The organism is Povalibacter uvarum (assembly GCF_014202975.1).
GTDB classification, from domain to species: Bacteria; Pseudomonadota; Gammaproteobacteria; order Steroidobacterales; family Steroidobacteraceae; genus Steroidobacter; species Steroidobacter uvarum.
Window position 1 is genome coordinate 172,604 of sequence record NZ_JACHHZ010000005.1, and the last position, 57,671, is coordinate 230,274.

Annotated in this window: 49 protein-coding genes (2 of these 49 running past the window's edge); 19 read left to right on the top strand and 30 right to left on the bottom strand. The window is 62.4% G+C overall.

Annotation, left to right across the window (positions count from 1 at the left end):
- The 13 genes from HNQ60_RS28150 to HNQ60_RS20220 all read right to left on the bottom strand — a co-directional run.
- Nucleotides 1-936 carry the 5' portion of an amidohydrolase family protein gene (locus HNQ60_RS28150; RefSeq protein ID WP_221304328.1) on the bottom strand. 168 nt of this gene lie to the left of the window's left edge, so 936 of the gene's 1,104 nt are visible here — the first part of the coding sequence; the start codon lies at nucleotides 934-936; the stop codon falls past the left edge of the window.
- A gap of 12 nt (nucleotides 937-948) precedes the next feature.
- Nucleotides 949-1,992, bottom strand: a complete 1,044-nt coding sequence (gene glsA / locus HNQ60_RS20165) for a glutaminase A (RefSeq protein WP_184334589.1) — start codon at nucleotides 1,990-1,992, stop codon at nucleotides 949-951.
- 191 nt (nucleotides 1,993-2,183) lie between these two features.
- On the bottom strand, nucleotides 2,184-3,716 hold the full coding sequence (locus HNQ60_RS20170) for a hypothetical protein (protein ID WP_184334590.1): 1,533 nt from the start codon (nucleotides 3,714-3,716) through the stop codon (nucleotides 2,184-2,186).
- 96 nt (nucleotides 3,717-3,812) lie between these two features.
- Nucleotides 3,813-4,448 carry a response regulator transcription factor gene (locus tag HNQ60_RS20175; RefSeq protein ID WP_184334591.1) on the bottom strand — a complete coding sequence of 212 codons (636 nt, stop codon included), beginning with the start codon at nucleotides 4,446-4,448 and terminating at the stop codon, nucleotides 3,813-3,815.
- On the bottom strand, nucleotides 4,445-6,283 hold the full coding sequence (locus HNQ60_RS20180) for a sensor histidine kinase (RefSeq protein ID WP_184334592.1): 1,839 nt from the start codon (nucleotides 6,281-6,283) through the stop codon (nucleotides 4,445-4,447). Before HNQ60_RS20180 ends, HNQ60_RS20175 begins: the two co-directional genes overlap by 4 nt.
- A gap of 233 nt (nucleotides 6,284-6,516) precedes the next feature.
- Entirely contained in the window at nucleotides 6,517-8,166 is a 1,650-nt protein-coding gene (locus HNQ60_RS20185; RefSeq protein WP_184334593.1) for an aspartate:alanine exchanger family transporter, read from the bottom strand.
- Nucleotides 8,167-8,227: 61 nt separating this feature from the next.
- Nucleotides 8,228-8,779 (bottom strand): hypothetical protein, encoded by a 552-nt coding sequence (locus tag HNQ60_RS20190; protein WP_184334594.1) that lies wholly within the window; start codon nucleotides 8,777-8,779, stop codon nucleotides 8,228-8,230.
- Between the two features lie 99 nt (nucleotides 8,780-8,878).
- Complete coding sequence (locus HNQ60_RS20195; RefSeq protein WP_184334595.1) at nucleotides 8,879-10,198, bottom strand: BatD family protein; 1,320 nt, start codon at nucleotides 10,196-10,198, stop codon at nucleotides 8,879-8,881.
- A 35-nt stretch (nucleotides 10,199-10,233) separates the two neighbouring features.
- Nucleotides 10,234-10,824, bottom strand: a complete 591-nt coding sequence (locus tag HNQ60_RS20200; RefSeq protein WP_184334596.1) for a tetratricopeptide repeat protein — start codon at nucleotides 10,822-10,824, stop codon at nucleotides 10,234-10,236.
- The gene (locus HNQ60_RS20205) at nucleotides 10,821-11,810 is read right to left on the bottom strand and encodes a vWA domain-containing protein (RefSeq protein WP_184334597.1); all 990 of its coding nucleotides are present in this window, start codon (nucleotides 11,808-11,810) and stop codon (nucleotides 10,821-10,823) included. Before HNQ60_RS20205 ends, HNQ60_RS20200 begins: the two co-directional genes overlap by 4 nt.
- A complete protein-coding gene (locus HNQ60_RS20210) occupies nucleotides 11,807-12,814 on the bottom strand; it encodes a vWA domain-containing protein (protein WP_184334598.1) in 1,008 nt (335 codons plus the stop codon). Before HNQ60_RS20210 ends, HNQ60_RS20205 begins: the two co-directional genes overlap by 4 nt.
- Nucleotides 12,801-13,319, bottom strand: a complete 519-nt coding sequence (locus HNQ60_RS20215) for a DUF4381 domain-containing protein (protein ID WP_184334599.1) — start codon at nucleotides 13,317-13,319, stop codon at nucleotides 12,801-12,803. Before HNQ60_RS20215 ends, HNQ60_RS20210 begins: the two co-directional genes overlap by 14 nt.
- 1 nt (nucleotide 13,320) lies before the next feature.
- Nucleotides 13,321-14,295 carry a DUF58 domain-containing protein gene (locus HNQ60_RS20220; protein ID WP_221304329.1) on the bottom strand — a complete coding sequence of 325 codons (975 nt, stop codon included), beginning with the start codon at nucleotides 14,293-14,295 and terminating at the stop codon, nucleotides 13,321-13,323.
- A 174-nt stretch (nucleotides 14,296-14,469) separates the two neighbouring features.
- Between HNQ60_RS20220 and HNQ60_RS20225 the strand changes: the two genes are divergently transcribed.
- The 4 genes from HNQ60_RS20225 to HNQ60_RS20240 all read left to right on the top strand — a co-directional run bounded on the left by HNQ60_RS20225 (nucleotide 14,470) and on the right by HNQ60_RS20240 (nucleotide 18,176).
- On the top strand, nucleotides 14,470-15,180 hold the full coding sequence (locus HNQ60_RS20225; protein ID WP_221304330.1) for an HD domain-containing protein: 711 nt from the start codon (nucleotides 14,470-14,472) through the stop codon (nucleotides 15,178-15,180).
- 248 nt (nucleotides 15,181-15,428) lie between these two features.
- A complete protein-coding gene (locus HNQ60_RS20230; RefSeq protein WP_221304331.1) occupies nucleotides 15,429-16,460 on the top strand; it encodes a glycoside hydrolase family 43 protein in 1,032 nt (343 codons plus the stop codon).
- A gap of 35 nt (nucleotides 16,461-16,495) precedes the next feature.
- Nucleotides 16,496-17,530 (top strand): family 43 glycosylhydrolase, encoded by a 1,035-nt coding sequence (locus HNQ60_RS20235; RefSeq protein WP_184334603.1) that lies wholly within the window; start codon nucleotides 16,496-16,498, stop codon nucleotides 17,528-17,530.
- An 82-nt stretch (nucleotides 17,531-17,612) separates the two neighbouring features.
- Complete coding sequence (locus tag HNQ60_RS20240) at nucleotides 17,613-18,176, top strand: hypothetical protein (RefSeq protein WP_184334604.1); 564 nt, start codon at nucleotides 17,613-17,615, stop codon at nucleotides 18,174-18,176.
- A 167-nt stretch (nucleotides 18,177-18,343) separates the two neighbouring features.
- Here HNQ60_RS20240 and HNQ60_RS20245 read toward each other — a convergent pair whose 3' ends face one another.
- From HNQ60_RS20245 to HNQ60_RS20275, 7 genes are all read right to left on the bottom strand, one after another.
- Nucleotides 18,344-19,099 carry an outer membrane protein gene (locus HNQ60_RS20245; RefSeq protein ID WP_184334605.1) on the bottom strand — a complete coding sequence of 252 codons (756 nt, stop codon included), beginning with the start codon at nucleotides 19,097-19,099 and terminating at the stop codon, nucleotides 18,344-18,346.
- A gap of 171 nt (nucleotides 19,100-19,270) precedes the next feature.
- A complete protein-coding gene (locus HNQ60_RS20250) occupies nucleotides 19,271-20,476 on the bottom strand; it encodes a M56 family metallopeptidase (protein WP_184334606.1) in 1,206 nt (401 codons plus the stop codon).
- 2 nt (nucleotides 20,477-20,478) lie between these two features.
- Nucleotides 20,479-20,820, bottom strand: a complete 342-nt coding sequence (locus tag HNQ60_RS20255; RefSeq protein WP_221304332.1) for a BlaI/MecI/CopY family transcriptional regulator — start codon at nucleotides 20,818-20,820, stop codon at nucleotides 20,479-20,481.
- Nucleotides 20,821-20,836: 16 nt separating this feature from the next.
- A complete protein-coding gene (locus HNQ60_RS20260) occupies nucleotides 20,837-21,985 on the bottom strand; it encodes a FecR family protein (protein ID WP_184334608.1) in 1,149 nt (382 codons plus the stop codon).
- Nucleotides 21,986-21,993: 8 nt separating this feature from the next.
- Nucleotides 21,994-23,640 (bottom strand): AAA family ATPase, encoded by a 1,647-nt coding sequence (locus HNQ60_RS20265; protein ID WP_184334609.1) that lies wholly within the window; start codon nucleotides 23,638-23,640, stop codon nucleotides 21,994-21,996.
- 225 nt (nucleotides 23,641-23,865) lie between these two features.
- A complete protein-coding gene (locus tag HNQ60_RS20270) occupies nucleotides 23,866-24,843 on the bottom strand; it encodes an NAD(P)-dependent alcohol dehydrogenase (protein WP_184334971.1) in 978 nt (325 codons plus the stop codon).
- Nucleotides 24,844-25,127: 284 nt separating this feature from the next.
- Nucleotides 25,128-25,742 (bottom strand): glycine zipper domain-containing protein, encoded by a 615-nt coding sequence (locus HNQ60_RS20275; RefSeq protein WP_184334610.1) that lies wholly within the window; start codon nucleotides 25,740-25,742, stop codon nucleotides 25,128-25,130.
- A 146-nt stretch (nucleotides 25,743-25,888) separates the two neighbouring features.
- Between HNQ60_RS20275 and HNQ60_RS20280 the strand changes: the two genes are divergently transcribed.
- On the top strand, nucleotides 25,889-26,209 hold the full coding sequence (locus tag HNQ60_RS20280; RefSeq protein WP_184334611.1) for a hypothetical protein: 321 nt from the start codon (nucleotides 25,889-25,891) through the stop codon (nucleotides 26,207-26,209).
- 81 nt (nucleotides 26,210-26,290) lie between these two features.
- Here the strand turns inward: HNQ60_RS20280 and HNQ60_RS20285 are convergent, their stop codons facing one another.
- Together HNQ60_RS20285 and HNQ60_RS20290 are read right to left on the bottom strand one after the other, a co-directional pair.
- Nucleotides 26,291-27,334: an AAA family ATPase gene (locus HNQ60_RS20285; RefSeq protein ID WP_221304334.1), complete on the bottom strand. Its 1,044-nt coding sequence runs from the start codon at nucleotides 27,332-27,334 to the stop codon at nucleotides 26,291-26,293.
- On the bottom strand, nucleotides 27,331-28,329 hold the full coding sequence (locus tag HNQ60_RS20290; protein ID WP_184334612.1) for an HAD family hydrolase: 999 nt from the start codon (nucleotides 28,327-28,329) through the stop codon (nucleotides 27,331-27,333). The genes HNQ60_RS20285 and HNQ60_RS20290 overlap by 4 nt, the downstream gene beginning before the upstream one ends.
- A gap of 172 nt (nucleotides 28,330-28,501) precedes the next feature.
- Between HNQ60_RS20290 and HNQ60_RS20295 the strand changes: the two genes are divergently transcribed.
- On the top strand, nucleotides 28,502-29,935 hold the full coding sequence (locus HNQ60_RS20295) for a DUF1254 domain-containing protein (RefSeq protein ID WP_184334613.1): 1,434 nt from the start codon (nucleotides 28,502-28,504) through the stop codon (nucleotides 29,933-29,935).
- Between the two features lie 44 nt (nucleotides 29,936-29,979).
- Nucleotides 29,980-31,011 (top strand): DUF1254 domain-containing protein, encoded by a 1,032-nt coding sequence (locus HNQ60_RS20300; RefSeq protein WP_184334614.1) that lies wholly within the window; start codon nucleotides 29,980-29,982, stop codon nucleotides 31,009-31,011.
- Nucleotides 31,012-31,015: 4 nt separating this feature from the next.
- Here HNQ60_RS20300 and HNQ60_RS20305 read toward each other — a convergent pair whose 3' ends face one another.
- Complete coding sequence (locus HNQ60_RS20305) at nucleotides 31,016-32,524, bottom strand: tetratricopeptide repeat protein (RefSeq protein ID WP_184334615.1); 1,509 nt, start codon at nucleotides 32,522-32,524, stop codon at nucleotides 31,016-31,018.
- A 145-nt stretch (nucleotides 32,525-32,669) separates the two neighbouring features.
- Here HNQ60_RS20305 and HNQ60_RS20310 point away from each other — a divergent pair, with 145 nt between their 5' ends.
- From HNQ60_RS20310 to HNQ60_RS20325, 4 genes are all read left to right on the top strand, one after another.
- Nucleotides 32,670-33,272, top strand: coding sequence for a hypothetical protein (locus HNQ60_RS20310; RefSeq protein ID WP_184334616.1), 603 nt, complete (start codon nucleotides 32,670-32,672; stop codon nucleotides 33,270-33,272).
- Nucleotides 33,273-33,462: 190 nt separating this feature from the next.
- Entirely contained in the window at nucleotides 33,463-34,041 is a 579-nt protein-coding gene (locus HNQ60_RS20315; protein WP_184334617.1) for a hypothetical protein, read from the top strand.
- Nucleotides 34,042-34,182: 141 nt separating this feature from the next.
- Nucleotides 34,183-34,620: a DUF2780 domain-containing protein gene (locus HNQ60_RS20320; protein WP_184334618.1), complete on the top strand. Its 438-nt coding sequence runs from the start codon at nucleotides 34,183-34,185 to the stop codon at nucleotides 34,618-34,620.
- 131 nt (nucleotides 34,621-34,751) lie between these two features.
- Nucleotides 34,752-36,314, top strand: coding sequence for an arylsulfatase (locus HNQ60_RS20325; protein WP_184334619.1), 1,563 nt, complete (start codon nucleotides 34,752-34,754; stop codon nucleotides 36,312-36,314).
- Nucleotides 36,315-36,361: 47 nt separating this feature from the next.
- On the opposite strand, the gene HNQ60_RS20330 is transcribed toward HNQ60_RS20325, so the two are convergent.
- A complete protein-coding gene (locus HNQ60_RS20330; protein ID WP_184334620.1) occupies nucleotides 36,362-37,159 on the bottom strand; it encodes a bestrophin-like domain in 798 nt (265 codons plus the stop codon).
- 220 nt (nucleotides 37,160-37,379) lie between these two features.
- On the opposite strand from HNQ60_RS20330, the gene HNQ60_RS20335 reads away from it, so the two are divergent.
- From HNQ60_RS20335 to HNQ60_RS20365, 7 genes are all read left to right on the top strand, one after another.
- The gene (locus tag HNQ60_RS20335) at nucleotides 37,380-38,942 is read left to right on the top strand and encodes an arylsulfatase (protein WP_184334973.1); all 1,563 of its coding nucleotides are present in this window, start codon (nucleotides 37,380-37,382) and stop codon (nucleotides 38,940-38,942) included.
- A gap of 127 nt (nucleotides 38,943-39,069) precedes the next feature.
- The gene (locus HNQ60_RS20340; protein WP_221304336.1) at nucleotides 39,070-41,595 is read left to right on the top strand and encodes a fused MFS/spermidine synthase; all 2,526 of its coding nucleotides are present in this window, start codon (nucleotides 39,070-39,072) and stop codon (nucleotides 41,593-41,595) included.
- A 195-nt stretch (nucleotides 41,596-41,790) separates the two neighbouring features.
- Nucleotides 41,791-43,857, top strand: a complete 2,067-nt coding sequence (locus HNQ60_RS20345; RefSeq protein ID WP_221304337.1) for a sensor histidine kinase — start codon at nucleotides 41,791-41,793, stop codon at nucleotides 43,855-43,857.
- Nucleotides 43,854-44,297 carry a response regulator gene (locus HNQ60_RS20350; protein ID WP_184334622.1) on the top strand — a complete coding sequence of 148 codons (444 nt, stop codon included), beginning with the start codon at nucleotides 43,854-43,856 and terminating at the stop codon, nucleotides 44,295-44,297. The genes HNQ60_RS20345 and HNQ60_RS20350 overlap by 4 nt, the downstream gene beginning before the upstream one ends.
- A gap of 277 nt (nucleotides 44,298-44,574) precedes the next feature.
- The gene (locus tag HNQ60_RS28155) at nucleotides 44,575-45,627 is read left to right on the top strand and encodes a helix-turn-helix domain-containing protein (protein ID WP_184334623.1); all 1,053 of its coding nucleotides are present in this window, start codon (nucleotides 44,575-44,577) and stop codon (nucleotides 45,625-45,627) included.
- Nucleotides 45,628-45,982: 355 nt separating this feature from the next.
- Complete coding sequence (locus tag HNQ60_RS20360; RefSeq protein ID WP_184334624.1) at nucleotides 45,983-46,585, top strand: DUF4136 domain-containing protein; 603 nt, start codon at nucleotides 45,983-45,985, stop codon at nucleotides 46,583-46,585.
- A 15-nt stretch (nucleotides 46,586-46,600) separates the two neighbouring features.
- Nucleotides 46,601-47,647, top strand: coding sequence for a DUF481 domain-containing protein (locus tag HNQ60_RS20365; protein ID WP_184334625.1), 1,047 nt, complete (start codon nucleotides 46,601-46,603; stop codon nucleotides 47,645-47,647).
- Nucleotides 47,648-47,730: 83 nt separating this feature from the next.
- Here the strand turns inward: HNQ60_RS20365 and HNQ60_RS20370 are convergent, their stop codons facing one another.
- The 5 genes from HNQ60_RS20370 to HNQ60_RS20390 all read right to left on the bottom strand — a co-directional run bounded on the left by HNQ60_RS20370 (nucleotide 47,731) and on the right by HNQ60_RS20390 (nucleotide 55,426).
- Nucleotides 47,731-48,888: a BamA/TamA family outer membrane protein gene (locus HNQ60_RS20370; RefSeq protein ID WP_184334626.1), complete on the bottom strand. Its 1,158-nt coding sequence runs from the start codon at nucleotides 48,886-48,888 to the stop codon at nucleotides 47,731-47,733.
- Between the two features lie 487 nt (nucleotides 48,889-49,375).
- Nucleotides 49,376-50,548 carry a hybrid sensor histidine kinase/response regulator gene (locus HNQ60_RS20375; protein ID WP_184334627.1) on the bottom strand — a complete coding sequence of 391 codons (1,173 nt, stop codon included), beginning with the start codon at nucleotides 50,546-50,548 and terminating at the stop codon, nucleotides 49,376-49,378.
- Nucleotides 50,545-51,174, bottom strand: coding sequence for a chemotaxis protein CheB (locus tag HNQ60_RS20380; RefSeq protein ID WP_184334628.1), 630 nt, complete (start codon nucleotides 51,172-51,174; stop codon nucleotides 50,545-50,547). The genes HNQ60_RS20375 and HNQ60_RS20380 overlap by 4 nt, the downstream gene beginning before the upstream one ends.
- On the bottom strand, nucleotides 51,174-51,995 hold the full coding sequence (locus HNQ60_RS20385; protein WP_184334629.1) for a CheR family methyltransferase: 822 nt from the start codon (nucleotides 51,993-51,995) through the stop codon (nucleotides 51,174-51,176). The genes HNQ60_RS20380 and HNQ60_RS20385 overlap by 1 nt, the downstream gene beginning before the upstream one ends.
- On the bottom strand, nucleotides 51,992-55,426 hold the full coding sequence (locus tag HNQ60_RS20390; RefSeq protein ID WP_184334630.1) for a response regulator: 3,435 nt from the start codon (nucleotides 55,424-55,426) through the stop codon (nucleotides 51,992-51,994). Before HNQ60_RS20390 ends, HNQ60_RS20385 begins: the two co-directional genes overlap by 4 nt.
- A 454-nt stretch (nucleotides 55,427-55,880) precedes the next feature.
- Between HNQ60_RS20390 and HNQ60_RS20395 the strand changes: the two genes are divergently transcribed.
- A complete protein-coding gene (locus HNQ60_RS20395) occupies nucleotides 55,881-56,975 on the top strand; it encodes a BON domain-containing protein (protein WP_184334631.1) in 1,095 nt (364 codons plus the stop codon).
- A gap of 17 nt (nucleotides 56,976-56,992) precedes the next feature.
- Here the strand turns inward: HNQ60_RS20395 and HNQ60_RS20400 are convergent, their stop codons facing one another.
- A protein-coding gene (locus HNQ60_RS20400) for a YihY/virulence factor BrkB family protein (protein WP_184334632.1) crosses the window boundary here: on the bottom strand, nucleotides 56,993-57,671 show its 3' portion. Its footprint extends 161 nt past the window's final position; only the last 679 of its 840 coding nucleotides appear in the window; the start codon falls outside the window, past its right edge; the stop codon is at nucleotides 56,993-56,995.

A 57,671-nucleotide genomic window follows, 5' to 3' on the forward strand; every position in this document is an offset into this window, starting at 1 on the left:
GACGTTGTCAGTGCCGAACAGGAAGCGGTCGGGGTGCTGCTCGAGCAGCTTTGCTGTACCTCGCTTCGTCTCGTCGGAGCGGATGGCGTACTTCGCGACCTCATCCCACGAGATATCGAAGTACAGGTGTTTGAGCGCCGGGTCGTCGAGAAGTCGCGTGACGATCTCGAGCTGGTTGGGCGCACGCTCGCCGCTGCCGGCGACAGCTTGTGATTGAACCGGATGCACGACGCGTCCCAGCCCCATGTGAGCCCAGATGATCGTCGTCTTGGGATGTCGCTTCACGACCTCGATGGCCTGGCGCAGGTAGACCGGTTCCTGGTTGGCCTTTGCGAACGGCATGTCGATGTCGCAGTGGAGGATCACGACGAGGCCCACTTCGCCGGCGAACTCGAGGATGCGGTCCAGTGCGGGATTGGTGAGGCTTGCAACTTCGCCCGCCACTTTGCCCGACACGAATTCCTTGTGGATCGAGAACTCGCCGATGCCGGAGAACACGCCAGGGAAGGTTTGCAGCACTCGCCGGATGTGATCGGCGGCGTACATATCCGCTGGATTGAACCCGGTGATCATCGGATCGAGCCGACGCTGCTGTTCAGGCTTCAGCGACTTGTACGCCATCGCGATGAAGGCGTCGGTAAACGAGTAGTAGTAGAGCGGCGCGTCCGACTGCAGGTAGTAGGTGGGCGCGAAGTCCCCGGAATTCTCATGAGACCAGGTCTGCTGCAGCGGAATGCCGAACAACGTCGAGCGATCGATCCTGTCGCCCATGATCTTCATGAAGTCCTGGATACTCGTCCCTTCCTGCACGTAGTTGGTGAGATGGAAGTGCGAATCGTTGAACAGGTAGGAGTCGCGCCTCTCCGCCGCGTGCGCGTACTGCATGAACAGCAGTGCGGACGCGGCGGCGAAGCAGTTTGATCGGACGTTCGACACGGGTGTCAGTGCCTACTTGCCTTTCGTCTTCGCGGCGTACGGGTTGCCGCCCAATGCATTCGAGACGGCCTCGATCGCGAGCTGGGCACGGACGCTGTTGCCGGCCTCATCGAGCGGCGGCGAGATCACGGCGATACCGAACTTTCCGGGCGACACGGCGATGATGCCGCCGCCGACGCCGCTCTTGGCCGGCAAGCCGGTGCGATAGAGCCACTTGCCTGAATCGTCATAGAGGCCAGCCGTCGCCATGACAGCGAGTACCCCGGGCACGTTGTCCGACTTCATCACCTGCTTGCCCGAGACAGGATTCTTGCCGGCGTTCGCGAGCGTGCCCGCCATGACGGCGAGATCTTTTGCGTTCACGCTGATCGCGCACTGCTCGGTGTAGATGTCGGTCGCCTGGCTGGGGTTGTCCTTGATGAAGCCGTACGCGTACATCAATGCGCCGATCGCCTGGTTGCGCTGATTGGTCGCGGCTTCGGAATCGAACACTTCCTTGTTGACGGCGAGCGGGCGGCCGGCGAAGTCGGAATGGAAATCCAGGATGCGCTTCCACACTGCATCGCGGCTTCCCCCTTGCACCATGCTCGTTGCGGTGATCGCGCCGGGATTCACGAGCGGATTGATCTCGGGTCCGCCCAGCGACTTCTGTGCAAATTCGATCGAGACGATCGAGTTGAAGCGCATGCCGGTCGCATCGACGCCGATGCGCTTGAGAATGGAATCGGTTCCCTGGTCCTCGATGACGCGCGCCATCGTGAACACTTTGGAGATCGACTGGATCGAGACCTCGGATTTCACGTCACCAGCGGTGTAGACCTTGCCGTCGGGCGTGACGAGCGCGATGCCGAAGATCTTCGAGTCGACTTTCGCGAGCGCGGGAATGTAGTCCGCGTTCGCGCCGTCCTTCACATCCTTGAACTTTGCGTGCGCCGCATTGAGCGCCGCCTGGATGTCGCTGGTCGATTGTGCCTGCGCAGTCGACACCGAAAGGAAGGCGAGAGCTGTCAGCACCGACAGACCCATACGCACCACGTAACGATCAGGCGAGCTCATTTCAGTTCCTCCGAAGGGGTGAGTTCAGTCTCGGGACACAGAGCAGGCAGTGCGTGCAGCGACGCATGCGACTCAAGCGGATGCGCGCGAAAGCGGTGCAGAGAAAGATCGAAAAGGACACTAGCGCACCGTCGACCTGTCAGTACTGCCTCAAGGGGAAGGATCGGCACACGGAATACCGCTACGAACTTTCAGAAGTTCAGTTCGAAGTTCATGTGGTAAACGTTGCCGTTGCCGCCGACTGGATAGGGCACGGCCGTGTAGCCGACGGGAGAGTTGTCGAGCTGGATCCATTCGCCGTTGAGGCGAATTCCGCGCATGCGCTGAGGGAAGTAATTGAAACCTGCGCGAATCTCGGATCCGTCTCCGTAGTCTCCGTAAATGCCGGAGGCTCCGGCGTAGACCTGCAGCAGTCTCGGCATCAGCATCGCCGAGACCTGGACCTGGAAGCCGTCGTCGGTGATGTCGTCGATCACGGAGACGCCGGGGCCGCGGTAGTCGCTCAGCTTCCGCCGGTACACCTCCGCTTCCACCGAGTAGCCGCGGTACTTGAAGCCCGCATCGAGCGAGGCCATCTCGTAAGCCACCTGGTCGACTATGATCCCGGGTCCGAACAGGCCGGGCGTGAAGATCACGTTGCCATCGGTCAGGCGGATCTGGCTGTTTTCGATGGTGTCGGTCCCTGGCTGCGACTGACGATCTTCCGTGCTGCTCGTGAAGTGGATGCCGACGCGCGTCGCGAGCTGCTCGTGTCCTTCGAAATCACCGAAGGCGCCCAGCGGTCCGAACTCGTGCGTCGTCGGCATCCAGTTCAACATCACCGACCACGTGTCGACGTTGTTGTCGAGCTGCGAGGCGCTGATGCCGAGCGTGCTCAGATTGTTGGCGAGCATCGCCATGTAGTTCAGGCCTGGCGCGAACTGACCCTTCAGCCAGACACCGGTCGTATAGGAGCCGCGGAAGAACTCATCGGCGATGAGTCGATCGTCGACGCCGAGCCAGTAGGGAAACTGACCTTCTGTACTGCGAACGCTGGGCAGCGAAGTGATACCGGCACCGATTGTCACGTAGCTGTTGGCGACATAGCTGAGATTGCCCGCGCCGACGACTTGAGCCGGATCGCCTTGCGCCGTGTTCGCTGACCATACGTACAAGTAGTAGCGCCACTTCGGATCGAGGAACCATCCGGAGAAGGGCAGGAAGAATTTGTTGAGCTGGAAGTCTTCGCGCTGGACGACGTTCTTCACGTTGCCGAAGGAGTCCGTGTAGGTTGGATCAAGTCCTTTCTGATTCAGATAGCGCGCGTAGGAGAATAGGCGCATGTAGATCTGCGCCTTGTCGCTCTCGTAGATCTTGAAACCCCCATTCGGAATGTACTCAGGTCCGCCTGATTCGGCCGCGGGCTTGATGTCATCAGGTGTCGGGCTCGCCGCCGGTGCTGGCGTGCTTGCAACGGCGGCAGCAGGAGGAGCAGGCGCTGTCGAAGGAGTCGCGCCGGCTGGCGCGGGCGTTGCGGATTGACTCTTGAGAAGCCGTTCGAGCTCCGCGATGCGCGCGCCCTGATCGCGAATCAGCTTCTCGAGTTCCTGCTGTCGCCGCGCCATCGCTTCCATGTCGACCGCTGGCGCCTGCGCATTGGCGAGCAGCGGGAGTGCTGCGAGAGCGATTCCGGCGATCGATTGCTTCTTCACGGCGACACCTCGCGTTTCGGTCGGCGTCGTCATGCGCGAAGGGGCACACGCGCCGCGTCAATCGCCGACGCTAACGGGGAGCCCTCGAAACGTGCCACTACCTCTAAGGACAGGTGCGTTACCTGTAACTCACGCAGTGAGAGTGGGTTCGTTGCCGAAGAGTCCGATCTCCTTGCTCAGCGTCGCGAGTTGTGCCGACGAGTGGACGCCGACCTTGCGTGTGATCGCTGTGCGATGAAGTTTTACTGTCCGCTCATTGATGCTCAGTGCTGCCGCAATCTCCTTGTTCATGCGGCCGACCACGACGTGCTGCAGGACTTCCAGCTCGCGCGGTGTCAGTCGACCGAAGCGCTGGTCGAGATCGCGCAATCGTCCGCGCCTCTCGAACTCCTGATCGCCGCGCTCGAGCGCCACGCGAATCGACCTCATCAGTTCTTCCTTCGGTGCTCGCTTTTCGAGGAAGTCGATGGCGCCGTGACGCATGGCGCGGACGCTTGCCGGAATGTCGCCATATCCGGTGAGAAACAGGATCGGCATCGGCGCCGGCGCCGCAGCGAGTCGCTCCTGCAGTTCGAAGCCGGTCATTCCGGGCATCTCGAGATCCGCCACGACGCAACCGCGCGATGCAGGCCCGAGCGATCCAAGCAGTGCCGTGGCCGAGATGAAGGCACGTGTCTCGAGTCCTTCGAGCCGCAACAGCCGCGACAGTGCGTTCAGGAAGGATTCGTCGTCGTCGACGAGGTGCACCCGGGGGGATTCGTTCATGACGCTGAGCCTTGAAGGGTGGGTAAAGTGAGCCGGAAGATCGCGCCGCCGTCGACGTCGTTCTCCGCCCAGAGGCGACCACCATGGGCCTCGACAATGGTGCGTGAGACCGAAAGCCCCATGCCCATGCCATTTGCCTTGGTGGTGTAGAAGGGTTCGAAGATGCGCGGCAGTCTGTCGGCAGCAATGCCCGTTCCTGAATCGACGACTGCGATCTCGACGGAGGTGTCTTCGACGTTACGCGCCGCGACGGTGATACGGCGTCGTGAACTGGCGGACTCATTGATGGCGTCCATGCCATTGAGGATCAGATTGATGAGCACCTGCGAGAGATGCACTCGATCGCCGGCAACCATCGGCAAGGCATCGCCAGCACAGCATTCGAGTGCTACGTGCCTTGCGGCCGCATCCGCGCGCAACAGCGTGTTCGCATCCTTGACCAGCGTTTCGACGGAGAGCGGCGAGAACTGCATCTGCCGGCGTTTGAGCAGCGCACGGAGACGTTCGATCACATCGCCGGCGCGTTGGTCGTCTTTGAGGATGTCGGCAACGATGGCGCGCAGCTCCACCAGATCCGGGGAAGGTGTGGACAGCAGCATCTCCGCGGCTTCGGCATTTCGCAGGATAGCGCCCAGCGGCTGACTCAGTTCATGAGCGAGAGCCGAAGCGAGCTGACCCAGCATCGTGACGCGCCCCGCGTGCGTCAGTTCGCGGCGCAGTTCCTCGGCTTCCTCCTGGGTCTGCTTCTGTTCCGACACATCTCTGATGACCCCGCGAATCATGGTGAGCCGGCCGTGCGGATCCACAACGACATCGCCATGTGAAGCCAGCCAGCGCGTCGCGGACTGCGGTGTGCAGACACGGAACTGAACCTGAAACCGTGCGCGCGTACCTATGGACGAGATGAGCGCTTCCCGGACGCGAGGGAAATCCTCCCGGTGAATTCTCCCGGCCACGCTGTCGACATCGATCTGTTCATCCGGTTCGAAGCCGAACAGGCCGCGGGATCGCTGCGTGGCCCAGAACTGCAGCGTCCTCGCATCCCAGACCCCGAGGCCTAGTCCCGCGGCGTTGGCAGCGAGCTCCAGACGATTCTGGCTTTCCAGCAGTTCGGCGGCCAATCGTCCCGCTCGCAGGGTGTCGCGCGTCATTTCATAGGCCATCGCGACAAGTGAGATCAGGAAGGGTGGGGTGATCAGCATCGGCATGACGGCGATGCCCCAGATCACCAGCTGTGTGGATACGGTCGCGAGGACGAGGAAGAGAAGAATGCCGCCACCGACGAAGAGCGCTCGTCGCCGCGCATCCTTTGTCCTCTGGCGCCACAGGGTGATCGCCGCATCGAGGACGAAGATCGCGAGGAGAGCGCTGGCCAGTGTCGCAAGCCATTGCCAGTGACTGACGACCCCCTGACCGACGACGGTGATCTCCTCGCCCAGAAAATGCATCCGTGCGACGCTCGTGATGCTGTCGAAGTTGAAGTTCAGAGGCGACGAGAAGTTGGCGATGACGATGGCAGTGCGGATGCCGATGATCGTCCACATCAGCCAGCGACGCCCGGCGCCGAGATAAAGGCGGACGAACACGACGATAGCGACAATGTGAAAGAAAAGCGGCAGGTGGCACCAGCGGGCCCACTCGCCCCATTCCTCGGGCGACTGCGAGACCATCATTCCGAGTTCGGTGATACCGATGCCGGAGAGGGACAGCGCGACGACGGCAAGTGCGAGATTGGACCAGGCCTGGCGATTCAGTAGCCACACGGTTGCGTGCACGATGCCCAGCAGCAACGCAGCTGCTGCAGCGCCCGACCAGAGTATCGTGACGTAACTCATACCTGAGCAATGCGACCGGACCGGCGATTGAACCTGCCGACCCGCTCGCGGACTTCCCCGTTTGTGTGTTCGATCCTCCCGGGCGCGTGCGTCACGCCTCAGGGATCTGATCCCGCTTTGTTCGGCACCATAGTACGCGCTGCATCATGACAGGTGCAGTAGCGATTGAACGCAGGGATTCTTGCCGGAATGTCTTTCTGGAAGCGCGGAAGTAGCGCTTCGACGCAGTGACTTCAGAAAGCCATGACCAGCGTTCCGATGATGGTCATGATGATGCTGGAGAACGCATAGGTGCCTGTGTACCCAAGAGCCGGCGCCGAGCTTTTCGCTTCCGCAATCAGCAGGCTGAGGGCGGGACCGCTGGTCATGGCGCCCGTCAATGCACCCATCAGGAGCACAGGCGGCAGCTTGAGGACGTGGCGACCGAACAGGTAGCCGCAGAGAACGGGTATTGAAACGACAGCGAGGGCGGCAACGACGAGCCAGGGGCCTGCCTCGCGCAGCGTCTCGACGACCTGACTGCCGGATTGCAGTCCTACGCCGCAGATGAAGATCAGCAGCCCGAATTCCATCAGTATCCATCGGGCAGCCTCGGGAAACTTGCCAGTGCTCGGACGCAGGTTGTTCAACCAGCCGACCAGCACGCCCGAGGCAAGGAGGCCGCCAGCAGTCCCGAGGCCGATCGGCGTTCCGGCGACTGTGATCGCGAGCAGTCCGATGGCAGTACCGAACGCAATACCGAAGGCGAACGTGGTCATGTCCGTCTCCATGGCTTCAGCTTCCAGCGGTCCGACGAGAGCGGGAAGGGCAGCGAGGGCGCGGTTCGATCCAACGACGGTGAGCACATCTCCGCGTTGCAGGACCACTTCGGGCGACAACGGCAGACTGAGAGCATCGCGGCGCAGACCGGTGACGAGAATTCCATGTCCGCGCGCGAGATTGAGATTCCCCAGCGGCCGGCTCACGGCGCTGCCTTGCGTGACGATGACCTGTCTCGCGTCGGCTGAAAGCTCGACATCCGACGCGACTGAAATCTCCTCGCCGAGCTGACTGATGCCACGCTGGAAAAGCGTCGCGTCGCCGACAACGTAGATCTCGTCACCGTGCTGCAGGCGTTCTTCAGGCGTGATCGGCAGCCATTGCTGCGAACGTCGCAGGTGAGCAATCGAAAAGCCGTCCCAGAAGCGCCGGGCAAGTTCAGTCGCCGATTGTCTGCACAGCTCATCGTTCGTAACGCGATAGCCGCGAGCCTGTATCTGAACTGGCTGCGTGCGGCTCCCGCCGTCCATCGCCGCGGCCGCGGTTGGAAGATCGACGCCTGCAATTCGAGGCATCAACCGGACTGCGACGATGATTCCCAGCATGCCGACGATGTAGGTGATGGCGTAGGTCGTGCCGATCGTGGCGATCACCCGATCGGAATCGCTGCCGGCGGGAAGCGTGGCAATCCCGGAGCGAACTGCCTCCTGAGCCGCAGCCAGCATTGGCGTCGTAGTGAGCGAACCGGACAGCAATCCTGCAGTTCCGCCCGGAGGCATCGCGAGCAGGCTTCCGGCGATCAGCGCAGTGATGAGGCCGATTGCACACACGACGACCGACAGCGCGAGATAGCGCCAGCCGTTGGCCTTCAGCGCCTCGATGAACCGGGGTCCTGCCTGATAGCCGACGGAAAAGATGAAGAGGGCAAAGCCCACTGCCTGTGCAGCAGGCGAAATGCGAAATCCCTGGCTTCCGAGGAACAGTGATACGAGCAGCGTCCCGGCCACTGCGCCCAGCTCGACGCCTACGACCCGGACGCGCGCGAGCAGACAGCCGAAGCCGATCGTGAGGAACAGCGCGATGACCGGCTGATCACGCAGGAACGCGAGTACGGATTCAGCCATCGCGGAATCTCTTGCGAGGAAGCGCCACGCAACGAGACCGCTGCGTGACGCGACTCTACGACTACTTCGCCGGCTCCACGCTCACGGCCAGAGCCTGCGTATAGGTGATGTCTACCTGATCACCCTTCTTCAGGCCCGCGATGAACTTCTGTGCTTCCGGCTTTTTCACGGCGACTGTGTGAGTGCCGTTCTCGTTCGTGAAGGTGACGGTGTTCGCCTTCTTGTCGACTGACTCGATGACTGCCACCGAATTGACCGTGGTGCCGACAAGTCCAGCAGGCTTCTGTCCCTCAGGCGCACGCGCCGCGGCTCCAGCGGCCTGTACATCCGTCGGAGCCGGATCATCCTTCTTGCGGATCTGTGCGGCGAGGCCTTCGTAGTAGCGAACGACAATCTTGTCGCCCGCCTTGACCTGCGCGAGGTTGCGGACATCAGGGGCGACCTGGACTGTTTCTGTGGCGCCGTTGTCGGCCTTCAGCGTGACCACGCGCGTCGCCTGGTCGATCGAAACCACCGTAGCGGACAGCGTCTCGGTGTTCTCGACGGTGAGCGGATCGGGGGACGCATAAGCGGTCGCGGCGAGAAATGAGGCAAGGACAATGAGTGATCGCATGACCGGGGCTCCGTTGAAGTGCTGATTGTGAAGTCCAAGGCAACGGCGGCGATGTTGCTCCGCCCGTTGCCGGAAGGCAGTACGTACCAACGCACAACGTCAGGGATTCAGAACCGGGAGCCGCGTCCCCGCGCCATGTTGCTGCGCATCGTGAAGCGACGCGCGGCGCTTGCGCTGTAGCTGGTCAGCCACGGCCTGCGCGGAGCGGGATTCGTGCAGACCGGATTGCCCATAGTACTCATCGAGCAGGCCGGAGCAGGCTCGCGAGAAGGGATCTTCGTTAGCGGTACTTGTCGCCCGTGCGGCGCTTGCAGGTGAGTCCGCTGGCAGCCGATCCAGCCAGCGATACAGCGCGGAGGGGATGGCCTTCGACTGTCCTGCGTCGAGCGCGGACTGAAGGTCCTTGAAAGCATGGTGCTCGGATTGCAGATACGCCGCCCGGCGCCGCCGCTCCCAGAGCAGCCACGAACGAAACAATCGAACGACGTATGGGCGCAGCCACAGCAGGATGACGATCAGAGCGATGGTCGCGGCGCAGTAGATCAGCAGCTGTCGCCAATCGATCGATCTCTCTGGAACAGGCGCTGGTGGCTCTGCTGGGACCGAGAATGGCGGCGGAGGCTGGGGTGCGGCAATCGCATGCGCATGCAAGGCAGGCACCTGCGCAGTTTCGCTCTGCTTCGTGTCGAGATCCCACCATCGAACCTCGACGGCAGGCAGATCGAAATCACCCGGCCGCTGCACCACGTAGTTGACGGCGAACGTGCGTGTGCCTCGAACGGGTTGATCCGGCGCGGCATCGGCGAGCACAGGTGAACTTGGGTAGGACTTCAGCCCCTCGGTCTCGCCGAGCTGGACGTCTGGAATGAACATCGCAGGCGTTCCGGTCGCAACCAACGTGACGGTCCGCGTGAATGCATCGCCGACCTTCAGCGTCGCGGGATCCACGTCCGTCGTTTGCGTCATTCGAAGGTCGTGCGTAACGAAGGCTCCCTCTGCGCCTTCTGGTACAGATACGTTCAGTGTGAATGCCTTGGTTCGTGACGACGCGGCCTGCATCTGCGGCCCGATCTTCGTTGCAACCTCGAAGACAGGAACGGCGAGGTCAGTGGCGACGATCGGCGTGATCGTGTACTTGCGTCCGATGCCGGGCCAACTCGCGCCGTTCACGTCCGTGCTGATGTGCGACGGCCTTTCATCCGACAGCGTGACGATGGCTCCCGGAACGCTCAGCGCGGGGAGATCGATCGCACTCGTGAAGAAGAGCGATGTGTAGGTGTCGACGTATAGCGTCGCCGGCTGTCCGATGGCAACGGTCGCCGGCTCGAGGCGGGTCCGGACCAGCAGGGACGACGCATCCGCCGCGAACGCTGACACATATATATGTGTCAGCAGGACCGCGACGGTGAGGCTCGCCATCGTCCGGCGGATCAAGCGCGGTGCGGACCGGCACCTCATTTCGTGGCCTCCGCTTCGATCTCGAACTTATGACGCAGAAAATCCGCCGGCGACACCTGCAGATTCTTCATCCACAGATCCGCCGTCTGTTTGCGGATCATCCCGGCCGACATCGTCTTTTCCTTCCCCCGCTTGCCCTTCTCGTCGAACTTCACCTGGTCCGGCGGCAGGTCGGGAGCCTCCTCATCGCTCTCTTCGTCGGGCTTTGGAATCAGCGCCGCAACGAGCCCACGGTTGTTCTTCGCTTCGGGGAATTCGCTGCGCGACTGGAGCGCGTTGTCGTACGACTTCACTGCCGCTTCGTACTTGTGCATGCGCGCCTGCGCATTGCCTTGCATGAAGTAGCCGTCGGCAGTGTCGAGTTTCGAGAACTCGGCAAGCGCGTTTGCGTAGTCACCGGCGCGATACAGCGCAGTGCCCTTCCATTGCGGATCGGTGAACCGTTGCGCCGCCGTCTTGTAGTCGCCACGTTCGAAGTACCACCGCCCCTGTTGATCGCGCGTGGCGAACAGGTCGATGAGATCAGCCGGGTACGCAGCGGCGCTCGCGAGAACGAGAGAAAAAGCTGCCACTACTTGGGAGATCAAGCGGCCCATCGCACGACCCATCCACGCCGAAACCAGAGTGCCGCCAGCAGCGCGATCGGAAAGCACAGGTAGTAGCCGAACTCCTTCCAGCGCATCGTTCCGCTGCTCGCTTCGACGATCCGCAGATGATGCTGGGCGCGTCGTTGCACCCATTCGATGTCGGCGTCATCGAGTGTGAGGCTTGCGACAGGGATGTCTGCCGCAGAAGCGAGTTGCTCCAGACTGTCCTTGTCCATCGCGGCGCGCAGCGGCCGGCCATTCTCATCCGTCTGGATATTGCCATCCGGATCGCGAAGCGGTCCGCCGTCGACCGTGCCGACGGTCAGCAGCAAAGCCTGCTGATTGCCGGACGAGAAAGCCCTGAAGGCATCGATCTGCTTCGTGTCGAAGCCGTCGGTGATGAACAGCACCGTACCCACAGTCTGTTCCTTGGCGAGAAGTTCACCGGCGATGCGCAGCGCTGCAGCAGCATCGCGGCCGGCTTTCGGCATCAGGGAACTCTGAAGCGCCGGAAGGTATAGATCCATCAATGCGGCATCCTCGGCCGGTGGCAGCACGAGATGAGCAGAGCCCGAGTAGACCACCAATCCTGTACGCGATCCTTTGCGGAGTTTCAGCAGGTCCTGGACTTTCTGCTTCGCTCGTTCGAGCCGCGAGGGCGGGGCGTCGATTGCATTCATCGAGGGTGAAAGGTCGAGCGCAACGATCATCGGCGCAAGGTCCTGTCCGAACGGCGGCGGCTCGCGCTCCCACGTCGGTCCTGCTACCGCGAGACCGCTCAACGCCATTGCGATCGCGATCGAGTCGATAGGGCGCAAACCCAGGGCCGGCTTCGGATTCACGAGGAGATGCTTCAACAGGCGTTCGTCGACGAGGTTTCTCCAGGGGCCGAACGCGTCGAAGCGACGTCGCCACAGCCAGCTGATCGCCACGGCCATCGGGATCAGCAGCAGCCACCACGGCCGCAGAAAATGGAAGGCCGTCATTGCGACACCGCTGCCGGTGGCGCCGATGGTCGACGGATCAAGGCAGCAAGCATCGCGATCGCGTGATAGATCGCAAGCAGCACTGCGGCAGCGCCGAGTGGCCAGTAGTAGAGCGCGATCTTCGGTCTGAACTCCGTACGCTGGACTTTGATCGGCGTGATCTGGTCGATCGTTCCGTAGATGCGTTCGAGTCCGCGACGATCCTCGGCACGGAAGCTCTGACCCTGTGTCTCGCCACTGAAGCGCTCCAGTGCTTTCAGATCGACCTTGCTCTCGCCGCTGGCGTTCGGATCGCCGATGCCGATCGTGTGAATCACGACACGATGGTCGGCTGCGACGCGGGCCGCGTCGTCCGGCGGCACGCGGCTCGCCGTGTCGTTGCCGTCGGTGAGCAGGACTAGCACCTTGTCCTGAGCCGTCGAGCCTTCCGTCATCTTCACGGCGACCCCAATGGCGTCACCGATCGCGGTCTGAGGACCGGCCATGCCGATGCGTACTTCGTCGAGCAGCAGCAGGACCGTGGCGTGATCGAGTGTGAGCGGCGACTGTGGAAACGCGCCCTGACCGAAGACGATCAAGCCGATGCGATCTCCTTCGCGCCTGGCGATGAACTGCCGCACGACGGATTTCACGGCGGTGAGTCGATCAATGGGTTTGCCGTCGGGGCCTTTGAAATCGCGCGCTTCCATCGACTGCGAAATGTCGATCGCGAGCATGAGATCGCGAGACGACTGCGTTCGTACGAGAGGAGGTTCCAGCCACTGCGGGCTTGCTAGTGCGGTGACGACGAGAATCCAGGATAGGGGTCCCAGGATTTTCTGCGCCCAGTTCGACCTCTGCACGACGGCGCCGGAAGACGGTTCTAGATTCAGTTTCTGCGCGACCTGCTCGAAGAAAGGTACGCGCAACGCAGGTGTCGTCTCCTTGAACGGCGGCAGCAGCCACCACAGGATCAGTGGCAGCGGCAGCAGCGCGAAGGCCCAGAGAAAATCAAACGTGAGCATGGTCTTCGCCGCTCAGTGCGCGTCGTGTGTCGTGGCGACGAATCCAGCGGCGCGACAGATCGATCAGTGACCGCAGCTCTTCCGTCGAGATATCCGCGGGCAGCGAAGTGGCATAGGCGATGCGGGGCAGGAGCTGGCCCGGGCCTTTCTCGAATTGATCGCCGCCGAGACTGCGATCCAGAAAGCGGAGCCACTCCTCGCCCGTCAGAGATGCAACCGCGGAGCGTGACGCTGCGGCAATCGCTGTCCGCTTGAGCAGCGCCGGCAAAGCAGCATGCGACGATTCCGCTTCGATGCGAGCGAGCTCAGCGAGGGCCTCGCGGCGATAGGCGTTCGCCCGCCGATGCCGGGCGACTTTCCAGCCTATATATATGAGTGCCAGGAGGACGACCCCACCAACCACCGCCCAGCCGGCGGTCTGCGGGAAATAGGGAACGACGGGCGGCTCGGCGATTTCCTGCAGGTTTGCGAGTGGATCGCCGGCGTAGTGCTGCTCGGCTGCCATCTCACGCCCTCGCTGCCGTCGGGACAGCGATGTGCCCCAGCTGCCGACTCAGCTGATCGCGAACTGACTCAGCGGTCGTGAACGCGAGCATGGGGACGCCGCTATGACGCAACAGCTCGGCGACGGTCTTGAGCCGCGCATTGAAGAGATCACTGAGCGGCTCATGCACCGTGCGCGCATTCAGATCGAGCTCGACTTGTAGCTCACCCTGGCTGACGACGACGCGCCCGGAGCCGGGGAGTTTCTGCGCAAGCGGATCGAAGACAAGCGCCGCTACGATATCGTTGTGGGCGGCGATATTCCGCAGCAGTCGCAGCGTTCTGTCGTCGGCGTGGGCGAAGTCGCTGGCAATGCAGACGAGGCAGTCGTGAAACGCGAGCCGCAGTACTTCCTCGAGAGCGCGATTCAGCGTCGCGGTCGGCTCAACCGGTGCGCTGCCCGCCGTCAGCGACTGATTGAAGCGCGAGATCACGCCGAAGATCTGATGCAGCCGATTGCGGCTGCGATGCGGCTTCACATGCTCGATGTCCGTGTCGTTGAATACGACGGCACCGACGCGATCACCTCCCCGGAACGCCATCCACGCCCCGATGCTCGCGAACTCGGCCGCGACGACGGACTTCAGCGAGCGCTGCGATCCGAAGAACATCGACATGCTCTGATCGACGACGAGGAAGGCTGGCCGGTCCTTTTCTTCCGTGTACGCGCGCACATGCGGCTCACCCGTGCGCAGGGTCACATGCCAGTCGATCGTGCGGATGTCGTCGCCGGGAAGGTAGTGCCGGATCTCCTCAAAATTGAGGCCGCGTCCGCGCACGCGCGAGCTGTGCTGACCGGCCAGAATGCTGCGATGTTTCTGTCGCGGCAGGAACGTCAGGTCGCGCGCCAGTAGTTCTAGCCGCATGAGGTGCTGCACGTCGACATACGCGATGCCGATGTCGGCTGCATCGACCGGGCTGCGGGCAAGCTGGGGCACTTGGGCTCTCGTTTGAGGGAAGCTCCGAACGTACGACCAGCGGTCCGCCGTGACTATCCGCATAAGGGGAAGAGCTGGCGGAATCGGGCCGCTGTGATGCGGTTGTCGGCGGCGCGGACGAATGGAAAAGCGCGTAGAGTGGCGCGCTCCATCCGTAGAACGGGAGCAGCGCTCTTGTCGAACAGAACCCTCGCCAGTCTCGGTCAGGCGGTGCTCGCGATAGCCGCTCTCACCGTGTCGACAACGGTCGTGCAAGCCGCCGAACCCGCGACACCGGTTATCGAGAAAACTGGCGATTGGCGGGCAGCGGTGCGGCGCTTCGCTGAGGTGAATCTCAAGCATCCAGCGTGGGGCGTCTCGCATTCGGCGCGCGACTATGATCTGGCGAAAGCGCTCGCCAAAGAGGATGGCGTAACGCTCGATGACGATGTGTTGTACGCCGCTGCGTATCTGCACGACGTGGCCGCGTTTGCACCGTTCCGCAAGCAGAATGTGGATCACCAGGATGAAGCCGCGGACATCGTAGGCTCATTGCTCGACGGCACTGGGTTCCCGATGGCAAAGATCGATGCGGTTCGAGGCGCCATCCGCACGCACATGTTCGAACGCGATCCTGCGGGACCCGAAGCGATCTACCTGCATGACGCCGATGCGCTCGACTGGCTGGGCGCGATTGGCGTCGCGCGGATTTTCGCGCTCGTCGATCCAAACGGCGGCGCGCCCGACGGTCCAGCGGTCGTGAAGCGACTGGAAGCGAACCTGGAGAAAGTCCCGCCGCGAGTCATCTCGAAGGCAGGCAAGGCACGCACGCCCGAACTCGCCCGGGAACTCGAGCAGTTTCTCAAGAATCTCAAAGCCCAATCGTCCGACTACCGAACGCTCTGAATCCGCGCGAAAGCGGGAACCCCTCCGTCATTCCCGCGAAGGCGGGAATCCATCCTGCGCTGGCTCGCCGCTCATCGCTCGCAGCCGAGAGATTCCCCCACCGTCGCCGCGCGCTGGCCCTCCGAGAATCCAGTACATCCCATCCTCCTGGACGTCTCGGGCTTTTTATCATATAAATAAGCTCTATCTGTTCAATGAAGCATTCCGGGGGATCGCGGATGGCCACGACGAGATGTCGGCTCCGTTTCGTGGCGGCATCTGCCGCAACAGTTCTCGCGACGATCGCCTCCCTTGGCATCAGCAGCGCGACAGTCGCAGCGACCGCGCAAGGGCAGAGCGCAGATCAATTCTCGAATCCGCTGCTGCTTTCCGGACCCGATCCCTGGGTGACTCGCGAGGGCGAGTTCTATTACTACATGCACACGCTTGGAAATCGTCTCGCGATCTGGAAGACGCGCGACATCACGAACCTGCGCGATGCCGAGCAGAAGACGATCTGGACCCCTCCGCCAAGCGGCCCGAACGCGCAGTCGATCTGGGCGCCGGAGCTGCATCGCATCGATGGCAAGTGGTATGTGTATTACACCGCCGCGGCGAACGGGCACGATGACGATGATCATCGGGGCATCTTCGTGCTGGAAAACGACTCAGCGGATCCGTTGCAGGGCGAGTGGCGGGATCGCGGTCAGATCAAGACGCGGTACACCGGCATCGACGGCACGACGTTCAGTCACGAAGGTCGTCGCTACTTCGTCTATTCGCCGTACGTCGGGCCGGACAGCGTGCTTTCGATTTCGCGCATGAGCGATCCGGTCACATTGACGGGAGAGGAAGTGATCCTGGCTCGTCCCGATCAGGGGTGGGAGCGACAAGGTGGGCGCCAGATCCTCGAAGGCCCCGAGTTCCTGCTCGGGCCGAAAGGGGATTTGTTTCTCGTGTATTCGGCGAGTGCATGCTGGTCCGACGACTACGCGCTCGGCATGTTGCGCGCGCCCGCAGGCAGCGACCCTTTGAATGCGGCTGCGTGGACAAAGTCGCGCACGCCCGTCTTTGCCAAATCGCGTGAGAACAGTGTGTTCGCGCCGGGCCACAACGGCTTCTTCACGTCGCCGGATGGCAAGGAGCACTGGATCATCTATCACGCGAATCCTGGTCCTGACATGAAGTGCACGCCGAAGCGCGCGCCGCGGATACAGCCATTTCACTTTGGTGCCGACGGAGCTCCCGTGTTCGGCAAACCCGTGAGTTCGGATCAGAAGCTCAGGAAGCCGTCTGCCTGAGTCCGAGTCGTGCCGTCATTTAGTGAGAGAGGCCCATGAGGATTTCACGACGTCTGCTGCTGCTTGCCAGCTTGTTTGCCGCGACTGCATTCGCCCGCCAGCCCGATCCGCCGGGACAAGTCCGCACCGGTGAGAAACCGGTCAATGAGGCGTACCTGTTCGCTCACATGACGCATGCCGACTACGGTCGTCTCTACTACAGCGTCAGCACGGATGGTCTGCATTGGTATCGGCTGAACCAGGGCAAGCGGATCACTGACGACTATCGCGGTCATCCCGACATCGCGAGAGGTCCCGATGGCACGTACTACATCGCAGGCAATCAGAGCGATGAGTCGCCGACGATCAATATCTGGTCGTCACGTGATCTGATCGAGTGGAGGCGCTACAGCGACTACAAACCAGATCTGAAAGCCACACCTGGCTACTCCCAGGCGTTGCAGCGCATCGGCGCGCCGAAACTGTTCTTCGATGAAGCCTCGAAGCAGTTCGTGATGACGTGGCACACGCCGCATCTCGAAGGCACGCCCGAAGATTCCGAGCGGTACTGGGCGAGTCAGCGCACGCTGTACGTGACTTCGCCGGATCTCAGGAAGTTCTCAGGCCCCCCGCATCGCCTCTTCGACTGGGACATGGGCACGATCGACGTCTTCATCCGCAAGGCTGAAGGCAAGTACTGGACGGTCATCAAGGACGAGACGTATCCGACGCTCGACTGGGTGACGGGCAAGACGATCCGCATCGCACATTCGGATTCGCTGCTCGGACCGTACAAGGAGCTCAGTGCGCCGATCAGTCCCAACTTCCGCGAAGCGCCAATGTTGATTCAGTCGCCGAACGGCAAGGTCTGGTACCTGTATTACGAACAGTATCCGGGCGTTTCGTATGGCTTGTCGGTCGCGAGCAGCCTGTCGGGTCCGTGGTACCAGGTCTCCGGCTACACGTTCTTCTCGGATTGGGACAAGTACAGCCTGCCGTCCAAAGTCAGGCACGGTGCGATGATCACCATTTCGCGCCAGCAATACGACGCGCTGGTGAAGCGGTTCGGAATCGAGAAGGAATCGAAGTAGCGGATAGCCAGAAGCGGCTGTAACTCCAGCCCCCTCACCCGTGTCCTGTTCTCAGGTGGGCCGGTACTCCGGCGGGATAGCCATGAGAATCAGAACCTTGCAGGTGAGGGATGGAATCATGAACAAGCGCTTTGCCGGTCCGGTCGCGGTCGCCGTTCTGTCGTTGACCCTGGGGGCGTGTACCGCGGGCGAGGCCGATGCGGATGGCCTGGAAATCAGCTTCAAAGCCAGGGACGAGGCCACGCCACGGGACGTCGGACTGCCGGCCTATCCGGGAGCCCGGGAATACAGAGAACCGGGTGACTCGAGCGCCGGCGCGGCCGTCGGCCTGTCGACGCCATTGTTCGGATTCATGGTCGTCGCGACGGACATGGAAAGCTCCGACGATCCGCAAAAAGTTGCCGCCTTCTACAAGCGCGCACTCGCGAAGTACGGTCCGGTGCTCGACTGCAGCGACGCGGATCGAAGCAAGCGGTCGAACGCTGACCACGACGGCGATCTCGAATGCGAGAGTGACGAGCGCGGCGATCATGAAGCCGTCTACAAAGTCGGGACGAAGAACAAGCAAAGGATCGTCGCGGTCAAGTCGCACGACGGCGGCACGCGCTTCAGTCTCGTTTATCTTCATGTCCGCGAGGACAAGTAGCGGGCGCCAGAACCACTCGTCGACACTGTCGTCGACGAAGTGACAGTTCGAACTGCCTTAGCGACAACCAGAAGGATCAGCGGCACGTTCTCCATCATTGCGGCGCCGACCACGAAGAGCACGGAGGAACTCCTTCAGTGCGAGGTGTGACCGGAGGTCGCCCGCAGTCAGAACGTGAATCCCAGCCTGAGCATGGGACCGAACGTGGTCATGTCGTAGACGAAGCGTTCTGTCCCGCTGCCGCGATCGTAGTCGTAGCCGAGGGCGCGATAGCCCACAGTCATCAGCATGCGGTCCGAGAAGCGATAGCCGACGTCTCCCTGCAGCTGCCACACGGAGTCCGAGCTGACGCCGAAGCCGCCGATGTTCGCGCGCCCCACGAGAAACCATTTATCGCCCAGCGGCACGGTGGCGCGCACGAGCACGGTCGGGTCGACCCAATCCTTGTCGAGGTCCGCGGTGCGACCTATGGCGCCCAGAGGCGTATTGAGCGTGAGATCGAGCTCCGCGTCGATCTTCATATAGATCGCACCGACACCGATCTCCATCCACGGCGACAGGCGAGCGAGGAACGCGAGCTCCCATCCGAGTTGCGACAGCTCGGCCTTGCCGTCCGCAATGCTCGAGTCCTGCAGAACATCGGCCTCTAGCTTCATGTAGAGGACATCGGAGGTGAACGCCCAGCGATCGTTGTGTGCTTCCGCGTAGAGCATGGCACCGAACTGGAGATTCTCGAAAATGTCGCCGGGATCCTCATCGACGTCCACGGGCGGCAAGGAGCCGATGCCCGTCTGGCCCTGCATGTTGGGGAACAGGATGTAGGGCTCGAGAAGGTAGTGCCAGGAAGTATCCCGATTCGTTTGCGCCTCGGTCGTCGCTGCGCAGAGCGCAAGCACGAGGATCGGCATCATTCGGATCTGCATGGCGTGGCCTCCCCGTGTTTGCGGACGAGGCTGTTTTACTTGGTGGGGCCCGGCGTTTCGGATACGTAGTCGGGGCAGGTCGGAGGCGATGCGCGTATCCGTCATCCCCGCGCACGCGGGGACCCATGCCTTTGTTCCGGATGGATTCCCGCCTGCGCGGGAATGACGGATTTACCGAACGATCAGTTCCAGATTGAACTGCTGCTTCAGCGCATCAGCAACGAGACGCCGGGCGTCGCTCAGATCGCCCTGCGTGGCCCGCAGCTCGATGTCGTACCGCGGATAGTCGAGCTCACGGCCGTAGCCCCGGACCTGCCGGTTCTCCACGGAAAAAACCTGGCTGATCAGCTCGCGCATCGAGACGTTGCTTGCGTAGACGTAGTCCTTCTGCACGACGACGAAGCCGGGCTCATCGGCGTCACTTCTCTGGATCGACCTTGCACCGGCTGACACTTTCAGTTCGGACGTGGCGACGATCTTCATCCCGAGTGCGACAGGCATGGCTGTGCACGTCAGCAGAGTTGCTGCAGCGACGGCACGCCGCCACGTGCTCGGCTTGGCCCGGCCGGAGACGATCGCGCGGACTCTCGCACTGAGATCGCCGCCGACCGCGCTTGCCGCGCAAAGATGTCGTGAAGCAATCGACTGCTTGCAGACGTGCAGGAGCGTGTGGGCGTACATTGCCGGGTCACGCCCATCCTGGACAGCGCCTTCGTCGCAAGCGTGCTCGCGTTCGATGATGAGCCGGTTGCCGATCCACCAGACGAGTGGATGAAACCAGAACAACGTTTGCACCAGCATCTGCAGCGCTGCCGCGAGATTGTCATGGCGGCGCACGTGACACGCTTCGTGCGCGATGACTGCGTCGATCTGCGCAGGCCTCAATCGCTTCAAAGCGCGGCGCGGAAGCAGCACGACAGGATTCAGAATGCCGACGACGGCTGGTTCGGCGAGCCGGTCGGAACATCGCACTGGAACCGGGGCGATGATGTCGCATGGCGAACTGGTCTTCACGAGCATCCGGCTGTGCAGCCAGGCGCGAACCCACCGCTGCGCGACGAGCGCACTGCCCAGTATCCAGGCGGCAACCAGAACGTATCTCGCATACCCGAAATCATCGCTGAAGAGCGTAGCGCTCGAGATCGGAGCTGCCGCCTGTTGCACGATCGGCAGCAACGCCGGCTTGTCGTCGAGCTGCAGGATGAAGTGATGGCCGATCCAGCCGAGGAGGGCAAACGGAACCAGGAACTTCAGCGAAGCGGCGAGCCAGATCCAGTAGCGGACTCGCGCGAAGTCCTGACGCACCAGCAGGGCCAGCAGCCATGCGGCCACGGCGAACCAGGTCGACTGCCAGAGGTGATCCGCAACGGCGCTCACGCTCACTTCTCCTTGCGCGACATTTCCCGCAGCAGCTTCTCGGCTTCCTTGATATCCGTCATCGTGAGCTTGCCGGTCTCGATGAGGTGAGCCATGACTGTCTGCGAGCGGCCGCCGAACAAGGCGAGCACATCGTCGATCCAGCGGCTGCGGGCGTCGTCACGGCTGACGGTTGCCTCGAAGATGTTGGCGTTGCTGATCTTCTTGGAGCGGCGAACGGCGCCTTTGGATTCGAGCCGGTAGACGATGGTCTGCACGGTCGTATAGGCGGGCCGCCCCTTCTTGGGAAAATCGTCGTGGATTTCGCGCACGGACGAAGCGCCCTTGTTCCAGAGGGCTTCCATCACGCGCATTTCGAGCTTACTGAGTTTCGGCGGGACCATAGAAGAACCGGATGGGGATGGCGTTGCCGAGCCTACGACAGGAGTAGTTCGCCGGGCAATCGGTGGACGGAGGAAGCGGCAGCCGGGTCAGCACGATCGTTCCCTCCGGGGTTCCACGGGCACCGATTCCCAGCTCGCTCCTCAGGTAGCGCGTCAGTTCCGTTATGTCGCCGGCCTTTATGACGCCGCTCATGCGCACGGAACGCAAGTCCTCTTCCGCAAAGACAAACCGGGAGGTCGTGTAGCGCTCGACTTCGAGCAGGGCATCCTCGAGCGGTTCCCGATCGAGGACGATCCGGCCCGATTGCCATGCGGTGCGCCGCTCCAGTTCTTGCGTCGAGGGCATCCACACCGTCTGCCAGCCGGTTCCGAGGGTCCCGGCTTCGTTCGCATTGAAGACATACGGGCCTTCACTGACGCGGGCGCGCAGTAGCGCAGGTGGGACGGGATGAGGCATGCGGCTCCCTGCTACCTCGAGCTGTCCCTGCAGCACAGTCAGTTCGAGCCGCTCCTGTGTAACTTTGCGCAGGTGGAACTTCGCATCTCCGGGCAACACTTCGAAGCTCCGCGGCCCGGCCACCACCCTGAAAGGGCGCTCGGCATCGTGCTTCGCATCGATGGCGATCTCTCCTCTCAGCAGCGCGATGTCCCGTGAACGGGGATCGTAGTCGATGAGCACGCGCGAGCCGGAATTGAGAACAATCGATCCGCCGTCCGGCAGCGGAAGGACCTTGCGGGCACCGACGGGCGCGGAGATGTCGGCCTTCGCGCGCAGGGGATTGCCCAGGTTGTCGGACCAGGGCATGCGATGCGAGATGGCAAGGACGAGCGTCATCATCGTGATGCCCGCGAGGCCGAGGAAGATGCCGAGCACCATCCGGCCATAGTGTTTCTCCACGCGATCCGCGAGCTTCTCGACCGGGATGAGTTCACCGAGCACTGCCAGAATCTCGGGACCGTGCCAGCGCTTGCACCGATCGATGATCGTGTCGCGATGGCCAGGCCCTTTGAGCCATACGCGCAGTGCCTGCGCCTCGTCGCGGCTGATCGTGCGCTCGATCTTTTCGAGCCACCTCGCGGCTTCTTCAACGATACGATTGTCGCGCTGAAGCGCTCCTTCGTTCATTGCCGCGCTCAACGCTGCACGGGTTCCGCGAGATAGTGCAGGGCGTCCGGAACGAACGACAGATCAGTCGCTTCCCGGATCGCCGTTCGCATCTGCAGTTCGAGAACGTCGAGCGGCACCGGGCTTTGATAGCTCGCGAGGCACTGCCTGACGGCCACATCCGCGGTGACACGTTCCGTTCGAACCAGCCGATACACCTTCACAACGAGCGACTCGGCTGCGCCAGGCGTCAGCAGCTCTGGCAACGTTTCGATGCGCGAAAGCTCCTCGAGCGACAACGAGAGATCGTAGCGTCTCGCCAGCGCGCTCAGGAGCGCCGCGCTTTCCACGCGGGTGCTCGTGGGAAGAATGGGAATCTTCAGATCGAGGCGCCCGGGACGCTTCAGGTCGATCTCGATCAGGTCCGGCCGCGACGATGCGAGTACCCACATCACTCTGCCTCGGTTCGCGGAGTCGGACATCTCCTGCGCGATCATCGAATACAGCCGGCCCGACAAGCCGCCATCGCCGATGCCCGATTCGCGGCGGCCGAGTGCCTGATCCGCCTCATCGACGAACACGATGCAGCGCCCGAGCGCGCGTGCGAGCCGGAAGACCTTCTCGAGATTTCCTTCGCTGGAGCCGATCCATTTTTCCCGGAAGTTCTTCAGCTTTACGATCGGCACACCGACTTCGCCGGCCAGGCATTCGACGAGGTACGTCTTGCCTGTGCCGACCGGACCGGAGATGAGATAGCCCATCGGCAGGGCCTTGAGATCGTTGCTGCGCCAGAGTTCGATGTCCTGGCGCAGCCAGCGCTTGAGCGCTTCCTGGCCGTGATAATCCTTCAGCGTGCGCGAAGATTGCATGAACTCGAGCAGTCCCGGCGCGTCTCGCTCAACGAGCTCCTTCTTCACCGCGCCGAGCTCGCGAGGCTGCATCACCTGGCGGTTGTACGCGCGGACTTTGGTCAGTTGTTCCAGCGTGCGAGTGGAGACACCCGTCATCGACGCGGCCAGATCCGTGAGATCGACATCGCTCGGGATCGTCCGCGGGTAGTCGCTGGCAAGGATGCTCAACGCTGCGTGAAGTTCCTGCGCCGACGGCAATGCGATCTGGATCGTCGTCACGTGCGGGGCAAAGGCGATCAGCGGTTCCAGATCGGCGAGGTTGTCGACGACGAGCAGGCTTGCGAACCGAAGTTGCGTGAACTGATCGCTCGAACCCCACTCCCGGACGACGGCAGTGATCGCGCCATGCTCGAAGCCCTCGCCATCCGAGGGCAGCACTTGTCCTGCCGAGCTGACCATGACGGCAACGCTGACCGGATCTCGCGATTTGAGTGCCGCGACGTTCGCGAGGTAGCGCAGGTACTTGCTGACGAACCGGAAGGCTTCGAGCGGTCCCTGGGGAAGATTCCGCAACGCTGACGGAACCCAGTCCGCAAGCAGTTCTCCGCCGCGCGCCACGGCGAGGCCATTGCCCAGGTCATAGGTAAAGACGACATCGAAGTCCAGAAGCTCGTCCCGGACATAATGTTCGATGTTGACGAGCTGCGAACCGAGCGGCATCCGGTCGCTCACGTTGCCATGCATCACGAACTGGGCAGAAGCGCCGCTCTCGAACGAAAGGTCGAGTTGCCTGGCCCAGCCCGGTGCGTCGTCGGTCGTCTTCATCAGCCCCTCGGATGACCGGTGTCGTCTTACCGGCTACTGATGTCATCTACGCTACTACGAGCGTAGTAATGACGGCAAGAGGGGACTGCCGCCACCGTGATTCGTCATTCCCGCGCAGGCGGGCATCCATGCCTCGATGCCGGATGGACTCCCGCCTGCGCGGGAGTGACAGGCCAGATGGACTCCCGCCTGCGCGGGAGTGACGGATGCGCGGGAGTGACGGACTTACTCGACGGTGACTACGACCTTGCCCCGCGCCCGCCCAGTCTCGAGATACCGCAGCGATTCGGCGACTTCACTCAGGGGATAGGTTCGATCGATCACCGGCTTCAGTTTCCCTGCGGCCATGAGATCCGCGAGGTACTGCATGTCGGCCTGCGTCGACTGGGCGATCATCATGCCCATCTTCTGATCGACGAACGGCGAGAGGATCAGTGCTTTCAAGGGCAGCGCGAACGGTCCGATCCAGTTGCCGTGCGCGCCGCCAACGATGACGAGCCGGCCGTTCGGCTGCAGTACGCGGCGCAGGTCCGATAGCGATCGATTGGCGACGTTGTCGACGATCACGTCGTAGCGGGCGTCCGCGGCAGCAAAATCCGCTTGCGTGTAGTCGATGATGTGATCGGCGCCAAGTGAGCGGACGAGCTCGATGTTCTTCGTGCTGCACACAGCAGTGACTTCGGCTCCGAGTAATTTGGCGATCTGGACAGCGAACGTTCCAACGCCGCCGGAAGCGCCGTTGATGAGTACCTTCTGGCCGGGCTGCACGGCGCCATGATCACGCAACGCTTGCAGCGCCGTCATCGCGCCGACGTTGACGGAGGCAGCCTGTTCGAACGTGACATTCTCCGGCTTGGCCACGACAGCCCCCGTTTCACGCTTCACGATGTACTGCGCAAGCGTGCCGCCGCCGCCACCGAAGACTGCATCGCCGGGTTTGAACTTCGTGACGTTCGCACCGACCGCTTCGACCGTCCCTGCGAAGTCGGCTCCGAGCCGTGCTTCCTCCGGTGTCGGCGCACCCATGCCACGACCCAGGCGCAACAGGTATGGGCTGCCGCGCAGGGTGCGCCAATCGAGCGGATTCACCGAGGCCGCGTGAACCTTGATAAGGATCTGGTCGGCCTCGGGCACAGGCTTCGCGATATCTTCGACCCGGATGATGTCCGGTGAGCCATAGCATCGCGCTGTCGCTGCCTTCATGTGCGCAGCGCCATCCGGCAGCAACGCTACAGTCGGGCAGGGCGCGTTGTAGCTGATTGCGAAAGCAAATGCCGCGAACGCAAGCGTGATGAGGATCGCGATACCGCTCAGGATCTTTCTGGTCAGGCTCATCGTCATTTCTCCCTGTTTGTGGCGCGACTATGCGAGGCGCCCGGCTGCTTTTTAAGGGGAGTGCGACGAGGGACGAATCGGCCCGGCGAACGACGGCCGGCCGGGATGAGCGGCGGCGGCCGCAGGGCCGATTCCCGAAATCGCGGGGCGGATCAGCTCTCGCAGAAGATCCGGACTTTCTTCACGGCGACATCGATCTGCGACTCGGTGGTCGCTTTCAGTGCCGCTTCCTTGGCAGTGTGACAGTCAGCGGCTTCCTCCTGTTGCTTCACCGTTACGTCCGCTGTCTGAACGGCAGGGTCGCTTGCGCTCGTGCAGTGCACGGGCGTGACCTTGCGCACGTTGGCTGAAGGACCTTGCTCCACGGCGACGCAGTCGCCCTTGTCGATATCCCCTTGCTCGACCACAACCGAGATCGTGCCGCCGCCCACCAGATTGACGGTGTACTGGTGCGCCATGTTGTCCTTGTTCTTGTGTGATTTGATCGCCGCGGTGAGCAACGCGCCCGCGAGTGCACCCGCCGCGGCATCGCGCACCTGGTGTCCGTGCGATGAGTTGTAAGAGCCGGCCAGTCCGCCAACGACAGCACCTGTGGCGACGCCGGTCGGCTGGCCGTCGTTTCCGACTTTCACCATGTCGATGCGATCGACGATGCCGTAGCTGATGGCGAACGATTGTCCGGTCTGTCTTTGCTGTGCACTCGCGCCGGACACGAACAACACAGTCAGCAATGCGACGGCGGTTGATGGTTTCGTGAACGTGGTCATCGCGATCTCCGTTCCAGTAAGGGCGTAGCGCGGCCGAGCGTACCGTCCACCTGGGAGGGGCACCCATTTGTACGAATACCTAGAGACCAATGCACAGTTTGCTCGGGCGCTGATAGCATCTGCCGTACCTTCCGTCGGAGACCGTCATGGCACAGACACGGATCGAAGCGTACGAAGTCCTCTATTCGGCCAACACGTTCTCGCCGCGTATCGCGCTGAAGAATGCCGGCAACTACGTCGGCCAGATGATCTTCAAGCCGAACGGCACGACGCTGCCGGCGGACACGGTGGTCAACAACCAGGTGCAGCTGTACTACCACCTGGACGATTTCCAGAATGCGATCGACCTGCTGCGCAATGAGAAGCCGATCTACATGTATTACAGCGGTTCGGGCGGCGGCTTCGAGAACGGCATCCGGACGATGTCGGAGAAGGTGGGCGAGGGGGAGATTGCGCCGGCGGTGTGAGACCTCGTCACTCCCGCGCAAGCGGGAGTCCATCCGGTCGATTCGGAATGGATTCCCGCTTTCGCGGGAATGACAGATGGCTTACGCCGGCACCGCCACGACCTTCACCAGCTCATCGATCACTCCATCCGCCGACACCCCTTCCGCGTTCGCGTCGTAGGAAAGAATCAGTCTGTGACGCAGCACCGGATGAACCACGGCGCGAACATCGTCCGGCGTCACATGATCGCGCCCCTCCAGCCACGCATTGACGCGTGACGTTCGCTCGAGACTGATGCCGCCGCGTGGGCTCGAACCGATCTGAATCCACTTCTTGAGCGAGTCGCCGTACTTGTCGGGGTGACGTGTGGCGGTGAGCAGATCGATGACGTACTTCTCGATCGCGGGCGCCACGTGGACCCTGTCGATCTCGCGCCGCGCATCGAACAGCGATTCCTGCGCGATGGCTTTGTCCGAGGACTTGTCCGCGGACCGCGATGCCTTCGTCTTCTCGCCATTCTCTTCTGGCTTCTGCGCATGGGCCTGCGCAGTCTTTTCTGCTTCTTCCTTGCGCACCAGTTGCAGCACACCGATCTCGCTTTCCGGATCCGGATAGTCGACGAGCACTTTCATGAGGAAGCGGTCCATCTGCGCTTCGGGCAGCGGATACGTTCCCTCCTGCTCGATCGGATTCTGGGTCGCGAGCACCATGAAGAGATCGGGCATCGGATGCGTCTTGCCGGCGACGGTGATCTGTCGCTCTTCCATCGCCTCCAGCAGCGCTGACTGGACTTTCGCGGGTGCGCGATTGATCTCGTCCGCGAGGATGACGTTGCCGAAGATCGGCCCGGGCTGGAACTGGAAGACGTTCTTCCCCTCCTGCTGATGCAGTACTTCGGTGCCCGTGATATCCGCCGGCAGCAGATCCGGCGTGAACTGGATGCGCCGCATGTCGGCTTGCAGGCTCTTCGCTAGACTTTTCACCGCGCGCGTCTTCGCGAGTCCCGGCAAGCTCTCCAGCAGGAGATGTCCGTCCGCGAGCAGCCCGATCAGCATGCTGCGGATCAGATCCTTCTGGCCGAGGATGGAGGTCTCGACGAGCTTCTGGAGTTCCGCGATGGCGGGTCGCGCAGGCTGAGTCGTCACTTCTGTTCCCACGGATAAATCACTTTCCACTCTTTCTGCATGTCGACGACTGTCCAGCCCTTCTGCGTCGCCTCGTCCCACGCCTTGTCCAGCGTGCCGATGTGTGACTTGCGGTCGTAGGCCCATTCGCGTTTCGCGTCGGTGTGATGAACGATGCCCATGAAGCGCGTGCCGCCGCCTGCCGCAGTCCATTGCAGCATCTGGTGATCGCCATCGGAGTTGCCGAACGCGAACACAGGTACGCGTCCGATGAACTTGTTGATGCCCGCGGGTTTGCCTTCCTTGTCGTCGACGAAGTCGACCTCGGCGAGCTTGACCAGCACGGGTTTTCCATTCCGGATCTCGTACTTCACCTTGCCGCTGGAGCCGACGATCTGCTCGGGCGGAATGCCGTAGACCTTCGACGCCCAGGGCCGCATGAATTCGATGCCGCCGCCGGAAACGATGTAGGTCTTGAATCCATTGGCACGCAGATACGCGAGCACTTCGAGCATCGGCTGGAAGACGAGCTCGTTGTAGGGCCGCTTGAAGCGCGGGTGCTTCGCGGTTGCGATCCAGTCGGTGACTGTCTTGCTGAACTCTTCGGTAGTCATGCCAGCATGCGTGACCGCGATCAACTCCAGCAGCCCTTTCTCGCCGGACGCCATCACGGCTTTGGTATCTCCCTCGATGACGCCTTTGAACGGCTGTTTCGTCTTCCAGTCGGGGTGCTGCGGAGCCAGGGCCTTCACACGATCCAGCGCGAACAGGAGCTGGAAGTAGGCGGGTTGCTCCGACCAAAGCGTGCCGTCGTTGTCGAAGACTGCGATGCGAGCTTCCGGTGCCACGAACGTCGTCGATCCCTGGCGCGTGGTGTCCGCGACGAACTTCACGATGGCCTGCTTTGAAGGGCCGTCGTTCCAGGAAGGCAGCGGATCGGGCGCGGCGGCGATTGCCGGCTGGCTCGCAACGAGCAAGCACATCAGGAGCGCCTGAAGACTGGCGATGGCTCGCATGGAAGTTCCTCCGTTTCTGCAAGGCAATGATGAAAGTACGTTGCTGTCCCGGCAGCGGGTATCCGTGGAAGGGGAAGAAAGCGCCGGCTCGCCGTCTTGCCCGAACTACGCATCCCGGTTGATTGCACGCACCCGGATACTTGACCGCGTGAGGCATACGGGAGGCAGGGGCATGCATTCGTCGACTCGGACACTCGGCCTGATCGCGGGCGCAGCGTTGCTGTTGCTGGGCAGTGGATGTCGGCAGAAAACCGCCGACCCTGCACCTCCATCGAAGGCGAGCATGAACGCAGCGCAGGGTGCATCGCTCGAGGAGATGCGAGCCATCGCCAAGGAAGCCTATACATATGGATTCCCGCTCGTGGATAACTATCGTGTCCAGTATTCGTACTTCGCGGATGCGGCCAATCCCGAGTACAAGACGGGCTGGAATCAGATATTCAACAACGCGCGTGTCTACACGCCAGACGATAAAGCGATCCAGACGCCGAACTCCGATACGCCGTACTCGTACGTCGGTGCCGATCTGCGTGCCGAACCGCTGGTGCTCAGCGTGCCGGCGATGGAGAAGAACCGCTTCTATCACCTGCAGTTCATCGATCAGTACACCCAGAACTTCGCGTACGTGGGGACGCGGACGACGGGTAACGACGCAGGAACCTTCCTGCTGGCGGGTCCGCGCTGGCAGGGCGAAGCGCCTGCAGGCATCAAGCAGGTGATCAAGTCCGAGACGGACTTCGCCTTCATCCTGTATCGCACTCAGCTCTTCGATCCGTCCGACATAGCGAACGTGAAGAAGGTCCAGTCCGGTTACAAGGTACAGACGCTTTCATCGTTCATGGGTCAGGCCGCGCCGCCGGCTGCACCCACCGTCGACTTCATCAAGCCGTTGACCGCGACCGAACAGCGTTCATCGCTCGAGTTCTTCAACGTGCTCAACTTCGTGCTGCAGTTCTGTCCGACCGTTCCCTCCGAAGTCGAGATCATGGAACGGTTTGGAAAGCTCGGCATCGGCGCCGGCAAGACGCTCGATGCGCAGGCTCTGTCACCGCAAATGCGCGCCGCGATCGAAGGCGGCATGGCGGATTCGTGGCAAGCGTTCAAAGCCGTGGATCAACAGGCGCAGGAGGGAAAGCTCACCAGCGCGGACTTCTTCGGTACGCGCGAGCATCTGCGCAACAACTACGAGTACCGCATGGCCGCCGCTGCTGCCGGCATCTACGGCAATTCAATCGAAGAAGCTTTCTACACGCAGTACAAGGGTGACACTTCGGTCGATCGTTTCGTGCTGCATTTCCCGCCGGGCCAGCTGCCTCCCGTCGACGCCTTCTGGTCGCTGACGATGTACGAAATGCCGGCGAGCCTGCTGTATGCGAATCCTCTCAAACGTTACCTCATCAACTCGCCCATGCTCCCGAAGATGAAGAAGGATGCCGATGGCGGCCTGACGCTCTACGTGCAGCACGAGTCGCCGGGGAAAGCGAAAGAGTCCAACTGGCTGCCCGCACCCGCCGGTCCGATGATGGTCGTGCTGAGGCTCTACGCGCCGAAGCAGGAAGTGCGCGATGGCACGTGGAAGCGGCCAGCACTGCAGAAGGTGGAGTAACGCTCGCCCCGGTTCAGTAACGCGGAGAAGCAGGAGAAATGCAGATGAAATCCCGCCTCGTCGGACCCTTCGCTGCTGCAGCGGGAGTCATTGCCACATGGACTGCCTCCGCGGCCGCGAGCGGCGGCCCGGCGCCAGTGACGGCCGACAACTTCGTTCGTGCCGAGTCGGATACGTACATCGGCGCCGCGGCGCGTGAGGCGGGTGGTCTCGGCAAGATGCAGCATCGGCGCGAACCTGCGTCGATCGACAATCAGACCGTCATCCGCCTGAATCGCGACACGCTCTACTCGTCAGTCGTAGTGGATCTCGACGCGGGACCGGTCACGATCACGTTGCCGGACGCCGGCAAGCGATTCATGTCTCTGCAGCTCATCAGCCAGGATCACTACGCAGTGACCGAGTACGGCGCGGGAGCGCATACATTGAGCAAAGAGAAGATCGGTACGCGCTACGCGATCGCTGCTGTTCGGACACTGGTCGATCCCAGCGATCCGAAGGACCTGGCGCAAGTCCACAAGCTTCAGGATGCGATCAAGGTCAGCCAGCAGGGCACGGGGAAACTCGAGTTGCCCGACTGGGACTCCGCGAGCCAGAAGAAAGTCCGCGACGCGCTGCTGGTCCTCGGCTCGACGCTGCCGGACTATAGGAAGGCTTTCGGCACGAAGAAGGACGTCGATCCCGTGCGCCATCTCATAGGCGCAGCGCTTGGTTGGGGAGGCAATCCTGACAAGGACGCGACGTATCTCAACGTGACGCCGTCGAAGAACGACGGGACGACGGTCTACAAACTGAAAGTGGGAGACGTGCCCGTCGATGCCTTCTGGTCGGTGAGCGTCTACAACGCGCAGGGCTACTTCGAGAAGAATGCCCACAACGCCTACACGATCAACAACCTCACGGGAAAGAAAGGCGGCGACGGTTCGATCACGATCCAGTTCGGCGGTTGCGACGGCAAGGTCGCGAACTGCATTCCGATCGTGAAAGGCTGGAACTACACGGTGCGGCTCTATCGGCCGCGCGCCGAGATTCTCGATGGCTCGTGGAAGTTTCCGGAGCCGAAGCCCGCGGCGTGAGGGGCTATCCGGTCGCAGCCGGGTTCGCCAGCTGCGATCGTATCCCCAGCAGTTGCTCGATACGCGCCTGTGTTTCCCGGCGTGACTTCCGCTCACGCCATCCATCGCCGGACTTGAGAATGTCAGTGGCTCGTTCGAGCCGCGCCTGCGCTTCATCGAGCCGGCCCTGCCGCATCAGCGATTCAGCGAGCGCGCTCTCCGCCCGCGCCGTATCCATTTCGCAATGAGGGATTGTTTCGAAGATCGCGATCTCCCGCCGCAGCAGTTGCTCTGATTCCTCCAGCTCTCCTGTTTTCAGAAGAGCCTCGGCGAGAAAGTGGTGTGCATACGCGACCAGGTAGGGGGCCGGCGGATCGTCCGGAGTGATGGCGTCGTATCCGCGTCGCGCTTCTTCTATGGCCTCGTCGTAGCGGCCCTGTTCGATGAGTGCCCAGGTCAGCGTCGAGATCAGATAGGCATTGCGGGTATCCACTCGTTCCGGCACCTGTTGATACGCAGCGATGGCACGCCGGGCTTGCACGACAGCTTCATCAGGTCGGCCTTCGGCGATCCGCAGCAGCGCCCATTGATCGATCACGTTGACGGTGGAGTAGTGGGCGTCGCCGTGCACTTGCCGCGAATGTTCGAGGGCGCGACGGAGGTGATGCTCAGCTTCGGCGTACCGCCCAGTATCAGTGAGCGCTTCCGCAAGTGTCGAGTTGAGCTCGACGCCTTCGGAGCTCACTTCCCGACCATGCTGGACGAGAATGGCCAGCCCGCGACGCGCGACTTCTTCACAGCGTTTGGGATCGCTGACGAGCGGATAGTAGTTCCCGAGTTGCATCAGTGTCGGGATCAACGCGAGATCGTTCTCTCCCACACTCTCGCTCAGCGAGTCGAGGACGGTAAGGAGCCGCTTGATGGCACGGCGATAGTGACTGGCTCCCTGATACGCCTGGGGAAGCTCGGTATTGGCGCCCGTTGAAGGCGGCGCCGACGCAGCGGAAGTCGATGAACCTGACGACGTAGCCGAGTCGGCCACCTGCTCGGGCTCGATCGTCGAAGCAGGCCCAAGCAGCCAGGCGGCTGCCAGTGCAACCGCTGCGGTCAAAGCGGCAGCGATCGCGTAGTAGCGCTGCCTCGAGCCTTTCGTATGCGCTGCCGCGACAGCGCCCCGGGCCTCGTCCCCTGTCACTCCATCGAAGCTGACGGCCGCGACCAGGCGATACCCTTTGCGCGAGACCGTATCGATGTAACGTTTCGATTTCTGCTCGCCGAGGGCGCGCCGCAACTGCGCGATGCTCTGGTAGATCGAATCGGGGGTCACGACCAGGCCGCTCCACGCAATGCTCTCAATCTCGCGCTGCGGGACAACTTGCCCGGCGCGCGAAGCGAGCAGCGTAAGGACGCGAAGGTTGCGAGGATCGATCCTGACTATCTCGCCCTCGCGGGAGATCTGCTTGGCGATCGGATCGACGAGCCAGTCGCCTACACGAAAGGAGGTCAGGTTCTCGTCGGGATCGGTGGCCGCCATCTTCTGTAAAGACTCGAGGGAGCGTGGCTTGCGGATATAGTGTGTGAGCGAAGGGTACGCGGGAATTTCAGAAAAATTCAAACTCTGGCCCGCGCCGGTTCAGGACTTCCACGGCGGCTGTCGGGCAATTTCCGTTGGGTGAAACATGAATCAGGCAACAACTGTCCGTTCCGCGTGCCTCGCGATCGTCGTTCTCAGCGGCGTTCTCGGGACGGGCAACGCGCAGACGCCGGGTTCGGCCACGAACGCCACGCTCAAAGGAGCGTTCTCGGTTCAAGCGGAGGAAGAGTGCGTGCACTCCTCGACCTTCGGCCCGCCCCCGGTGCTGGAGGCGCTGGGTCCAACGGTCATGGAGAACATCACGATTCAGGGCACGCTTACGCTGAACGGCGACGGCACGGGCGAATTCGTGGGGCGCAGCGCGTCGATCACGACGATCGCGATCGCATCTCCCGTACAGCAATCGACACTACGCTGTCCGGTCACGTACTCGATGGATCGCGGCGGTGTCGTCTCCCTCGAACGCACTTGCACCGGCACTGTCACGCGGGGATCGCTGAGCGTCGGTGCGCAGGTGTGGACGGCAAGTGCCGTGAGGCTCGAGGGACGTTTCCATTCCGTGACGGGCGCGTTACAGCTCGCCGATACGGCGCTCGAGATCGAAACGATCACTTCATTCCGTGGCGCTCGCACACCGAGGTTGTGCACGCGCGCGTGGTCGGCATTCAGGATAGAACGGCCGCGATAGTCCGCTCGATCGAACGCGCTGCAGCGGCGCGATTCCCCTCATCCAATCTTCTCGTGTGCCGCTTCTTCCCGGCTTCGGAGGAGGCGAGCTCGCGTGCGCCATTCACCAGGGTTCTTCGAATCTCTCGCGCTGATCCGAAGGATGCGACTGCAAGCGCGATTTGAAATGCAACTTCATCGGGAGCTCGATCATGAAATTGTTCTTGGGTGCATTGGTGCCGGCGATCCTCCTCGCGGCTGCGCCGCTGAGCGCGCAGGAAGCGCCGTCGCTGAAAGGAAAGTATGCGGTGGTGATTCAGGAGGATTGCGTGTTCTCGGCCTCCGGCTTCGGGCCCGGACCACTCTTTCAGGCCCTGGGCCCGGTCACTCGCGGCACGGGCACGCTTCAGGGCGAAGCCATCCTGTCGAGTGATGGAACGGGGCAGATGACGCTCAACAATGCGTTCATCGGTACGAACCCTGCGCTCACGCCTGCGCTGGGCTACGCGCTGACTTGTCCTGTGCAGCATTCGGTCGGGCCGGCGGGCGATTTCGAAGCAACTTTCGATTGCACGGGCGTGACGACGACCGGCACCGGCTCGCAGGTTGCGCTCCAGGTCTTCCAGAACGGCATGGCTGTGAACGGGCATGCACGCGCCAAACGGTTCGTTCTCGCGGCGAGCACCGGGCTCGATATCGAAACGATCGGCAGCGCGGCAGCGACACCCGTTCAGCGCATGTGCCACCGCACATTCCAGCTGCTGAAGCTCGCAAAGAACGGCGGCGAGTAGGAAACCCCCGAACTCCTCGGGCGCAAGGACGCGCCCGGGCGAGTTCCCCGCCGGCGACTGCCCCTCGTACGCATCCTGTCCCACAGATTTCGTTACTAGAATCGGGCGAGTCTCATCGTCCGTGGCCGGTGGAGATCTGTCATGCGTGCGAGCACGAATCGGCTTTCTGGTTGCGCCGCCATTCTTCTTTGCGTCTTCGCCGCGCCTGGCTCGACGAATGCGCAATCGGCGCCTTCGGTGCAGCTCATCCAGCAACTGGAGAGCCAGTTCGGACTGACGGATCGTCAGGTGCGTGGCGCACTGGGTGCGCTGCTCGTCTACGTACGGGAACGCCTTCCGAAGAAGGACTTCGATGATTTCTCGCAGCGCATCCCGAACGCCGCGCAGATCATGCAGGACGTGAAGCTGCAGGGCATCGTGACGAAACCCCTCGACACGATCGACGATTACGAAGCTTCGTTGGCGAGCCTCGGTATCGGTCAGCCGCTCGCGTCTCAGTTCGCGCCGGCAGTCGTGAAGCATCTTGGCGATGCGGGCTACTACCGCGAGCGGGACATCCTCGCGCGAGCGCTGAACTGACGGATCGTCGCCACGAGGGGCAGGGCGATTGCCCCAACTACGGAGTCACAAGGGAGTACCGGACGATGACAATCGCCCGGCGCATTCCTGCGGCAGCAAGTGCGTCGTCATCTCCCACGAGGTAAAACTCCATGAATCGAGCTTCACGATGGCTGTTGATACTCGCATCGATGCTGGTGTCGACCGCTGCTATGGCTCAGGGCGCCAAGCCGAACATCCTGGTCATCTTCGGCGATGACATAGGTATCCCACAGGTCAGCGCCTACACCCAGGGCCTCATGGGCTATCGCACTCCGAACATCGATCGCATCGCGAAGGAGGGCGCGCTCTTCACCGACTCGTACTCCCAGAACAGCTGCACGGCGGGGCGAGCGTCGTTCATTCTCGGCATGGAGCCTTTCCGCACGGGCTTGCTCACGATCGGCATGCCGGGCGATCCGCACGGCATTCCTGACTGGGCGCCGACCATCGCGGATGTAATGAAGGCGCAGGGCTATACCACCGGACAGTTCGGCAAGAACCATCTCGGCGATCGCGACCAGCATCTGCCGACGAAACACGGCTTCGATGAGTTCTTCGGCAACCTGTACCACCTGAACGCCGAAGAGGAACCAGAAGGCTACTTCTATCCGAAGGATCCCGAGTTCCGGAAGAAGTTCGGTCCCCGTGGCGTCATTCATTCGTACGCCGACGGTCGGATCGAAGATACGGGGCCGCTCAACACTGCGCGCATGCCTACCGTCGACGAAGAATTTCTTGGCGCCGCAAAGAACTTCATCGACCGCGCTGCTAAAGACAAGAAGCCGTTCTTCGTGTGGTTCAACTCCACGCGCATGCACGTCTTCACGCATCTGAAGAAGGAATCGCTCGGCAAGACCGGCGTAGGCATCCACGCGGACGGTATGGTTGAGCATGATGGACACGTCGGCCAGCTTCTCAAGCAGCTCGACGATCTGGGCATCGCGAACAACACCATCGTTCTGTACACGACCGACAACGGCGCAGAGCTGGCACTGTGGCCCGACGGCGCGATGACGATGTTCCATGGCGAAAAGGGCACGACGTGGGAAGGCGGTTTCCGCAATCCGATGATGGTGCGCTGGCCCGGCGTCATCAAACCGGGCACCGTTTACAACGACATCATCTCGCTGATGGACTGGATGCCGACGCTCTCGGCCGCCGCTGGCGAACCCAACGTCGTCAACAAGATGAAGAGCGGCTTCAAGTCCGGCAGCAAGACCTTCAAGGCGCACCTGGACGGCTACAACTTCCTGCCTTACTTCCAGGGCAAGGAGCCGAAGGGGCCGCGCGATACGATGTTCTACTTCGACCAGGGCGGCAATCTGAACGCGGTGCGCTGGAATGACTGGAAGGTCAGTTTTGCCATTGCCAGCGAAGGCAATATCGCGACGGCGACGCGCGAAGTTCCCTCATGGGCGATGATCACGAATCTGCGCATGGACCCCTATGAGCGAGGCATCAAGGAAGGCGGCGAGTCGCTGAAGTTCTTTGCTCAGCAGATGTGGCTGCTCGTGCCGATCCAGCAGCAGATCAAGCAGTTCTTCTCCGACTTCGATCAATATCCGTATCAGGCGGGTTCCTCGCTCAATGCGAGCGGCATCGGCTACGGCTTGCTGCGCCAGCAGGATGCCATGAAGCGGTTGAAAGACCTCGAATCGATGCGCCCAAGGTAGTTGCTCGGACTGGATCGCGCGGAGAGGCGCCCGGGCCTCTCCGCCTTTCACCGCGCAGCCCCATCCGCTGCCGCGTCGGCTTCCATGCCCTGCTGCAGTTCCAGCATCGACTGCTGACTGATCCGCAGAAATCCCTCCTGGGACCGATCGAGATCACTGATCAGCATGATGACGCCAGCGAACGCGACGGCCAGGCACGTCACGGGGGCGCCGATGCGGGCGCCGCTCACGCCGGCCTGGTAACCCATCGCGAGCATGCCGATCGCGGTTGAAGCGAACATGAAGGCCCAGATGGTCATCGGAATCCGGTTGCGCTGAATCGCGATGCGTTCACCGTGTACGTCGATCATCTCGTTGAGCGCACCGATGAACAATGGCAGCGAGGTCGATGTCGGCTGCTCGGCCGCCAGTGGCGAGGCACGCTGCCACATCGCGCGTTGCAGTTCATCCGATCCCGTCAGGAACGCAGCGTAGTTGTTCTTGTGCAAGGCGCCATCGAGCCTTATCGCCACGTACTGTCGCAGATGAACACGCAGTTCCGCTCCCACGGGTTCGGGGAGCAGCCACGTGCGCAGGTAGGTCGTTCCGATCGCATTGGCATCCTTCACGACCAGCGCCTTGCGCGCGTCGAAGCGCGAGGCGGCCATCGAGAAAGTGAAGGCGAGCACGAATGCCAGCAGGCCGAGCGTTGCACCGACAGAGGCACCGATCGGTCCCTCTGCTTCGGCGCCCCGGGCGACGGCGCGTCGTCCCAGCCAGCGGCCCGCGCCGATGAATGCGAACGCGAGCACGAGCGTCAGGACGAAGAGCATCGGGATCGGGATCAGGTCGCGGATTTCTTCCATCGGCTACCTCGGCAGTGCAGCGTACCGGCAGATTTCCTTACCTGAGTGCTTCGACCGCGTCGCTACGTATCTACGGCAGTCATTCGAAGTTGCCCCATCTACGGACTGTCAAAGTGACGGGAGCCGATGACAATCCCCAGCTGCGATCTCACGTCGGGCGAGGTGCGCCCGCAGCAGCCTCGAAGGAGTCATTCGAATGAACCGATTGTTCGTCCTGCTCATGGGCTCATTGCTGTCGACGGCTGCCATGGCCCAGGGAGCGAAACCCAACATCCTCGTGATCTTTGGCGACGACGTTGGGCAGTCGAACATCAGCGCGTACACGCACGGTCTCGTCGGCTACAAGACACCGAACATCGACCGCATCGCCAAGGAAGGCATGATGTTCACGGACTACTACGCCGAGAACAGTTGCACCGCCGGACGCTCGACGTTCATCACGGGTCAGAGTGTGTTCCGCACGGGCCTGTCGAAGGTGGGGCTGCCTGGTGCACCCGTGGGACTTCAGGATCGCGACATCACGATCGCACAGGCGTTGAAGCCGCTCGGCTACGCCACTGCGCAGTTCGGCAAGAACCATCTTGGCGATCAGGACAAGTTCCTGCCGACCAATCATGGCTTCGATGAGTTCTTCGGCAATCTGTACCACCTCAATGCCGAAGAAGAGCCGGAGCGGCCCTACTGGCCGAAGAACGATCCGGCCTTCCTCAAGTTCTATAATCCGCGCGGTGTCATTCGTTCGTCTTCCGACGGCAAGATCGAGGATACCGGCGCGTTGAACCGCAAGCGGATGGAAACGATCGACGACGAAACCACCGGCGCTGCGATCAGCTACATCCAGCGGCAGGCGCAAGCCAACAAGCCCTTCTTCGTCTGGATGAACTTCACCCGCATGCACGTCTTCACTCACGTGCGCCCGGAGTATCGCGGCAAGGCCGGCATGGGACCGGGGCATGAATATGCGGACGGCATGTGGGAGATGGATCAGAACGTCGGCAAGATTCTCAAGGCCGTGGACGATGCGGGCATCGCGAACAACACGATCGTCGTCTTCACCACCGACAACGGACCGAATTTCTTCAGTTGGCCGGATGCGGCCAATACGCCGTTCCGAAGCGAAAAGGATTCGAACTGGGAAGGCGCATTCCGTGTGCCCGCGATGGTTCGCTGGCCCGGGAAGATCAAGCCCGGCGAGATTTCCAATGGCCTGATGTCGGGGCTGGACTGGTTCCCCACGCTGCTGGCCGCGGCCGGTGACGCGAGCATCAAGGACAAACTGCTGAAGGGCACCAGCCTCGGCGGCAAGTCGGCGAAGGTGCACCTGGATGGCTACAACCAGCTGCCGCTGCTGACTGGGCAGACCGACAAGAGCGCGCGCACCGAGTTCTACTATTTCAATGATGACGCAGATCTGGTGGCGATGCGTTACGACAATTATCTGCAGGGCGCAACCAGCCCGGACGCGTGGAAGATCGTGTTCTGCGAACAGCGCGCGCAAGGCGGATTGGAAATCTGGAAGGAGCCGTTCACGTGTCTGAGGGCGCCGAACATGTACAACCTGCGCATGGATCCATACGAGCGGGCGTCCGTCGGACCGACGAGTGGGTATCAGGCGATGATGACGGATAACGTGTACATCCCCATCGACGCACAGCGGCGCGCTGCTGCATTCCTGCAGACATTCATCGAGTACCCGCCCAGCCAGATCCCCGCCAGCTTCACCATCGACCAGATCGAGGAGAGCGTGAAGCGGCAGGTGACGGAGAAGATGCAGAAGAAGTAGCGGCGGGATCGCCCCCTGCCCGGTTCGACTCAGCCTGTGGGTCCGACTTGCCGCCGTCCGGCGGTGCTTCGCATGACCTGCGGCTGAAGCCGGACCCACAGGAAGAAAAGTCCGGTACAGTGCAGCGGTGAGATCGCAGAACACGTCTGACATCAGTCAGCCATCCTCTCCTGATTTCAGCCGCGGCCGCGTCGTCGTACCCGCGCTCCTGCTGTTCGCTTCCGGCGTTGCCGCGCTCGTCTATCAGCTCCTGTGGATCAAGCAGCTGTCGCTCGTCGTCGGTGCCGACATTCATGCCATCACGATTGCGATCAGTGCGTTCTTTGCCGGGCTGGCGGGAGGCGGGCTGATCTTCGGGCGTCGTGCCGATCGGACGGCACGACCGCTGCGGCTCTACGCGGCGCTCGAGACGGTGATTGCCGTCCTGGCCGTCGTGGCTACATTCCTGCTTGCACATTTGGCCGGTGCGTTCGCAAGACTCGAAGTGACGGTCGGGCCGCTTGCATGGCTGCTCCCGTTCGCGTTGGTGGGGTCCCCAGCACTGCTGATGGGCGGAACCGTGCCCGTGCTCGTGCGGGCTATCGCGCCGGTCGATTCGCAACTCGCTCGCGTCGGTGGCGTGCTGTATGCGGCTAATACGGCGGGGGCCATCGTCGGAACACTGTTCACGGTGTTTGCCTTCATTCCAGCGTTCGGCATCCGTGGGTCAGCCGTTGCTGCTGCGATGTTGAATGTTGCCGCTGCAGCCGGGGCACTGTGGCTGGCGCACCGTGAGAAGGCGCATTCGCCGGCGCCAGCAAACCCAGTGAGCCGCGCCAGCCTGCTCAATCTGCCGCACGCGAGGCTCGCACTGGTTCTCTATTCCATCTCCGGCGGCATCGCGCTCGGCTACGAAGTGATCTGGTCGCAGGTGATCGTGCAGTGGACCAGTACCCGCAGCTTCGCGTTCGCGATCGTTCTCGCAACGTATCTGGTCGGTCTCTCGGTCGGCAGCTGGATATATGCGCGGCGGGCAGCGCGGATCACCGATCTCTGGAGCACGTTCGGATTGCTGATCGCACTGGCCGGTGTCAGTGCATTGCTCGCGGTGGCGATGCTGGGAGATTGGTTGCAGCCATTGCAGGTGGGTGCTGCGACGCTGGCGTTCAAACTCACGGGCGCTGAGCCGATCGCAATGGCGGCGCGCTTCTTTCTCGCGAGTACCTGGATCGTTCTGATACCGACGATGCTGCTGGGTGCGGCGTTCCCGGTTGCGCTGAAGCTCATTGCCTCCGCCGACTACGCGGGTCACGACACAGGCGTCATCATCTCATTCAACACGATCGGCGGCATCGTCGGCACGGCCCTCACGGGATTCGTACTCATTCCCGGACTGGGTCTGGAGCGAAGTCTGGCTCTGATGGCGATCGGTGCGTGCATCATCGGAGCGATTGCTGTTCTGCAGAGCCGCGCCAGCCCGCAGTTGCGCTGGGGCACGTTTGCCTGCGGCATCGTAGCGCTCATCGTCGCAGCATCGATCTCCCCGCAGCATCTGGCATCGCTACTCGCGAAGGCTCGCAACGGCGAGCTCGTGTTTTTCGAGCCCGGCGCCGGCGGGACGGTCGCGGTGGTGATGCAGAAGAACGGCGACAATGCGTTCCGCCGGTTGTATGTCGATGGCGTTTCCAACTCCGGCGACTCGATGACCTCGCTTCGCTACATGCGATTGCAGGCTTTGCTGCCACTCATTATCCATCGCGGCGAGCCGAAATCGGCGCTGGTCATCGGGCTTGGCACGGGAATCACGAGCGGTAGCCTGCTGAGCTATCCCACGCTGGACACGCGCGTGGTGGCGGAGCTCTTGCCCGGCATCGTGCATGCGGCACCGCTGTTCGAAGGAAACTTCGATGTGACGAACGACGATCGCGTCGAAATCCGCGTTCGCGATGGCCGTCGTGAGCTGCTGCAAAGCGAGCAGCGCTATGACCTGATCACGCTCGAGCCGCCCCCGCCATCGGCCGCGGGCGTCGTGAATCTGTATTCGACCGACTTCTATCGAATCGCGGCCCGCAGATTGAACGAGCATGGTCTCGTAGCGCAGTGGCTGCCGTTGCCGACGCAGACCGATGCCGACACGCGTTCGCTCGTCCGAAGCTTTCTCGACGTGTTTCCCCATGCATCGGTCTGGACGACCGAACTGCACGAGATGCTCCTGATCGGATCGCTCTCGCCGCTCGAGCTGGATGCACGGCGGATTGCGCGCCGATTCGACCAGCCGCAGGTGAGGGCGGCATTGAGCGAAGTCGGCATCTCCTCGCCGCAGGCGTTGGTCTCGACCTGGATCATGAACCGCGACGGCCTCGAACGTTATGCAGCGAATGCACGGCCGGTCACCGATGACGATCCCCGCATCGAGTACGGTCCCTGGGTTCTGCCGGACGACTTTGCCAAGGTGCTGCCGCCGCTGCTCGAGTTGCGCAGCGATCCGCCGTTGATGAACGCTGACCGCGTTTTCGTTGCCGAGACGCTTGCGCAACGCGAGCGGCTGCTGCGGTTCTACGCGGCCGGGCTCCACGCCTATCGGGGCGAGCGTGACCTTTGGAGTCGCACGCTGCGTTCTGTGATCGAGGAGGAACCCGGCAATCCCTACTATCGCTGGATCGGCGGTCGATGAGGCGAAGTGGCGATGCAGCGATGCAGCACTGCCTGAAGGTTCTAGCGGAAACCCACAGCGCCGATGTGGGGAATATCGGCAATAATCAACTCAAGAGCGAAACACAGCGGGAATCCCCTGGCGCGCGCAACGACCGTCGGGGTGACGAGAGATCAGTCCTGGAACACCCGGGTTCTTGCACCGGCTCAAGCACGGATGAAGTATCGACGTGCCGAGGGTGCCTCTTTGGAACTCGCGCCAGGATCGAGCGAAGCCGGTGCGGACCCGGCTCCACGCAGCGAAGCCAGAAATCAGAAGATGCTTCTGAGGTTGTCCCGCGCCCTCGCGGGGCTCGTGCTCATCGCAAGTTCATGGGTGCTCGCCGGCTGGTTTCTCGGGATCGAGTCCTGGGTGCGGATCGTTCCGGACGCGGTGTCGATCAAGACCAATGTCGCTCTCGGCATTCTGCTGCTCGCCGTACTGTTGTTGCAGGCGACGGGCGAAGCATCGACGCCTCAACGAGTATGGCCATGGCGCCGCGGCCTGGCCGGCTTCGTCGTGGGGCTCGGATTGGTGACCGCGTCGCAGTCGATCCTCCAGGCGGACTATGGCATCGACGAACTTCTCGTCGCGGATTTTACGACGGCAAGCGCAGGCCATCCGGGACGGATGTCGGAAGTGAGTGCGCTGTGTCTCATATTACTGGGCACTTCGTTCATCGCGCTCGATCGCGGCGGTCGTTCCGAGCAGATCGCGCGCGTGCTGTCGCTGATCGTCTTCGGCATTGGCTACCTCGGGGTCATCGGGCATCTCTTCGAGTCGGAGTCGCTCTATCGCCCGGGTGAGATGACGGCGCAGTCGATACAGAGTTCGGGACTCTTCATGCTGATCGCAACGGGCTTCGCGCTCGCGCGGCCCGATCGGGGACTCGCACATCGACTGACCAACAAAGGGTCGGCCGGCGTCCTGCTGCGGCGATTGTTGCCGGTCGTTCTTTTCGCCGCGCCGCTGATCGCATGGCTGATGACGAGAGCGAGCGCCTATGGCGACGGCACACTGGCGGCGTACGTCGTCGTGGCTGAGGTCGCCCTGCTGGTTGCATTGGTCATGTGGACCGCAAGGGCAATGCAATCCATCGCTGTGGCACGGGAGCGAGCCGAGTCACATGTCCGCACGAGCGAGGAGCGGCTCAACTGGGCCTTGCAGGCTGCAGGCGGAGGCGCCTGGGATTGGGATCTGGCAAGGAACGAGGCGTGGTGGTCGCCGGAGATGTATGACCTCTGGCTCGTCAGTACAGGAACGCCGATGCACCTGGACAACTCGGTTGCGCGAATCGATCCGCGCGATCGCGATGTGGTTGCCGGAACGATGAAGAAAGCGATTGCCGACCATTCTGTGTATCGATGCGAGTTCCGCATCCTCAATCCGGGCGGTCCCGAGCGATGGATGGAATCTCGCGGTCGCGCCATCTACGGGAACAGCGGCCGCGCCGAAAGATTGCTGGGTATCTCCATCGACATCTCCGCGCAGAAACGAGTCGAGCTGTCGCTGCGGCAGGCCAACGAGATTCTCGAACGCAACAATGCCGAGCTGCACCGGTTCGCGATGGTCGCCTCGCATGATCTGCAGACGCCGCTGCGAACGATCGGGAGTTTCGCGGAGCTGCTGGTGTCGCGCTACGCCGATCGGCTGCCGGATCAAGGCCAGCAGTGGCTCAGCCATATCGCGAACTCGGCGCAGCGATTGCAGACGATGGTGAAGGCATTGCTTCAGTACGCACGCATCGATTCCAAGGCAGAGCCGTTCGAACAAGTGCCGATGGATGTGGCATTGAGTCGCGCGCTGGAATTGCTGGAGACGCCTCTGAGCGAAACGAACGGCAGCGTGGAGACCATGCCTCTGCCCGCAGTGCACGGGGATGCGACCCAGCTCGTCCAGGTGTGGCTCAATCTCATCGGCAATGCGCTGAAATACCGCAGCGAGCTGCTGCCCGTCGTGGAAGTCTCGGTGGAGAGGCGCGATCGGGACTGGCTCTTCTGCGTCACCGACAACGGGATCGGTATCGACGCACGCCACAGTGAACGGATCTTCGAGATGTTCGAGCGTCTGCATGACGCAGCCGTCTATCCGGGAACGGGGATCGGCCTCGCCATCTGCCGTCGCGTCGTGGAGCGGCACGGCGGTCGCATCTGGGTCGAATCGCAGCTCGGCGAGGGCAGCCGGTTCTGTTTCACGCTGCCGATGTCCGGATCTGAGCAATCAGGTCAAGGGTGGTCGTCATGAAGAAACCAAACGCCATCCTGCTCCTGGCCGAAGACAATGAGACCGATATCGAGCTCACTCGGCTGTCCATCGAACAGTCCGGAGTGAAGGTCGATGTGCACGTCGTCCGCGACGGCGAGCAATGCCTGGCCTTCCTGCGGCGTGAAGGCGCGTACGCGAACGCGCCGACACCGCAGCTCGTGCTTCTCGATCTGCATATGCCGCGCATGAGTGGTCTCGAAGTGCTCGATGAAATCAACGCGCGTCCGGAACTTCGAGTGCATCCGGTCGTCGTGCTCACGACATCCGACAACGATTCCGATATCGGGGAAGCGTACAAGCGACGCTGCAGCGGGTACGTCGTCAAGCCGATCGGATTCGCCGCGTTCGCGACGGCGATGCAGTTAGTGCTGGGGTACTGGCTGGCGCTGGTGGCTTTGCCTTCCAGAAGGAGCCACTAGGCGGCTGACAGGGGCCGGCTAGCGAGGTAGCCGAGAGTCGGCAGCCTCTTGTTGTGGGTCCGGCTTCAGCCGGACCCACCGCCAGAGTCACAATCGGTCAGATCCGATCACCCCGTGTGCAACAGACCGGCGAGCGGGAAAAATGCGTACCGCGATGCGGCGGGGTGCGTTGACCCGCCCGAATGGAGGTGGCTCCCCGCCGGGCACTCTGCTAGCGTCGGCCTCAAACAAGAATGGGATGCGTGCGTCGCGAGACGAGGCTGAAGGGAGTTTTTCCGTGCGATACGTCTTCACGGATTACGACGAGTTCGCGGACGCGATCAGCGGCCTGGACGGCCGCTATATACCCACCGCTCGCTCGCGGCATCAGTGGTGGATCGACCCTGCGCGCGTGGGCCGGTTGCGATTGCAGCAGCTCCAGGTAGGTGCGCCGGCCGCGTTCGCGGGCGATGGCGAAGAAAGCGAGCCGGGGCTGACTGTCGGCATCCCATTGACCGACCCAGCCGAGATCCGCATCGACGGTCACTCGCTGGCCGAAGACTCGTTCATCCTGATCCGTCAGGACCGCCCGCTCACGTACTCGGCTCAGGGCATCACCCGCTGGGCGGGTGTCACCGTCCCCACCAACGTTTTCGAGCATGCGCGCTTCAAGGATGCAGCGGAATGGAGCGCGGCGATGCTCAGCGAAACCCGCGTTCGTGCGAACTCGTCCGCGCTCAGGCGCGTCAGCCTGCTCGTCGCGTTGCTGTGCGCGGGCGAGGACTCGATCAATATCTTCAATCCGGCGGCGATCGCAGCGGCGGAGGAAGAATTCCTGGTCGCCGTATCCGAGTTGCTGCAGGTGAGCACCTGCTTTCCCGAGCAGCGCGTCGGTCGCAAGCCCCTGGCTCGCGATCGCATCATTGCCCGGTGTCTCGAGTTCCTCAGCGAGAACCATGGCGGACCCATTCTAGTCGGCGATCTGTGTCGTGCCGCCGACGTGACCGAGCGAACGCTGCGCAATGTGTTCAACGAGTATTTCGGTGTCGGCCCGATCCGCTTCCTGCGCGCACGCCAGTTGCAGGAAATCCGCAGCGCCTTGCTGACACAGAATTCGGCGAACGAAACGATCTCCCAGGTCGCGGCCCGTTTCGGCGTCTGGGATTTCAACCTGTTCTCGCGCAACTACCGCGCGCTCTACGGCGAAAGCCCCTCGCAGACACTGCGCAATGGCCGCTCCGGCCGACCGCAGCCGGCGATGAACGAAGATCTCGAATCGATGCGGTCGTGGATGAGGTATGCCAACGCACGATTCGCCGGGATCGCCGATACGGGCGGCGAGAGCCCCTGAAATACTGCGAAGAATCGGCAAAATCCCCCGCCGCTCCGTCATTCCCGCGAAAGCGGGAGTCATGTGTCTCGGTCCTGCTCCGGATGGATTCCCGCTTTCGCGGGAATGACGTCCGGGTTGTGGGTCCGGCTTTAGACGGACGTCATCGCGTTGGCGATCCGGGCCTTCGGTCTGACGTCCGACTGAAGTCGGACCCACGGAAGGCGCCGGCCCGACTCTCCGCCTCAGACGCAATCCTTCGTCCCCTTATGCGTATGGCACGCCCAGGGGGCCGTCGTCATATTGCGCCGCAAGTACCCGGAGCGCTCCGGGGCCTGGCATTCACAACGAACCACCGACTCCGGAGGAGATCGACATGCGTTTCCCCAAAATTCCTGCCTTGCTGGCGGCGCTGGGTATGGTTGCGGGGCTGAGCGCCTGCTCCAGCGGTCCGTCTATTCGTGCCGACGCCGATCCCACCGTCAACCTGTCGAGCTACAAGACCTTCGGCTACTTCGAGCGCGTGTCGACGGACAAGAATGCGTACACGACCATCGTGAGCACGCGGCTGAAGGATGCGACGCGGCGCGAGATGGAGAAGCGCGGCTATCAGTTCGTCACGAGCAATCCGCAGCTGCTCGTGAACTTCAACGTCAACATCCAGGACAAGCAGGACATCCGCAGCACTCCTTCGGCGGGCGTCGGCGTCGGTTACGGCGGCTACTACGGCTACCGGGCCGGCATGTACGGCACCTGGGGCGGCTATCCGCAGGACATCGAAACGGTGAATTACCAGGAAGGCACGCTGAGCATCGACCTCGTCGATTCGACGAAGCAGCAACTCGTCTGGCAGGGTACGGCACAAGGCCGCATCAACAAGAAGGCTGTGGAGAATCCGGGCCCGGCAATCGACGCGGTGGTTGGCGAGATCTTCGCGAAGTATCCGATTCCGGCGCCCGGTGCGCCCGCGCAGAAGTAAGCCGCCGAATACGCCATGGCTGGCGTCGCCAGCAAACGCATCCTCTTAGCCATGCTGGCAGCATTCCTGCTGCCAGCGCTCGCCGCTGCACGCGAAAAAGTGGATGTCATCTATGTCGCCAACGGCGATCGCATCACGGGCGAGATCGTTTCGCTCGAGTACGGCCAGCTCAGCGTCAAGACTGACTCGCTGGGAACGATCAGCATCGAATGGCCCGACGTCAGGTCTGTCGAGAGCAAGCAGGGGTTCATTCTCGAAGATCTTCACGGCGGCCGCTTCTACGGCACGCTCGTGACGGATGCGAAGACTCAGAAGCTGACCGTTGCCGAGGAGGGCGGTGCGCCGTCGCTCATCAATCTGCTCGACGTGACCCGCATCTCCCCGGGCGAGAGCACGTTCTTCAGCCGCATGCACGGCTCGTTCTCGGTGGGCTTCGACTACACGAAATCGAGCGACATCACGACGGTGAGCGGCGCGATGGATCTTTCGTATCGTGCTCCTGAGTTCGCATGGTCACTGAGCGCGGACGTCAACTCGACGAAGGATCCCGTGCAAGGCACCCTGGATCGCGACTCGCTCACTTACGGTTACCAGTGGCTTCGCGCGCACAAGCGCTTCTGGGCCGGGATTGCTGCACTGGAGCGCAATGAAGAGACCGGCATCGACGCACGTTTCACGCTCGGCGGCGGCATCGGCAAGTACTTCCATCAGACATCGCGCAGCGAAATCTCGGGCCTCATGGGTCTCGCACTGACGAGGGAGTGGGCTACAGGCGAAGCAGACAGCCAGAACAGCCTCGAAGGCCTGATCAGCGGCAGCTGGCGGATCTTCAAGTTCTCGACGCCCAAGGTGAGCCTGAACGCGAACGTCACGCTCTACCCGAGCATCACCGAGTCCGGCCGTTATCGAACGAGCTCCAACCTGACCCTGCGCCGCGAAATCGTCACCGACTTCTACCTCGACCTGTCGCTCTACCAGTCATACGACAGCGATCCGCCGGATGTAACTGCAGAGAAGGATGACTACGGTATTACTACGTCGCTTGGCTATTCCTTCTACTAGAAGCGGTTAGCGGATAGCGGTTAGGAAGAAGGAAGAATTCCCTCCTTCTCGACTACCCGCCAACCGCTAACCGCTTCTCCCCTTCACAGTCCCCACCCGCTCCCCATCTGCAGATAGAACGCCCATTCCTCAGGGCCCTTCGCGACATCGATTCCGACCTGAAGCCCCAGCGCGCGTGAAATGAGGTAGCGCGTGCCGACGCCGCCGGCCCAGCGGCTCTCCGCGTCGTCCATTTCGCCGAAGGAATCGGCGGCGCGACCGACACCGGCGAACGCGACGGCGAACCAGCGGCCGTCGATGTCGTAGCGGGCTTCGGCTTCGGTGGTGAGAACGGCGTCGCCTTGATACCGACCCTTTGCGATGCCGCGCTGATTGATCGAGGGCAGCGCGTAGAAGGGGACGTCGCCTGACGTGAAGTTCGTGTCGAGACGCAGGCCGACCACCCATCGGTCGGTCGGGTCGAGGAACCAGCGGTTCTTGCCGTCGACTTCGGTGTAGTCGAAATCCTGGGTGAACGAGCCCCAGTGCTGGCGCACGTACCATTCGGACTGCAGTCCGCGGCTCGGCGTGAAGATGTTGTCGCGCGAGTCGTACAGCATGACGAGGCCGGCACCCAGGTTCTCGACGTCGCCGTTCAATTGATCGAAGACCGGCGGCGCATTGTCTTCATCGAGTCCCGTTTCGGCATCGAGATAGATGAGCTGCCCTCCCAGCCAGATGCGCGATGAGCCCAGCTTCCAGACCAGTTGCTGGAACGTTGCCCATCCCTTCATGTTGTAGCCGACACCGTCGTTCAGGCGAGGGAAGTCTTCGCCGCCGTAGAACGTGAGATTGATGTCCATCGCGGCGACGCCGCCGGTGTAGCGCATCGTGTTGTTGCGCCAGATGCCGAGATGGCCGAGGCCGCCGATCTTGGTCCCGTTCTCGGTGGCAGCGCCCATGACCATGCTGACGCTCGGCGGCGTGAAGTCGGGTTTCTCGCCGGCGGGCGCGCCTGACGGTCCCTTGCGATGAAAGAACGCGAGCGCGACTCCGCCGCCGTAGCCGACAGCGGGCTCCGTGATGATGACGGGGATCGGCAGAAAACCTTTTCGATCGAGCAGCCAGCGACTGCCATCGAAGCGGCCGTCCTGCGGGTCGGTGAACAACTCACGCCACGTTTCGGCATGCGCGGTGCCGCCGAGGAGCGCAGCCAGCGACGCAACGAATGACAATCGAACCCACTTGGCGACAAACGGCATTTGCCGATCTCCTGCAATCATGGGTGCAGGCTCGCGCATCGCCGGCGGTATTGTCGATCCGTGTGAAGGGCATCTTCCGATGTTCTCCTTGTGCGGATGCTCAAGCTCGCGTGGTTGGCGAAGCATCCGTCATCCCTGCGAAAGCGGGGATACATGACCTTTATTCGGATGGATTCCCGCGTTCGCGGGAATGACGGAGGCATCGCCTGTGGCGATTACGTCCGACTGAAGTCGGACCCACAACAAGACCGCCAGCTCAGCTAGCATCGCGGATCCATCCCTTCTGACTGTGGGTCCGGCTTTAGCCGGACGTTAGCGAAGCATTCGTCATCCCCGCGAAAGCGGGGATCCATGACCTTCATTCGGATGGATTCCCGCGTTCGCGGGAATGACGGAGGCATCGCCTGCGGCGATTGCGTCCGACTGAAGTCGGACCCACAACAAGACGCTCAGTCCACCCTTCGCTGCCGTGGCACCAGTTGGTCGCCTAGCAGCTGGTAGCGGAGCCTTCCTCTTCCATCGCCGACGGCGCGTTGTCCTCAAGGTGCAGCGTAAAGTGCACCGTCGTCCCCTTCCCCAGCTCACTCTCGATCCAGATCCTGTTCTCATGCGCATCGACGATGCGCCGGGTGATGTACAGGCCGAGGCCCGTCCCATGCCGGCGATCCGCCGAGCCCGACCAGTACGGATCGAACACGAGCGGCAGATCCTTGGCGGAAATGCCCGGGCCCGTATCGCGAACCGAGATTCGTACCGCGTCATCGAGGCGCGCGGCGCTGACGACGATCGTGTCGCCGTGCCGGCAGAACTTGATCGCATTGCCCAGCAGGTTTGCGAGCACTTGCAGGACGCGCTCGCGGTCGCAGCTCACGACCATGTCCGGATTGTCGCAAGCGCCCGTCAGCCGGATGCCCTTCGCTTCAGCGAGCGGTTCATGGACGGCAATAGCTTCGCTGACGAGCTTGCCCGCCGGCTCCGGCTTGATCGTCACGGCGATCTGACCGTTGCGGATATTGGCCATGTCGAGCAGGTCGGCGATCACGCGACTCATCAGATCGACCGTGCTCGTCAGCCGGCTGTGAATGGCGGCTTTCACGTCATCGCTCAGCTTCTCCGGCTTGCGATTGAGCAACTGCACGCCGCTCTTGATCGCCTGCAGGAAATTGCGGACGTCGTGCGACACGACCGCAAGGACGTCCTCGCGGGCCTGGACTGCTTCGCGCAGCAGCGCCTCGCTCTCCTGCAGTTGGCGATACTGTTCCGCGAGCCGCTTGCGCTGCTGATCCATCCCGATGAAGGTGTCCGCCTTGTGCCTGATCGCGTGCGGATCGACCGGTTTGAACAGGAAATCCACGGCCCCTGATTCGTACCCGCGAAACACGCGCTGGGCATCGCGGGCGCCGGCGGTGACGAAAATGATCGGGATGTACTTCGAGCGTTCGGCGCCGCGCATGAGCTCGGCGAGCTCGAAGCCGTCTATTTCCGGCATCTGAATGTCGAGGAACGCGAGAGCAAACTCGTGCAACAGAATCAGCTCGAGTGCCTCGGTTCCGGAGCGCGCGAACAGAATTTCCGCGTCGTCGCGCCGCAGGAGCGCTTCGAGCGCAGTCAGGTTCTCTTCCGTGTCGTCGACCAGAAGAATTTTTGACTTGGTCGTCATGCCGGGCTCCCTAACATCGAAGAGCGGACCGCGAACAGGGATGGCAGTTCCTTCGTCATCTCCGCCGGCGTCCACACATAGGTCGGTTTGAACAAAGCGAGGGCCGCGGATGGCATTGCCGCTGCCTCGGAAGCGGCGGGCGATTGCACGATCGTGATGCCACCCACTGCTGCAACCTCATGCAGCCCTGCGGCACCATCGGCACTGGCGCCGCTCAGCAACATCGCCAGCAGGCGCCCGCCATACGTGTCGCGCGCCGACTGGAACAGGACGTCGATCGACGGTCGCGAGAAATGCACCGGATCGTCGACCGACAACGCGAACGCGCGATGCGACTCGATCAGCAGGTGATAACCGGGCGGCGCGAGATACACGACGCCGGGTTGCAGCGGCTCCTTGTCTTCGGCCTGCTGCACGGCAAGCAGGCAATCGCGAGCCAGCAATTCGGGCAGGCCTTCGGGCGGACGCGGCGGCAGATGCAGCACGACGACGACAGGCACGGCTGTGGTCGCCGGCATGGTGCGCAGGATCTGGCGCAGCACTTCCAACGCACCCGCCGATCCGCCGACCACCACTGCGTCGAAGCGAGCGTCGGATGTCGAGGCGGTGGTGCTTCGCGCAGCCATCAGTCGACCCTCCGGAATATTTTGGGCCCGACGCTCATCGGATTGAATCGCGGCGCCTGGGCCGAGAAGCGAATGGATTCCTTCGTCCCGAGGCACAGGAAGCCGCGCGGACAGAGTGCATCCGCGAAGAGTCCCAGCGCACGATCCTGCAGCTCGCGGTCGAAGTAGATCAGCACGTTGCGACACGACACGAGCTGGACTTCCGAAAAAATGCTGTCCGTCGCAAGACTGTGATCGGCGAACGTGATGCGACGGCGCAGCTCCGGCGCCATCACGGCGTTGTCCTGATCGGCGTGATAGTAATCCGAGAGCGAACCGGTGCCGCCGGCGGCGCGATAGTTGAGAATGAACTGACGCAGTCGATCGAGCGCATACACTCCGGTCTGCGCTTTGCGCAGGCTGTCGTCGTTGATGTCGGTCGCGTAGATCAGCGTTCGATCGAGCAGTCCTTCCTCGGCGAGCAGGATCGCGAAGGAGTACGCCTCTTCGCCCGTGCTGCATCCCGCGATCCATAGTTTCAGCGACGGATACGTCGCAAGGATCGGCACCACGTGCTGGCGCAGCGCGAGGAAAAATTCGGGATCCCGGAAGAGGTCCGTGACCTGGATCGTCAGGTACGCGAGCAGGCGAGGGAATGCCCGTTCGTCGTGAAGGATGCGCGCCTGCAGCGCCGAGATGCTCTCGCAGTGCATGGCAGTCAAGGCCTGGATGAGACGCCGCCGGATCGACGCAATCGCGTACTGCCGGAAATCGTAGTGGAAGCGCTCATAGATCGCCTCCAGCAGCAGCCGGATTTCGAGGTCAGTGACCTCCGGCCTCAACGCGCCGCTCCCTGGCGTGCGGCCGGCATCCAGATGCGCAGCAGCGACAGCAGCTTCTCGATGTCGATCGGCTTCGTGATGTAGTCGTTCGCACCGGCGTCCAGACAGCGTTGCCGGTCGTCCGGCATGGCCTTCGCAGTCAGCGCAATGATAGGGAGCGACTTCAGATCGTCGCGCGCACGGATGTGGCGCATCGCTTCGAAGCCGTCCATCTCCGGCATCATGATGTCCATCAGGATCAGGTCGATCTGGTTGCCGGGTTGCAACGCCGCCAGTGCTTCGCGTCCGTTGCGGGCGATCTCGAGAATCGCGCCATGTGGTTCGAGCACGCGACTGATCGCGAACACGTTACGCACGTCATCTTCGACGAGCAGGATGCGCCGCTTGTCGAACACGGACTCGCGGCTGCGCGCGACGCGCAGCATCCGCTGTTGTTCCAGCGGCAGCGAAGCCTCGACGCGATGCAGGAACAGAGTCACTTCGTCGAGCAGACGTTCGGGAGAGCGTGCGCCCTTGATGATGATCGACTTCGAGTAGCGTCGGAGCTGCTGTTCTTCCTCCGCGGACATCGTCCGCGCCGTGTACACGATGACCGGCGGGAAGGAGTACTTCTCGTCGGTCGCCATCTTCTGCAGCAGCTCGTAGCCGGTAGCATCCGGCAATCCGAGATCGAGAACCATGCAGTCGAAGGTTTCCGCACGCAGTTTCTCCAGCGCGTCGGCGACAGTGGAGACGGCGACGGGCCGCACCTGCTCGGATTGCAGCAGGCGCACCATGCTGTCCCGCTGCACCGTGTTGTCTTCGACGATGAGCACGGCACCCTGGCCGGTCGCCGCCTTGCGCTCCAGGTTCGCGAGCGCCGTGATCAGCTGTTCGCGTTCGACAGGTTTGCGCAGCACGTTGGCCGCGCCCATCTCGAGCGCAGTCTGCGAATAGTCGAAGCCGGACACGACCTGCACGGGGATGTGCCGCGTCGCCGGGTTGTGCTTCAACCGATCGAGCACGGTGAGGCCCGTGTGATCGGGCAGTCGCATGTCGAGAACGATCGCGGTGGGCCGGTACTTCAGCGCAAGTTCGATGCCCTCGTCCGCGGTCGACGCGATGATGCATTCGAACTGGAAGCCGGAGGCCAGCGTCGCAATCGTGCTTGCGAAGGAAGGATCGTCTTCGATGATCAGTAGCACGCGGCCGGAGTGCGGCACCGCAGATGGCTCGCGAATCGGAACGACCGCGGCTTTTGGTGCGACGTGACGTGTTGCTTGATGCGCCGGAGGTGCCGCCGGCGGGGCCTGCGCCTTGTCGGCAGGCATGACCTGAGGCAGAAGGAGTGTGAAAGTGCTGCCGCAGCCCGGTGTGCTCGCCAGTTCGATCCGACCGCCGAGCATGGCGGCCAGTTCACGCGAGATCGAAAGACCGAGGCCCGTGCCGCCGAAGCGACGATTCGTCGTGCCGTCAGCCTGGCGGAACGGCTCGAAGATCACTTCATGCTGCGCGGGATCGATGCCGATGCCCGTGTCTTCGACAGTGAGCGCGATCCACTCGGGCGTGGCTTGCGGGACGAACACGTTCAGTCGCACGTGGCCCTGCGAGGTGAACTTCAACGCATTCGACAGGAGGTTCTTCAGGATCTGTCGCAGCCGCTGCGAATCGGTCTGCAGCGAGACCGGTGAGTCGGGTGCGACCTGGATCTCGAAGGCCACGTGCTTCTGATCGGCGAGCGGCTTGAAGACCTGCGACATGTTGTCGAGCAGCTGCCGCATGCCCACGGTTTCGCGCACCACATCGATCTGGCGGGCTTCGATCTTCGACAGATCGAGGATGTCGTTGATGAGCTCGAGCAGGTCGTTGCCCGCCGCGTAGATGTTGTTCGCGAACTTGACCTGTTCGTCGGTGAGATTGCCCGACTGGTTGTCGGCCAGGAGCTTCGCGAGGATGAGCGAGCTGTTGAGCGGCGTACGCAGCTCGTGCGACATGTTCGCCAGGAATTCGTTCTTGTACTGGTTGGCGCGGCCGAGCTCCGACGCCTTTTCCGAGAGGACCGCCTGCGCCTTCGCCAGATCGTCGCGCTGCTGCTCGAGCATCTGCGTGTACTCTTCGAGCTGCATGTTGCTCTGCGCGAGCTCATGCTGCTGCGCCTCGAGGTGTGCCTGCGATTCCTTCAGCGCCTTCGTCTGGACCTCGAGCTCTTCGTTGCTGACGCGCAGCTCTTCCTGTTGCGTCTGCAGTTCTTCACTCTGGCGCTGGGTTTCTTCCAGGAGGTCTTCGAGGCGCGTGCGATCCTTCGCCGAGCGCACGGCGTTCGCGAGCGATTCGGAGATCCGGTCGAGCAGCTCGCGTTCGATCGTCGCCGTCGGCTTCAGGAAGCCGAGCTCGATCACCGCGTGAACTTCGTTCTCCGAAATAGCCGGCGCCAGCAGAAGCTCGCGCGGCTGGGCCGAGCCGAGGCTCGATGTCACCGGCAGATAATTCGCCGGCACCTCACGAATGTGGAGCGCGCGGCGTTCCTTTGCCGCCTGCCCGAGCAGGCCCTCGCCGGGCTGGATGTCGCCATCGCGCCCCGGGGGCGGTGTGTAGGCGTAACCCGCGAAGCGCTGGAAGCTTCCGTCGCCCATCGCGAGGTACACCGCACCGACCTGCGCACCCAGATGGGTCGCGAGGAATGACAGCACTTCGTCGCCGAGGCGATTGAGTCGCTGTTCGCCCTGGATCCTCGTGCCGAACTGCATGAGGGCGGTGCGCAGCCAGACCTGCTGTTCACGCGTCCGATAGTCCTTCGAGGTCGTTATGGCTGCCATGGCGATGAGAACGAAAAGCAGTGCGGACCCACCGGTCGTGACCCAGACGGAGAACTGCGATGCCTTCTGCCACTCGGTCTCGCGCTCACGCAGGAGCGTCTGCTCTTCCTGCACCATCTCGGTGGTCAGCGCGCGGATCTGATCCATGACGACTTTGCCGCTGTCGCTGCGGACGAGCTCCAGTGCTGCCGCGTTGCTGCCGTTCTGACGCAGCTGGATGGTCTGGGACAGTTCAGCAAGCTTGCCTTCGATCAGTGTCTTCAGAGCCTCGAGACGCTCCAGTTGTCTCGGGTTGTCCTGCAGCATTCCGCGCAGCCGGCGCAGGTCGGTGGGGATTTCGGCAATCGCCGCACTGTAAGGCTCCAGATACGTCGTTTCCCCGACGAGCATGTAACCGCGTTGTCCGGTTTCCGCATTGATGACTCGCGCCTGCAGTTGCTGAAGGTTGCTCACGACCTCGAGCGTGCGAGCCACTCGTTCCCGCGATTCCGTCCGGTTCTGCAGCGAGACGTACGTGACGTAGCCGATCAGCAGCATCGCGAGGATCGCGAGAATGAATCCCACGAGGGTGCCCCAGGGCAGGGGAAGGCGCGAATGGAGACGGGACGCTTCTGCGGCGGCTTGGGTGTCGGTCATTGTCGTTCGGATTTCGTGTCGTGATTTACTAGTTATTCGGCCGCACCCATCTCACCCGCATCTCGTCGCGAGTCGATCTGCAGGGTCCGGTGATCTCTCCCTGCGAGCAGATCCCAGGCCAACAGAACCAGGGAATGGGGCGCTGCTCGCGGCCAACAGGTTCTAACGCCTCGGGAGGCGTCGTTGTTCCGCGACGCCGCGATTCGGCGGTCATGTGCGTCAACGATACCGGGATGAGCGGGAGTCGGACCAGTCGGCGTTCGTCAGCCGATGACTCCATGCCTCACTTCGGTGGCGATCCGCTCTTGGCCACTGAAACGGTAGGCCTTAGCTTGCGGACTGCGCGCATTCTTCGTTGTTGAAAGTCGCATCGCAACCGCAGGAACAAAGGTTCGCGGCGATCTCTTGCCCCCGGGTGAGTCATCACCGGTATCGATGCAACAGGAGAAGGATCATGGGTTATCAATCACGTGACGGGAGGCAATCGGATCAGTCCCGGAATCAGGGGCGCAACCATCGCAACGAGGAAGCGCGTCGCTTCCGCGACGACAGTGGCTGGGACGATGAGAATGCGCCGCGATCGGCCGAAGGCATCGGCGACTACGGCGGTTACAGCGACAGCCGCTACAGCAGCGGCGGGCGCTTTGGTGGATATGCCGAAGAGGAGTCGTCCTACCGTGGCGACTACTCGCCGCGCCATTCGCGTCGCGAAGAGAACGACTGGCGCGATCGGGGACGTGGCAACTACGAAAACCAGAGCAACTACGAGCGCTACGGCTACGGTCAATCGGGCTCCAGCCAATCGGGCTCCGGCCAGTCCCGTTTCGGCCAGTCGCGCTTCGAGCGCGATTCCGGCTACGAAGGCTCGCGGCATGGCGAGAACGAACCGGACTTCCGCACACAGCCGTGGCGGGATCGCTCGACGGAAGGCTGGAGCGGCGATCATTACCCGCATCGTGATTTCACTTCCGGCCGCGGCGGCGACTACGAGCGCGGCTCGTCGGGTCGCGGCTATGGGCAGGACTATGGTCGCGGGAGCGAACAGGACGGGCGCTACGGCAGCCTGAGTTCCGCTTACGACTCCGACTATCGCACTGCGAGCGGCTACAGCGGTGACTACGGCTATCAAGGTTCCTCCGGGGCTTCTTCCGGTCGCGGCAATCGCGGCAAGGGCCCGAAGGGATACGAGCGTTCAGACGATCGCCTGAAGGAAGTAATCTGCGAGCGCCTGTCGGACGACTCGGATATCGATGCAAGCGAAATCACGGTGAACGTGACCGGGGGTATCGTGAAGCTCACCGGCACTGTCGACAGCCGCAACGAGAAGTATGCGGTCGAGGAAATGATTGCCAACTGCAGCGGCGTGAAGGACGTCGATAACCAGTTGCGAGTGCAGACGAGTCGCTCGTCGAGTCAGTCGTCACAGTCGCAGCGTGACAACTCCCTGGGCTACAGCGCGAGCGGTCAGGACGGCGGCTATGGACAGGCGGGCGCCGGACGGCCGACAACGACTACCCAGACGTCGACGCCGAGTACGAAGAAGCAGTAGCTGAGGTCATTGGCCAGCTAGCCGGCCAGCCGGTTAGCTGGCTTCTTTTCTTTCATCCCTCCAGCGCACGCCGTGATCTCAGCTCCAAACAGGAAGATCTGCGCCGTGTAATACAACCAGAGCAGCATCGCCGCGAATGACGCTGCTGCGCCGAATGCCGAAGGTTGTGTCGAACGTCCCAGATAGAGTCCGATCAGCCATCGGCCTGCTTGAAAGAAGAGGGCCGTGATCAACGCGCCGGTGAGCGCGGAACTCCAGGACAGTCGGCGTGCGGGCAGATAGCGATAAATGCCGGCGACAAGCACGGTGATCAACGAAGTCGATACCAGCAGATCGATTGCGGTAATCATGATCATGAACTCGGCGTAGCGCTCGGCGACGATGGCTCTCACTCCTGCAAGCGCAGTCGTGATCGTCAACGAGACCAGCAGCAGGAACCCCACGGCGAGGATCAGGCCGAAGGACAACAGCCGGGCTCTCAGGAATCCGCGGATACCTTTGGGGACTTCAGCATGCGCACCCCAGATCCGTTCGAGTGCGCTCTCGAGCGCGGCGAACACGGTCGTGGCGCCGATCAGCAGACTCACGACGCTCAGCGCCGTAGCGATCATGCCGCCATCGCTCTGCGAGTTGCGCATTGCGTCGAGCAGGATCTCCGCGGTGCCCGCGCCGAAGAGGGAACGCAACTGACTTGCC

What these genes read in the sequence shown, in the direction of transcription:
- glsA (WP_184334589.1), bottom strand. Translation starts at nt 1,992, where the DNA reads ATGAGCTCGCCTGATCGTTACGTGGTGCGTATGGGTCTGTCGGTGCTG.
- HNQ60_RS20170 (WP_184334590.1), bottom strand. Translation starts at nt 3,716, where the DNA reads ATGACGACGCCGACCGAAACGCGAGGTGTCGCCGTGAAGAAGCAATCG.
- HNQ60_RS20175 (WP_184334591.1), bottom strand. Translation starts at nt 4,448, where the DNA reads ATGAACGAATCCCCCCGGGTGCACCTCGTCGACGACGACGAATCCTTC.
- HNQ60_RS20180 (WP_184334592.1), bottom strand. Translation starts at nt 6,283, where the DNA reads ATGAGTTACGTCACGATACTCTGGTCGGGCGCTGCAGCAGCTGCGTTG.
- HNQ60_RS20185 (WP_184334593.1), bottom strand. Translation starts at nt 8,166, where the DNA reads ATGGCTGAATCCGTACTCGCGTTCCTGCGTGATCAGCCGGTCATCGCG.
- HNQ60_RS20190 (WP_184334594.1), bottom strand. Translation starts at nt 8,779, where the DNA reads ATGCGATCACTCATTGTCCTTGCCTCATTTCTCGCCGCGACCGCTTAT.
- HNQ60_RS20195 (WP_184334595.1), bottom strand. Translation starts at nt 10,198, where the DNA reads ATGGCGAGCCTCACCGTCGCGGTCCTGCTGACACATATATATGTGTCA.
- HNQ60_RS20205 (WP_184334597.1), bottom strand. Translation starts at nt 11,810, where the DNA reads ATGACGGCCTTCCATTTTCTGCGGCCGTGGTGGCTGCTGCTGATCCCG.
- HNQ60_RS20210 (WP_184334598.1), bottom strand. Translation starts at nt 12,814, where the DNA reads ATGCTCACGTTTGATTTTCTCTGGGCCTTCGCGCTGCTGCCGCTGCCA.
- HNQ60_RS20215 (WP_184334599.1), bottom strand. Translation starts at nt 13,319, where the DNA reads ATGGCAGCCGAGCAGCACTACGCCGGCGATCCACTCGCAAACCTGCAG.
- HNQ60_RS20235 (WP_184334603.1), top strand. Translation starts at nt 16,496, where the DNA reads ATGAGGATTTCACGACGTCTGCTGCTGCTTGCCAGCTTGTTTGCCGCG.
- HNQ60_RS20240 (WP_184334604.1), top strand. Translation starts at nt 17,613, where the DNA reads ATGAGAATCAGAACCTTGCAGGTGAGGGATGGAATCATGAACAAGCGC.
- HNQ60_RS20245 (WP_184334605.1), bottom strand. Translation starts at nt 19,099, where the DNA reads ATGCAGATCCGAATGATGCCGATCCTCGTGCTTGCGCTCTGCGCAGCG.
- HNQ60_RS20255 (WP_221304332.1), bottom strand. Translation starts at nt 20,820, where the DNA reads ATGGAAGCCCTCTGGAACAAGGGCGCTTCGTCCGTGCGCGAAATCCAC.
- HNQ60_RS20260 (WP_184334608.1), bottom strand. Translation starts at nt 21,985, where the DNA reads ATGAACGAAGGAGCGCTTCAGCGCGACAATCGTATCGTTGAAGAAGCC.
- HNQ60_RS20265 (WP_184334609.1), bottom strand. Translation starts at nt 23,640, where the DNA reads ATGAAGACGACCGACGACGCACCGGGCTGGGCCAGGCAACTCGACCTT.
- HNQ60_RS20270 (WP_184334971.1), bottom strand. Translation starts at nt 24,843, where the DNA reads ATGAAGGCAGCGACAGCGCGATGCTATGGCTCACCGGACATCATCCGG.
- HNQ60_RS20275 (WP_184334610.1), bottom strand. Translation starts at nt 25,742, where the DNA reads ATGACCACGTTCACGAAACCATCAACCGCCGTCGCATTGCTGACTGTG.
- HNQ60_RS20280 (WP_184334611.1), top strand. Translation starts at nt 25,889, where the DNA reads ATGGCACAGACACGGATCGAAGCGTACGAAGTCCTCTATTCGGCCAAC.
- HNQ60_RS20290 (WP_184334612.1), bottom strand. Translation starts at nt 28,329, where the DNA reads ATGCGAGCCATCGCCAGTCTTCAGGCGCTCCTGATGTGCTTGCTCGTT.
- HNQ60_RS20295 (WP_184334613.1), top strand. Translation starts at nt 28,502, where the DNA reads ATGCATTCGTCGACTCGGACACTCGGCCTGATCGCGGGCGCAGCGTTG.
- HNQ60_RS20300 (WP_184334614.1), top strand. Translation starts at nt 29,980, where the DNA reads ATGAAATCCCGCCTCGTCGGACCCTTCGCTGCTGCAGCGGGAGTCATT.
- HNQ60_RS20305 (WP_184334615.1), bottom strand. Translation starts at nt 32,524, where the DNA reads ATGGCGGCCACCGATCCCGACGAGAACCTGACCTCCTTTCGTGTAGGC.
- HNQ60_RS20310 (WP_184334616.1), top strand. Translation starts at nt 32,670, where the DNA reads ATGAATCAGGCAACAACTGTCCGTTCCGCGTGCCTCGCGATCGTCGTT.
- HNQ60_RS20315 (WP_184334617.1), top strand. Translation starts at nt 33,463, where the DNA reads ATGAAATTGTTCTTGGGTGCATTGGTGCCGGCGATCCTCCTCGCGGCT.
- HNQ60_RS20320 (WP_184334618.1), top strand. Translation starts at nt 34,183, where the DNA reads ATGCGTGCGAGCACGAATCGGCTTTCTGGTTGCGCCGCCATTCTTCTT.
- HNQ60_RS20325 (WP_184334619.1), top strand. Translation starts at nt 34,752, where the DNA reads ATGAATCGAGCTTCACGATGGCTGTTGATACTCGCATCGATGCTGGTG.
- HNQ60_RS20330 (WP_184334620.1), bottom strand. Translation starts at nt 37,159, where the DNA reads ATGGAAGAAATCCGCGACCTGATCCCGATCCCGATGCTCTTCGTCCTG.
- HNQ60_RS20335 (WP_184334973.1), top strand. Translation starts at nt 37,380, where the DNA reads ATGGGCTCATTGCTGTCGACGGCTGCCATGGCCCAGGGAGCGAAACCC.
- HNQ60_RS20345 (WP_221304337.1), top strand. Translation starts at nt 41,791, where the DNA reads ATGAAGTATCGACGTGCCGAGGGTGCCTCTTTGGAACTCGCGCCAGGA.
- HNQ60_RS20350 (WP_184334622.1), top strand. Translation starts at nt 43,854, where the DNA reads ATGAAGAAACCAAACGCCATCCTGCTCCTGGCCGAAGACAATGAGACC.
- HNQ60_RS20360 (WP_184334624.1), top strand. Translation starts at nt 45,983, where the DNA reads ATGCGTTTCCCCAAAATTCCTGCCTTGCTGGCGGCGCTGGGTATGGTT.
- HNQ60_RS20365 (WP_184334625.1), top strand. Translation starts at nt 46,601, where the DNA reads ATGGCTGGCGTCGCCAGCAAACGCATCCTCTTAGCCATGCTGGCAGCA.
- HNQ60_RS20370 (WP_184334626.1), bottom strand. Translation starts at nt 48,888, where the DNA reads ATGCCGTTTGTCGCCAAGTGGGTTCGATTGTCATTCGTTGCGTCGCTG.
- HNQ60_RS20375 (WP_184334627.1), bottom strand. Translation starts at nt 50,548, where the DNA reads ATGACGACCAAGTCAAAAATTCTTCTGGTCGACGACACGGAAGAGAAC.
- HNQ60_RS20380 (WP_184334628.1), bottom strand. Translation starts at nt 51,174, where the DNA reads ATGGCTGCGCGAAGCACCACCGCCTCGACATCCGACGCTCGCTTCGAC.
- HNQ60_RS20390 (WP_184334630.1), bottom strand. Translation starts at nt 55,426, where the DNA reads ATGACCGACACCCAAGCCGCCGCAGAAGCGTCCCGTCTCCATTCGCGC.
- HNQ60_RS20395 (WP_184334631.1), top strand. Translation starts at nt 55,881, where the DNA reads ATGGGTTATCAATCACGTGACGGGAGGCAATCGGATCAGTCCCGGAAT.